Source organism: Flavobacterium filum DSM 17961 (genome assembly GCF_000425465.1).
Lineage (GTDB): Bacteria > Bacteroidota > Bacteroidia > Flavobacteriales > Flavobacteriaceae > Flavobacterium > Flavobacterium filum.
The window spans coordinates 230,685-288,355 of the sequence record NZ_AUDM01000003.1 but is presented as its reverse complement, the minus strand read 5'-3'; the positions used below and the strand labels follow the sequence as shown (position 1 = coordinate 288,355).

37 protein-coding genes and 1 tRNA gene (2 of these 38 cut by a window edge) are annotated in these 57,671 nt (G+C 34.4%); 19 read left to right on the top strand and 19 right to left on the bottom strand.

The window, feature by feature from the left end; genetic code table 11:
* Nucleotides 1–1,287: the 3' portion of a S8 family peptidase gene (locus tag H601_RS0101320; protein WP_026709842.1), read on the top strand. The gene continues 315 nt to the left of window position 1, outside the view; 1,287 of the gene's 1,602 nt are visible here — the last part of the coding sequence; its start codon lies beyond the left edge, outside the window; it ends in the stop codon at nt 1,285–1,287.
* Nucleotides 1,288–1,293: 6 nt separating this feature from the next.
* Nucleotides 1,294–3,180 carry a M1 family metallopeptidase gene (locus tag H601_RS0101315; RefSeq protein ID WP_026709841.1) on the top strand — a complete coding sequence of 629 codons (1,887 nt, stop codon included), beginning with the start codon at nt 1,294–1,296 and terminating at the stop codon, nt 3,178–3,180.
* Nucleotides 3,181–3,266: 86 nt separating this feature from the next.
* Here the strand turns inward: H601_RS0101315 and H601_RS0101310 are convergent, their stop codons facing one another.
* Entirely contained in the window at nt 3,267–4,286 is a 1,020-nt protein-coding gene (locus H601_RS0101310) for a BsuBI/PstI family type II restriction endonuclease (RefSeq protein ID WP_026709840.1), read from the bottom strand.
* A complete protein-coding gene (locus tag H601_RS0101305; RefSeq protein WP_026709839.1) occupies nt 4,261–5,292 on the bottom strand; it encodes a DNA cytosine methyltransferase in 1,032 nt (343 codons plus the stop codon). The genes H601_RS0101310 and H601_RS0101305 overlap by 26 nt, the downstream gene beginning before the upstream one ends.
* A gap of 215 nt (nt 5,293–5,507) precedes the next feature.
* On the opposite strand from H601_RS0101305, the gene rnpA reads away from it, so the two are divergent.
* The 4 genes from rnpA to H601_RS0101285 all read left to right on the top strand — a co-directional run bounded on the left by rnpA (nt 5,508) and on the right by H601_RS0101285 (nt 9,224).
* The gene (gene rnpA / locus H601_RS0101300; protein ID WP_026709838.1) at nt 5,508–5,882 is read left to right on the top strand and encodes a ribonuclease P protein component; all 375 of its coding nucleotides are present in this window, start codon (nt 5,508–5,510) and stop codon (nt 5,880–5,882) included.
* A gap of 66 nt (nt 5,883–5,948) precedes the next feature.
* Complete coding sequence (locus H601_RS0101295) at nt 5,949–6,761, top strand: DUF4349 domain-containing protein (RefSeq protein ID WP_026709837.1); 813 nt, start codon at nt 5,949–5,951, stop codon at nt 6,759–6,761.
* Nucleotides 6,754–8,400 (top strand): S41 family peptidase, encoded by a 1,647-nt coding sequence (locus H601_RS0101290; RefSeq protein ID WP_035655313.1) that lies wholly within the window; start codon nt 6,754–6,756, stop codon nt 8,398–8,400. Before H601_RS0101295 ends, H601_RS0101290 begins: the two co-directional genes overlap by 8 nt.
* Nucleotides 8,400–9,224, top strand: a complete 825-nt coding sequence (locus tag H601_RS0101285; protein WP_035655311.1) for an OmpA family protein — start codon at nt 8,400–8,402, stop codon at nt 9,222–9,224. The genes H601_RS0101290 and H601_RS0101285 overlap by 1 nt, the downstream gene beginning before the upstream one ends.
* Here the strand turns inward: H601_RS0101285 and H601_RS0101280 are convergent.
* A complete protein-coding gene (locus H601_RS0101280) occupies nt 9,214–9,663 on the bottom strand; it encodes a GNAT family N-acetyltransferase (protein WP_035655309.1) in 450 nt (149 codons plus the stop codon). The genes H601_RS0101285 and H601_RS0101280 overlap by 11 nt on opposite strands.
* A gap of 47 nt (nt 9,664–9,710) precedes the next feature.
* On the opposite strand from H601_RS0101280, the gene H601_RS0101275 reads away from it, so the two are divergent.
* Nucleotides 9,711–10,940 carry an outer membrane beta-barrel protein gene (locus tag H601_RS0101275; RefSeq protein ID WP_026709833.1) on the top strand — a complete coding sequence of 410 codons (1,230 nt, stop codon included), beginning with the start codon at nt 9,711–9,713 and terminating at the stop codon, nt 10,938–10,940.
* A 61-nt stretch (nt 10,941–11,001) separates the two neighbouring features.
* Here H601_RS0101275 and H601_RS0101270 read toward each other — a convergent pair whose 3' ends face one another.
* From H601_RS0101270 to H601_RS15965, 4 genes are all read right to left on the bottom strand, one after another.
* On the bottom strand, nt 11,002–11,973 hold the full coding sequence (locus H601_RS0101270; RefSeq protein WP_026709832.1) for a DUF4837 family protein: 972 nt from the start codon (nt 11,971–11,973) through the stop codon (nt 11,002–11,004).
* Nucleotides 11,974–12,000: 27 nt separating this feature from the next.
* Entirely contained in the window at nt 12,001–13,935 is a 1,935-nt protein-coding gene (locus H601_RS0101265) for a LysM peptidoglycan-binding domain-containing protein (protein ID WP_026709831.1), read from the bottom strand.
* Nucleotides 13,936–14,032: 97 nt separating this feature from the next.
* Nucleotides 14,033–15,220 carry a phosphoglycerate kinase gene (locus H601_RS0101260; protein ID WP_026709830.1) on the bottom strand — a complete coding sequence of 396 codons (1,188 nt, stop codon included), beginning with the start codon at nt 15,218–15,220 and terminating at the stop codon, nt 14,033–14,035.
* A 69-nt stretch (nt 15,221–15,289) separates the two neighbouring features.
* Nucleotides 15,290–17,086: an SPOR domain-containing protein gene (locus H601_RS15965; RefSeq protein ID WP_169628241.1), complete on the bottom strand. Its 1,797-nt coding sequence runs from the start codon at nt 17,084–17,086 to the stop codon at nt 15,290–15,292.
* Nucleotides 17,087–17,297: 211 nt separating this feature from the next.
* Here H601_RS15965 and H601_RS0101250 point away from each other — a divergent pair, with 211 nt between their 5' ends.
* Genes H601_RS0101250 through H601_RS0101240 form a run of 3 tightly spaced genes read left to right on the top strand, consistent with a single transcriptional unit; the run spans nt 17,298 to nt 19,716 of the window.
* Nucleotides 17,298–18,446: a DNA polymerase III subunit gene (locus H601_RS0101250; protein WP_026709829.1), complete on the top strand. Its 1,149-nt coding sequence runs from the start codon at nt 17,298–17,300 to the stop codon at nt 18,444–18,446.
* A 4-nt stretch (nt 18,447–18,450) separates the two neighbouring features.
* Nucleotides 18,451–18,834 carry a hypothetical protein gene (locus H601_RS0101245; protein WP_026709828.1) on the top strand — a complete coding sequence of 128 codons (384 nt, stop codon included), beginning with the start codon at nt 18,451–18,453 and terminating at the stop codon, nt 18,832–18,834.
* Nucleotides 18,835–18,882: 48 nt separating this feature from the next.
* The gene (locus tag H601_RS0101240; RefSeq protein WP_026709827.1) at nt 18,883–19,716 is read left to right on the top strand and encodes a hypothetical protein; all 834 of its coding nucleotides are present in this window, start codon (nt 18,883–18,885) and stop codon (nt 19,714–19,716) included.
* On the opposite strand, the gene H601_RS0101235 is transcribed toward H601_RS0101240, so the two are convergent.
* The 6 genes from H601_RS0101235 to H601_RS0101210 form a co-directional block, all read right to left on the bottom strand.
* Entirely contained in the window at nt 19,705–21,993 is a 2,289-nt protein-coding gene (locus H601_RS0101235; protein ID WP_026709826.1) for a helix-turn-helix domain-containing protein, read from the bottom strand. The genes H601_RS0101240 and H601_RS0101235 overlap by 12 nt on opposite strands.
* 107 nt (nt 21,994–22,100) lie before the next feature.
* Nucleotides 22,101–22,688: an OmpH/Skp family outer membrane protein gene (locus H601_RS0101230; protein WP_026709825.1), complete on the bottom strand. Its 588-nt coding sequence runs from the start codon at nt 22,686–22,688 to the stop codon at nt 22,101–22,103.
* Nucleotides 22,689–22,769: 81 nt separating this feature from the next.
* On the bottom strand, nt 22,770–23,615 hold the full coding sequence (locus tag H601_RS0101225) for a class I SAM-dependent methyltransferase (RefSeq protein WP_026709824.1): 846 nt from the start codon (nt 23,613–23,615) through the stop codon (nt 22,770–22,772).
* Between the two features lie 125 nt (nt 23,616–23,740).
* Nucleotides 23,741–25,612: a tRNA uridine-5-carboxymethylaminomethyl(34) synthesis enzyme MnmG gene (mnmG, locus tag H601_RS0101220; protein ID WP_026709823.1), complete on the bottom strand. Its 1,872-nt coding sequence runs from the start codon at nt 25,610–25,612 to the stop codon at nt 23,741–23,743.
* A 45-nt stretch (nt 25,613–25,657) separates the two neighbouring features.
* Complete coding sequence (ybeY, locus tag H601_RS0101215; RefSeq protein WP_026709822.1) at nt 25,658–26,077, bottom strand: rRNA maturation RNase YbeY; 420 nt, start codon at nt 26,075–26,077, stop codon at nt 25,658–25,660.
* Nucleotides 26,070–29,447, bottom strand: a complete 3,378-nt coding sequence (locus H601_RS0101210) for a glutamyl-tRNA synthetase (RefSeq protein ID WP_026709821.1) — start codon at nt 29,445–29,447, stop codon at nt 26,070–26,072. Before H601_RS0101210 ends, ybeY begins: the two co-directional genes overlap by 8 nt.
* 107 nt (nt 29,448–29,554) lie before the next feature.
* Here H601_RS0101210 and H601_RS0101205 point away from each other — a divergent pair, with 107 nt between their 5' ends.
* Nucleotides 29,555–30,583, top strand: a complete 1,029-nt coding sequence (locus H601_RS0101205) for an alkane 1-monooxygenase (RefSeq protein WP_035655307.1) — start codon at nt 29,555–29,557, stop codon at nt 30,581–30,583.
* 70 nt (nt 30,584–30,653) lie between these two features.
* Nucleotides 30,654–32,165, top strand: coding sequence for a glutamate--tRNA ligase (gene gltX, locus H601_RS0101200; RefSeq protein ID WP_026709819.1), 1,512 nt, complete (start codon nt 30,654–30,656; stop codon nt 32,163–32,165).
* A 29-nt stretch (nt 32,166–32,194) separates the two neighbouring features.
* Here gltX and H601_RS0101195 read toward each other — a convergent pair whose 3' ends face one another.
* The gene (locus H601_RS0101195) at nt 32,195–32,851 is read right to left on the bottom strand and encodes an outer membrane beta-barrel protein (RefSeq protein ID WP_026709818.1); all 657 of its coding nucleotides are present in this window, start codon (nt 32,849–32,851) and stop codon (nt 32,195–32,197) included.
* Nucleotides 32,852–32,926: 75 nt separating this feature from the next.
* Between H601_RS0101195 and H601_RS0101190 the strand changes: the two genes are divergently transcribed.
* Nucleotides 32,927–33,889 (top strand): SPFH domain-containing protein, encoded by a 963-nt coding sequence (locus H601_RS0101190; protein WP_026709817.1) that lies wholly within the window; start codon nt 32,927–32,929, stop codon nt 33,887–33,889.
* A gap of 390 nt (nt 33,890–34,279) precedes the next feature.
* Here the strand turns inward: H601_RS0101190 and H601_RS0101180 are convergent, their stop codons facing one another.
* Nucleotides 34,280–35,965, bottom strand: coding sequence for a glutamine--tRNA ligase/YqeY domain fusion protein (locus H601_RS0101180; protein ID WP_026709816.1), 1,686 nt, complete (start codon nt 35,963–35,965; stop codon nt 34,280–34,282).
* Nucleotides 35,966–36,335: 370 nt separating this feature from the next.
* On the opposite strand from H601_RS0101180, the gene H601_RS0101175 reads away from it, so the two are divergent.
* From H601_RS0101175 to H601_RS0101150, 6 genes are all read left to right on the top strand, one after another.
* The gene (locus H601_RS0101175; protein WP_026709815.1) at nt 36,336–39,299 is read left to right on the top strand and encodes a T9SS type B sorting domain-containing protein; all 2,964 of its coding nucleotides are present in this window, start codon (nt 36,336–36,338) and stop codon (nt 39,297–39,299) included.
* Nucleotides 39,300–39,301: 2 nt separating this feature from the next.
* Nucleotides 39,302–41,281, top strand: coding sequence for a PorP/SprF family type IX secretion system membrane protein (locus H601_RS15960; protein WP_051220617.1), 1,980 nt, complete (start codon nt 39,302–39,304; stop codon nt 41,279–41,281).
* A 9-nt stretch (nt 41,282–41,290) separates the two neighbouring features.
* Nucleotides 41,291–52,525 carry a T9SS type B sorting domain-containing protein gene (locus tag H601_RS14965; protein WP_084139907.1) on the top strand — a complete coding sequence of 3,745 codons (11,235 nt, stop codon included), beginning with the start codon at nt 41,291–41,293 and terminating at the stop codon, nt 52,523–52,525.
* A gap of 70 nt (nt 52,526–52,595) precedes the next feature.
* Nucleotides 52,596–53,534, top strand: coding sequence for a PorP/SprF family type IX secretion system membrane protein (locus H601_RS0101160; protein ID WP_026709812.1), 939 nt, complete (start codon nt 52,596–52,598; stop codon nt 53,532–53,534).
* Between the two features lie 9 nt (nt 53,535–53,543).
* Complete coding sequence (gene folB / locus H601_RS0101155) at nt 53,544–53,903, top strand: dihydroneopterin aldolase (RefSeq protein ID WP_026709811.1); 360 nt, start codon at nt 53,544–53,546, stop codon at nt 53,901–53,903.
* A gap of 167 nt (nt 53,904–54,070) precedes the next feature.
* Nucleotides 54,071–54,141 (top strand) — tRNA-Cys (locus H601_RS0101150).
* A gap of 336 nt (nt 54,142–54,477) precedes the next feature.
* Here H601_RS0101150 and H601_RS0101145 read toward each other — a convergent pair.
* The 4 genes from H601_RS0101145 to rnr form a co-directional block, all read right to left on the bottom strand.
* Nucleotides 54,478–55,140 carry a GldM family protein gene (locus H601_RS0101145; RefSeq protein WP_084139906.1) on the bottom strand — a complete coding sequence of 221 codons (663 nt, stop codon included), beginning with the start codon at nt 55,138–55,140 and terminating at the stop codon, nt 54,478–54,480.
* Nucleotides 55,141–55,145: 5 nt separating this feature from the next.
* Nucleotides 55,146–55,829: a LysE family translocator gene (locus H601_RS0101140; protein ID WP_026709809.1), complete on the bottom strand. Its 684-nt coding sequence runs from the start codon at nt 55,827–55,829 to the stop codon at nt 55,146–55,148.
* A gap of 85 nt (nt 55,830–55,914) precedes the next feature.
* Entirely contained in the window at nt 55,915–56,583 is a 669-nt protein-coding gene (locus tag H601_RS0101135) for a head GIN domain-containing protein (protein ID WP_026709808.1), read from the bottom strand.
* Between the two features lie 465 nt (nt 56,584–57,048).
* Nucleotides 57,049–57,671, bottom strand: partial view of a ribonuclease R gene (rnr, locus tag H601_RS0101125; protein ID WP_026709806.1) — the 3' portion only. 1,555 nt of this gene lie beyond the right edge of the window; the window shows 623 of its 2,178 coding nt (coding positions 1,556–2,178); its start codon lies beyond the right edge, outside the window; it ends in the stop codon at nt 57,049–57,051.

The following is a 57,671-nucleotide window of genomic DNA, read 5'->3' as shown; positions in this document are numbered from 1 at the left end:
TGGACGAACGCTAAAGAAATTCCCGGAAACGGAATTGATGATGATAAAAACGGATATGTAGATGATATTCACGGTTGGAATTTCCTTGGCGACGGCATTCATGAAAACTATGAGTTTATTCGTTTGCTTAAAAAGGGAGATGACGGTTCAGAAGCATATAAAAAGCTTCAAGCAAAATACGATAGCAAAAAAGAAGAAATTTTGGGTAATAAACAGCAATTGGATTTTATCCTTGCGGCTGATAAAGCCATTTCCGACCATTTGAAAAAAGAAAATTACACCCTTCAAGACATCAAATCCATTTTAACGACAGATGCTACTTTGGGAAATTACAAATTGGTTATGCTTCAAGTATTATCAACCACTACTGTTGAAGAATTTAAAAAAGAAATCAATGACTTCAAAGATTACATCTATGACCAATTGAACTATAATTTGAATTTGGAATATGACGGTCGCAAGATTTTAGGTGATAACCCTGAAGATTTTTCCACTAAATATTATGGCAACAACCAAGTTTGGGGACCGGATAAAAAATATGCTATGCATGGCACTCACGTAGCGGGAATTATTGCCCAAGTGCGTGGAAATAATTTAGGAGGCGACGGTGTGGCTACAGATGTTGAAATTATGGCTATTCGTGCAGTGCCAAATGGCGATGAATACGACAAAGACATCGCATTGGCCATTCGTTATGCAGTAGATAACGGAGCAAAAGTAATTAACGGTAGTTTTGGAAAAGGCTATTCTCCTCAAAAAGAGTGGGTGCATGACGCAATCAAATATGCGGAAAGCAAAGATGTACTATTCGTGCATGCAGCTGGAAACGACACCGACAATTTAGATGTGGTGGAAAGCTATCCAAACGACCGCGTGGGCGAACAGGAAATTGCTTCAAATTTCATTAAAATCGGAGCATTAAATTATGAATATGGCACGAAGATGGTTGCCGCTTTTTCTAACTACGGAAAAAAAGATGTTGATGTTTTTGCTCCCGGTGTAAAAATTTATGCCACTGTGCCTAACCAAGAATTTAAATACGAGCAAGGTACTTCTATGGCATCGCCAAATGCAGCCGGTGTTGCGGCTTTGATTCGTTCGTATTATCCAAATTTAAAAGCAGCTCAAGTAAAACAAATCCTTAAAGAAAGCGGCGTTTTAATCAACAGAACGATTGCTATTGGTGGAGAAAATTCAAACAAAGCTAACTTTACTGAATTATCCGGAACAGGAAAAATTGTGAATGCGTATAATGCTATTTTAATGGCAGAAAAAATGTTAAAATAAAAACCAATGAAACAACTTTTTATCCTTTCTATTTGTCTACTTTCGGGAGTCGTTATTGCCCAAAACAACCCTAATCCCGGTTATTGGCAACAACAAGCCGATTACAAAATGGAGTTGTCAATGGATGTGAAAACCTTTCAATACAAAGGAACGCAAACACTGGAATATTCCAATAATTCAAATGACACACTTCGCAAAGTGTTTTATCATTTGTATTTTAATGCATTTCAACCGGGAAGCGAAATGGATATTCGTTTACAAACGATAACCGACCCTGACAAGCGAATGGTGAAAAGCTTTAAAGTAGGCGACAAAGAAGTCAAAGAAAGTAGAATTTCTACCCTGAAACCGGAGCAAATTGGCTATTTAAAAATCGCTAATTTCAAACAAGACGGACAAGTTGCTGCTACAAAAGTAGTGGGAACCATTTTAGAAGTTACCTTAGTAAAACCCATACTTCCCAAATCAAAATCTACTTTTACGTTGGATTTTGACGGACAAGTGCCGGAGCAAGTGCGTCGTTCGGGAAGAAATAGTTCCGAAGGTGTAGCTCTTTCGATGACGCAATGGTATCCGAAAATTTGTGAATTTGACTTTGAAGGCTGGCACGCTGACCCTTATATCGGAAGAGAATTTCACGGTGTTTGGGGTAATTTTGATGTAAAAATTACGATTGATAAAACCTACACGATTGGTGCTTCCGGCTATTTGCAAAACAAAAATGAAATCGGTCACGGCTATCAAGATGAAGGCGTGGTGGTTAATCATCCGAAAAAAACCAAAACCTTAACGTGGCATTTCGTAGCTCCAAAAGTACACGATTTTGCTTGGGGTGCCGATAACAATTATATTCACGATAAAATCATCGGAGAAAACGGCGTAGAGTTACATTTCTTTTACAAAAACGACAAAGAAATCCTCGAAAACTGGAAAGCTTTACAACCTAAAACGGCTGAATTGTTAAGTTTTTTTAATAAAAATATCGGACTTTATCCCTACAAACAATATTCAGTGATTCAAGGCGGCGATGGCGGAATGGAATATGCCATGTGTACCCTCATCACCGGAAAACGCTCGTTAGGCAGTTTAGTGGGCGTAACCGCTCACGAATTGGCTCATATTTGGTTTCAGCACGTGTTGGCAACCAACGAAAGTAAACACGAATGGATGGACGAAGGATTTACTTCTTTCATTTCCGACATGGCGATGACGCAAGTGATGCCACCTAAAAACAAAAAGGAAGACGAAAACCCGTTTCAAAGTGCGTACAACAACTATTTCTATATGGTGAGCACCGGTCGTGAGCAACCGCAATCTACACATGCTGACCGTTATGATGAAAATATGGTGTACGGTATTTCTTCGTACAGCAAAGGAACAGTGTTCTTGACCCAATTGGCGTATGTAATTGGCATGGAGAATATGTTTAAAACCTTAAAACGCTATTACCACGATTATCAATTTACGCATCCCACGCCCAATGATTTTAAACGCTCGGCAGAACGCGTTTCAGGAGCGGTTTTAGATTGGTATTTGGTTGATTGGACACAAACCACCAACACCATTGATTACGGCATTAAAAACATCGACGATAACGGAAAAGTTACTTTAGAACGCATCGGAAGAATGCCCATGCCGTTGGATATTTTAGTTTCCTACGAAGACGGCACGGTAGAAAGTTTTTACATTCCCAACCCGTTAATGCGATGGGAAAAAGAAAACCCGTATCCGCAAGTAAAAAGAACCGTTTTGAAAGGCTGGGATTGGGCGTATCCAACGTATGAATTGCCACTCTCGCAAGCAAAAGCAAAAATTAAATCGGTGGTGATTGACCCGAGTGGTTTAATGGCCGATGTGAATCAAGAGAACAATAGTTATCCTAAAACGAAATAAAGAAAGAATCCGGACGTAATGTTCGGATTTTTTTTGGAATGTTGCTAGGTCGGAGAAACTCGCAGTGTTGTAACCTAGTGCTTTTTTTATTTAGGTTTATATGGTCCAAGAAATTTGTCGCCATTAAAATGGACTAAATGGTCAGGATTATCTGCTATCCAAACTTCTGTTTCCCAAGCAATATCTGTCATAAATTGCCTAAACTTTGTTCTATTCAAAAATGCAGTTACATAAACAATGTCTGCTTTGCAGTTTTTTGTAAGTTTTTGAAGTTGAATTAACCTGAGTTCGCTTATCGGACCCGAAGAGTGAACCGCTTCTATCAAATAAAGCCAATTCTTTTCCTTTGAATAAGCTATTACATCTGGCAATTCTTCGTGTGAAATCTCAAAGAAATTCAGTTGTTCAAGTTTTTCTTTTTCAAGATAAAGATATTTGTCAGATGTGTCTCCAACATAAAGTACTTCAGCACCGTGTCCGAATCTTGGTAAAAAGTATTCTATAATTGCTTTTTGTAAGTCGTTATGCTCTCCTGACGAAAAAGTCAGTTTACCACCACCTGATGGAAGTGTAACATTGACTTTTGCGATTTCTCTTTCCCTTTTTAGTTTTTTTCTTAATGGCTCAATATCCTTCAATTTTTCAGAGACCATTTTCTCCCAATCTTTTGATCCATAATTTCTTATAAGTTCAGCGTAAGTTGGATTGATTGAGTAGCCACGTGTTGAATCGTTGGTCGCTGAATTTGGATTTGATTGTAAAACGACTTCTGCAACTGTGAGTAGTTTTAGGTCTTTTCTACGAATATCATCATAAGAACCTGAACTAATATTTTCTCTAAAATGGTTGTTCACATAAATGATAATATCTCTTGTTTTGAGAGCGTAACCACTATTCAAGTCTTTTGCTTTTTTGAAGTCAGCAATCTTTTTAATGTCGCCACTTGCTAAAAATGCAATTGCCATTCTTTCCAATCTTCTAGGTGTAGCATCTAAAGGAATCCCAAAAGTGTCAAGGATGTAAAGTGTAGTATTTATCAGTTCCTGAACCTGAGGTGTTTTTTCACTAAATGTTTTTGAATTATCGGGACTGATATACTGTTTCATTTTCAAATAATTTTAATTGTTCGTTTTCTGTGATTGCATAATGATTTTCAACTTCGTCCATCAAGTATTTTTTGATATTTAAAGCTAAATGATAAGCGAAATTAGGTGCAACAGCATTGCCAATTTGATTGTATTGATGCGTTTCTGTACCTGAAAACTCATACCAATCAGGAAAACTTTGAAGTCTTGCAGCTTCACGAACCGTAATTCTGCGTCTGCGACCGTCTTTTAATTTCACTCGGTGCATATCTCCCGTTGCACCTGCTAAATTCCTGCAAGTCAATGTTCTAGCTGGTCTGTCTAAGTATAAATCTCTTGGGTTAATACATTTTGAAGCTTTTTCATAATTCGCAACGTATCTGTCCATAGATTCAGAAAAAAACTTAGAGTCTTCATCATATTGAAATGCAAGTTCTCCTAAAGCTTGACCTGCTGTTACTTTTCGGTTTGTTTTTTTTGGAAGATTGATTTTTTGTTTTGAGCCAATGACAATAACTCGTTCTCTGTTTTGAGGCACTTCATAGTTTACGGCATTTAAAAGGGAGTAATTGATATAATAACCTAACCTTTCAAGTTCTTCAATCACTTCTTTTAAATACCACTTATTCTTGTAAAGCATTCCACGAACATTTTCAAAAAGCAATACTTCTGGGTCAAGCTGCCTTATTGCAGACAGAAAAATCGGAAATCCATCTCTTGAATCTTTTAAACCAAGTTGTTTTCCGCCAACACTAAATGGTTGGCATGGTGGGCCGCCAATCACAATATCAGCTTTCGGATATATTGTTTCAACTGTCAACTTTTCATTGAAACACTCTCCAATTAAGTTTTTGTTGTATGTATTGGTTGCTTGTTCGTCCATTTCATAGCCGATAGTTTTAAATCCATTAGCTTCAAAACCAAGGGAAAGTCCACCGCAACCTGCAAAAAGATCAACAACTGTTTTGTTTAAATCAGTATCAATCCAAGGTTTCAGTTTTGTGTTTATTTCTTCCCAATATTCCATTCTTCAAAGTTACAAATTTATTTTATGTTTAAGGTTTCTTAGTGTTGGCGAAAACTTGCAAATATACAATACAAACTAGGGTATATCTAGCTAAACATTTTAATTAACGCAGATTAATTTAGTAAAATTATTCCACCAAAATACAAAAAAAACAAACACTTCCGCCATTCCAAAACAAATACACATCACTCAAAACCTTTTTGTACTTTTGCCGTATGACCTTCACTTATCCCAAACACGAGAAACTCAAAAGCCAAAAGCAGATTGATTTGCTGTTTTCGGAGGGGAAATCGGTTTCCAAATATCCGTTGCGATTGGTTTTTGCTCCGGTGGAATTGGAGAACGAGGAGAAAATTAAATTTGGGGTTTCGGTTTCAAAGAAATATTTTAAAAAAGCAGTCGATCGCAATTACTACAAACGGTTGCTTCGCGAATGTTATCGGTTGAACAAAAGTATTTTATTCGAAAACCTCGATAAGCCGTATGCCATGATGTTTTTTTACCAAAGCAAAGAAGCGATGACTTTTACTGAAATGAACGAAAAAACGGTTCAATTGTTTGAGAAATTTATCAAGGAAATTCAATCGTAAAAATTGGTTCGATTGTTGTTGTACGTTTTTTGAGAAATTTTCGTTTTACTTCTAAATCAATCCATTATGAAATTAGCAATAGCCTACCTTTCCCTCTTGGTTTTTCCGTTGATGTGTGGAGGAAATCCGGATAATACTGTTTATGAAACCGCAGTTACAGAAGAAGCTGCTGCTCCGGCAATGATAGACGACAAAGCCGCTTCAGGCAATTTTGAAGCCCAAACCGAACAAAAAATCATCAAAGAGAGCAATCTTCGCTATGAAACGCAAGATTTAGACGCTACCTATCAACAAATTATTGCATCCGTCAAGAAAAACAAAGCCTATGTGCAAAGTGATACGGAAGGAAAAGACTACAATTCACTTTACAGAACGATTACGGTTCGCATTCCAAACGCTAATTTTGATGCTTTTTTGGCCGATGTAGGAAAAGGCGTGGCCTATTTTGACCGAAAGGAAATTTCTGCTCAAGACGTTACGGCCGAATTTATCGATATTGAAGCCAGATTAAAAGCTAAGAAAACGTTAGAAGCTCGTTATCTTGAGTTGCTTTCGAAGGCGACTAAAGTTTCCGAAATTTTGGAAATTGAAAAAGAATTATCGGTCATTCGGGAAGAAATTGAAGCAAAGGAAGGACAATTAAAGTATTTGCAAAACCGCGTTTCGTTGAGCACCGTGACCATCGAATTCTATAAAAAAGTGGCCAATGCGGAAGATGCCACGGTTTCTTATGGGACTAAAATGTGGAACGCCATCAAATCGGGCTGGAACGGAATTTCGAGTTTCTTCATTGGTTTACTTCATATTTGGCCTTTTATTCTTATTTTAGTTGCCGTTATTTTTATTATTCGAAAAAAATTGAAAAAGAAAAATGTTTAATACACTTATAAAGATTAAAAAAAGATATCTACTCCCTGTTGTTCTCAGTGGATTTATTGTGGTGGGAAGTAGTTTCAAAGAAGATTTTTTTGAAATTGCCAAGCAAATTGAAATCTTCACCAATTTGTTTAAAACCGTGAACATGAACTATGTTGACGAGACCAATCCGGGTGAAATGATGGACAAAGCCATTAAAAGTATGTTGGCCGATTTGGACCCGTACACCAACTATTTCAACGAAGCAGATGTAGTTAAATTTAAAATCAACAATACAGGCGAATATACCGGAATTGGAGCGATGATTACCCGAAAAGATGGTAAAATCATCATCAAGGAACCGTACAAAGATTATCCGGCTGACAAAGCAGGGTTGAAAGCCGGTGATGAAATCTTTCAAATTGGCGATGTGAATTTAAAAGATTATAAAGAAGATGCTTCTGCCTTGATGCGAGGTGCGAAAAATGCCAAAGTTGAAGTAAAATTCATCCGTCAAGGCAAAACGCAAACGGCTACCATTGTGTTGGACGAAGTAGAAGTAAAAGCGGTACCGTTTTATGGCAAAGTAGATGAGAAAACCGGGTATATAGTTTTGACCCAATTCAATAAAAAAGCCTCTTTTGAAACACAAGCGGCATTATTGGATTTGAAATCTAAAGGTGCTGAGCGTATCATTTTAGATTTACGAGGGAATCCTGGTGGATTATTGGGAGAAGCTGTTAACATTTGTAATTTATTTGTGCCGAAAGGAGAAGTGATTGTGACCACCAAATCCAAAATTGAAAAACACAATCAAACCTATAAAACCACACGCGAACCAATTGATTTAGACATTCCTTTGGTGGTTTTAGTGGATGGAAAAAGTGCTTCTGCCAGTGAAATTGTTTCCGGTGCGTTACAAGATTTGGATCGTGCCGTTGTAGTGGGAAGCCGCAGTTTCGGGAAAGGATTAGTGCAAAGACCGTTGGATTTAACATATGGAACACAGGTAAAAGTGACGATTTCCCGTTATTACACGCCTTCCGGCAGATGTATTCAAGCCTTGGATTATTCGAAAAAAGATGCGGAAGGAAAAGCGATTAAAACCGACGCAAAAAACTTCAATGCCTTTAAAACCAGAAAAGGAAGAACCGTTTATGATGGTGGAGGAATTCAACCCGATGTAGAATTAGCAGAAACAAAATTAAGTGCGATTGCTGAAGCTCTTCAGAAAAATGATGCTATTTTTAATTATGCTACAGCTTATTTTTATAAAAATCCAAATCCGGGCAACACGATTCCAACTATTACAGATGCAGATTTTAATGATTTTAAAGCGTTTTTAAAGAAAAAAAACTTCTCGTTCGACACAGAGACTGAAAAACAATTAAAAAAGACGCTAGAAGCCGCTCAAAACGAAAAAATTGACGAAAACATCAAAACGGAATACCAAAACTTATTGACTGCTTTACGAAAAAGTGAGGATATTCAGTTAGACAAGAACAAAATTGAAATCAAAGAGTTGCTTTTGGATGAATTGATCAAACGTTATCAATACAAAGAAGGGCTTTATCAGTATTATATTCAAAATAATTCTGAGGTAAAAAAAGGAACTGAATTGTTGGCTAATAGTAACGAATACAATAAAATTATCAAAAAATAATGATACGCCTTTTTTCGCTTTTGATGTTGTTCTGTTTGGTGTCTGAAGTTTCAGCACAAGAAGAAATTGTGCATTCCATTTATTTTGAAACGAATAAATCAGATATCGATGCTCGAAAAACTTCTGAAATTATTGATTTTATCAAAAAAACAGACAGTACCAGAATTGAAAGTATCCAAATTTTTGGGTATTGTGACGATATTGGAAAAGATGAATATAACCGAAAACTTTCTACCGAACGTGCCAATAAAGTAAAAAACAAAATCATTGAAAACGGCATTACCAATAAAATCATTGTAACAATTGAGGGAAAAGGAAGAATTTTAATTGAAGATGATATTTTAGATAATTTACCGGCTGTTCGTTCTAAAAATCGAAGAGTGGATATTGTGCTGAACATGAAGCCGCTTCCAAAAGTAGAACTAAAAATACCCGGCGTTTACAGCACTTTTAACAAAGAAAACATTGTGGGTGATCGCATCATGCTTTCTGATATGCTTTTTGAACGAGGTAGCAGCGTATTGACCCTAAAATGTAAAAACGAATTGGATAAGGTGGCAAAAATGCTTCTGAAGCACAAAAACATTTCTATTGAAATTCAAGGGCATATTTGTTGCACGCCACCTAATCACAAAGAAGCCATTGACAAAGGCACCAAAAAGCGAAAGTTATCGCATAACCGAGCTGAAAACGTTTATAAATATCTCATTTTTAAAAAAATTCCGAAAGAACGCTTAACGTTTAAAGGATATGGAAACACCATACCACTTGGCAAAGGACCGGAATTGGATAGACGGGTAGAGTTAGTGATTACTAAGTTGTAATACTTCTTTTCATTTGAATATGTTCAATATCATCTTCCAAATACACCTCACTGGTTTTCACAAAACCTAAGTTCTCATAGAATTTTTGAAGGTACAACTGAGCGGAAATGGTGATGTTGGTTTCATTTAATTCTGATTTGGTTACCTCGATTGCTTTTTGCATCAAATCATAACCCCATTTTCTGTCGCGGTATTTTTGTTTGACAACTACTCTACCAATGGATGCTTCTTCAAAATAATCACCGGGTTTAAAAATACGAACATAGGCTACCATTTCGTTTTCAAAAAAACCCAGAAGGTGAAAAGCTTTTTGGTCTTTGCCGTCAATGTCTTGGTAGACGCAATTTTGCTCTACTACAAACACTTTGCTACGCAGTTGAAGAATCTTATATAATTCATCAATCGATAATTCATTAAACTTTTTTAAAATAAAAATCATTTTTATAAGTTTTTTATTATTTTTAAAACATCAAAACCTTTTAAATTATGAAAAAAACTACGCTTTTAATTCTGATTTTTTTGAATGTACAAATATACGCTCAAATTAAATTTGAAAATGGATACCTTGTTGACAATTTTGGTGTTCGAAAAAACTGTTTAATAAAAAATATGGATTGGGCTAAAAACCCCGAAGAATTTGAGTACAAACTTTCTGAAAATGGAGAAATACAAAAAGGGAATCTATTAAACGTAAATGAATTTGGAACGGATGAAGGAAACAAATACATCAAAATGGTATTTGATTTTGACAAATCAACTGATATCGCTTCAAAACTTAGTAATAACGGAACACCAGAATTTGCAATAAAAACAGGTTATTTAAAGGTTCTAATTGAAGGTAAAATTAATTTATATGTCTATAATTCAGGAGGAATTGCAAGATATTACGTAATTAAAGAAGGAGAAATGTTGGAAACTTTAGTGTATAAAAAATATAGAGTTTCAGAACTCCGATATAAAGAAAACAATATGTTTAGAAATCAACTTTGGAATTTAGTAAAAGACAATGACTTTAAACTAAAAGAAATTGAAAAACTAAGCTATAATTATAATGAAATTTCAAAATTGATACTAAAATACAATCAACAAAACAGTAATTTAGTAATGGATAACACCAATAAGAGTAAGTCTATTTTGAATTTATATGCAAAAACTGGATTAAACTCATCTTCACTAGAATTATCAAATCCAGTTGTTAATGGAAATTATAAATATGAAAACGCTACATCTATATACCTTGGTTTAGAAGCTGAATTTATATTAGGTATTAACAAAAACAAATGGGCTCTTTTAATTGACCCAAGTTTTTCAAGTTTTAAAGGAACGGTTAAAAATGCTAATGGAGAACCTCAATCAATTATAGATTATAGCTCAATAGATATTCCAATTGGTATTCGTTATAATATGTATATTAATGAAAATTCTAGGGTTTTCATCAATACATTTTATATGTTCGATTTTCCAACCAAACTTGATGCAAAACTTAAGACATCTCAAGGTTTTATTGAGTTTAACGATTTAAAATGGCAAGGAAGCACAACCGATTACGAGCCAATTTTTGGTTTAGGATATAACTATAAAAACAAATTAAGTGCTGAAGTAAGGTATTGTTTTAATAATGATTTGCTAAACAGATTGCGTTTCTACGACACAAAATATTCAACATTATCTATAATTTTGGGGTATCGAATTTTTCAGAGTAATAAGAGAAAATAATAAAAACAGAAAACGCTACAAAATTAAAAGTTGTAGCGTTTTCTGTTTTTAAATTATTCCATTACAAAAACTTCACAGAGCGAATAATCGATTCTAATTCGTGCATCAAATCTCTTTTGGATTGAGAAGGATTATAACAAAACCCTTCTAAAACCAAATAACGATTGTTTTTTTCGTCTTTGATGGCATAATTAATGAACGGACCGGCCATGTAATCATTTTTCAGAAACCAATTGCCTTTTGTTTCATACGTTTTTTTACCGTCTAATTTGATAAAAAACAAATAAGGAGCATACGCTTCTTCGGTAATCATAAAAGTATTGGGAAGCGTTCCTTGGATGTGTTTTTCACCAATTGAATCACGAACTCTGATAATATTGGAAACCACATTCGAATCTTTTTCAAACTGCTTAATTGGAACTTCGTACATCAAAATACTATTGTTACCAGATGGTAATTCTTTTCGTATCCAAAGAAACTTATCTTCTTCGATGATGTATTTGTAGGCGGTAGGTAATTTTAACTTAACGTTGAATTTCTTTTGAATTTTGGTATCGTCTAAAAGTGACATAGAAATGCGACGTTGATTTTCAATAATATCAGTTTTTTTATACTTTTTAATGATTTCATCAGCGTTTTCTTCAATTAAAAAGAGAAGTTCCTCAACTGTTTGGCCACTGATGTAAGCAACATTTTGAGGTTTTGCAAATTCATTTTCTTTCAGTTCAAATCCTGATTCTTCACTCTTAGTAATGACTAAAATATTTCTACTATTAGTCATAAATCCTTCGAATAATTTTGGAATATACTGCTTGATGGTGAACAAAGGTTCTTCGGTAGGTAAACCATCAACCGGAGCAGCAAATTTACTTCTGATGCTGTCACCTACTTCACCATTCCATAATTGATTATCAATAATAACAGATAAGTGATTAATTCTTCCTGAGGATTCTTTTAAAAGCGAATCGTCTTTTTCTTCTTTACAAGACAAAAACAATACTGAAAAGGCAAAAAATAACGCTAATTTTTTCATGGAAATTATATTTTGGAATCACTAAAATTAACCACTAATTTTTAGTTTCATTCCCGGTTTTATTTTTCCACTGCTAATACCGTTCCATTTTTTTAAATCAGACACGGTTACACCTTTTATTTTTTGAGAAATACTAAATAAAGAGTCACCTTTTTTTACAATGTATACCTTTTCTGATTGATATTTAGATTGACGTTCTGATTTTACGGGCTTTGCTTCAACCTGTGCAACTTCTTGCTTTTCAGGAAGTAAAACTTTTAAACTTGTTCCAATCTTAACATTTGAATCTTCCAATTCATTCCATTCTTTTAACTCATCAACTGAAACATTATATTTTTTGGCAATTTGAATTAAATTATCACCAGCCTGCACAATATAATTTTCAGTTATCAACTCAATTGGTGCAGAGACAAGTAAACTAGAACCGATTAAAATGTTTTCATCTTCTAAATTATTCCACGTTTTTATATCATCTCTTGTTACATTGTGTTTTTTAGCAATGCTATATAATGATTCTCCTTTTTCAACTACATGTAATTCATTCGGTTTGATTTGGCTTTTCTGAAGCACTGAGTCTTGTACTTTTTCAGCAACATTTGATTTTGATTTAGCAGGTGTTGCCACTGCTACAACTTGTTCTTCTGTAATTATTTTTAAATTTCTACCTAATGGAGCACTATTAGATTTTAACTTATTCCATTTTTTTATTTCAGAAATTGTAACGCCATATTTTTTAGAAATACCACCCAATGTTTCGCCTCTTCTAACTTTGTGGTATTTTGTTTTTATTACAGATTCACTTTCGGTACCGGCAACATAATCAGGATTAAAAAATGGTTTTTCTCTTTTATTAAATTCATATTCAGCGTAAGCATAGATTTTAGGCTCGTTTGATGTAAAAATAGCCACTTTATCTAAAGGTAAACGAACATAGTGCTTTTTATCCTTGATAAACGGAATAAAATCTCTTTTGTAAGATGGGTTTAAAAACTGTAATTGTTCCACAGATATGTCTAACACATCCGACAACTGCTTGAACGAAATCTTGTTTTTAATTAAAATAGTGTCCGTTGCAAAATGATTGGCTACCGGTTTGTTAGGTTTAATTCCATGCTCTTTGTGAAATTCAAAAACATACATTGTAGCTAAAAAAGCCGGCACATAACCTTGCGTTTCTTTAGGTAAATAAGGTCTAATGTTCCAATAATTTTGCTTTCCACCGGATCTTCTGATAGCTTTCGTAACATTTCCCGGTCCGGCATTGTAAGAAGCCAAAACCAAGTCCCAATCACCAAAGATGGCGTACATGTTCACCATGTATTGGCAAGCCGCTTCAGTGGCTTTTAACATATCGCTTCTTTCATCGGTAAAAGTGTTGATGTCAAGATTGTATTGCTTTCCGGTTCCATACATAAATTGCCATAATCCTGTAGCTCCAGCTTTTGAAACCGCTCTAGGATTTAAAGCTGACTCTACAACGGCTAAATATTTGATTTCCAACGGAACATTATACTTAGCTAAAGCCTCTTCAAAGAATGGAAAATAATATTGTGATAACGACATTAATCTTTCATACGCCTTTTTGCGATTTTTCAGATAATGCTTAATGATATTTTCCAAACCTTGATTATATTCGATATGAAAAGCTGATTTTGAATCTAAAATTTTTAATCGCTCTTTTAACAAATCAGTAGATAAATCGTAATCAACCTTGATATCCGGATTAAGATTTTCAATATCCGCAATCATCTCGGGAAATAAATCTTGATTGCTTAATTCGCTCATCCATCTTTCATCTACACAAACTGCTACATCATGTTTGACAAATGTTTTTTTGATGGAATCTAAATAGGAAATTTTGTTTTCTTGTTGCGTTAAAGTTCCCACCAAAGTGGAATCTTGAGCCATTACAGCCAACGAAAAAAACGAAAATAATGAAAGTGTGGTATTACGAAAATTCATTTTTGGGTAATCTTTTATTTATCAGTTGTTTAGTCTGTTTTTGCAAACATAAACAGATACAACGATAAATGTTGTTTATTTATTGTTAAAAGTATGATTATTCTAAAATTGCGGCAATTCCCGGTAAGGTTCTTCCTTCAAGCATTTCCAACATTGCTCCTCCTCCGGTTGACACATAACTCATTTTTGACTCAAGACCGAATTGTTTCACCGCCGCCACTGAGTCGCCTCCGCCTACTAAAGAAAAGGCTCCATTGGCAGTTGATTCTGCGATGAAATTTCCTAATTCGATTGTACCGTTGGCAAAATTTTCCATTTCAAAAACACCTAATGGTCCGTTCCATAAAATGGTTTTAGAATTCATAATTACTTCTTTAAAATTCTCCAACGATTTTGGTCCGGCATCTAACCCTTGCCATCCATCAGGAATAGCTCTAACGTCTACAACTTGAGTGTTGGCATTGTTTGAAAAAGCATCAGCCGCTACAACATCAACAGGTAGATGTAAATGAACATTCTTTTCTTTAGCCAAATGAAGAATGTCTAAGGCTAATTGCAACTTATCATCCTCACAAATTGAATTTCCAACCTGTCCGCCTAACGCTTTGATGAAGGTAAATGTCATTCCGCCGCCAATGATCATGTGGTCAACTTTGTCTAAAATATTTTCAATTACGGTGATTTTAGATGACACTTTTGAACCTCCTAAAACAGCGGTAACCGGTTTTTTACTGTCTTTTAATACTTTGTTTAAGCTGTCGATTTCTTTAGCCAATAATGTTCCAAAGCATTTATCATTTGGGAAAAATTGTGCAATTATGGTAGTAGAAGCGTGAGCTCGGTGAGCTGTTCCAAAAGCATCGTTTACATAAATATCGCCTAAAGAAGCTAATTTTTTTGAAAATTCTACATCTCCTGCTTCCTCTTCGTTATAAAAACGAAGGTTTTCTAATAATAAAACTTCGCCTGGTTGTAAATCTGATGCTGCTTTTTCAGCAATTTCTCCAATACAATCACTTGTAAATTTCACCGGAATACCTAGTATTTCTGAAGTTTTCGACACAATATGTTTTAAAGAATACTTTTCTTCAACACCTTTTGGTCTTCCTAAATGCGACATTAAAATCACACTTCCTCCATCAGCCAAAATTTTATCAATGGTTGGTTTTGCTGCTTCAATTCTGTTGGCATCGGTAACATTAAAATGTTCATCAAGTGGCACATTAAAATCTACTCGGATTAATGCTTTTTTATTTTTAAAATTGAAGTCAAACAATGTTTTCATGGTTTATTTTTTTTGGTTTACTAATTTTACAAAGTTAGTTTTTTCAACTGAAAAAGAAACTGATTTTTATCAATCGATATTGACGGTCAAAATCCACATTTCTTCAGTATATCGATTGTTGAGTTTTGAGTCTTTTGCTTTTTCTGCTTCCTCTTTGTTTTTGTAATAGGTTAAAAAAACATATAAATAGTTGTTTTCAGGATTTATAAAATAATCGGGCTCTAATCCGTCTTGTCTTAATTTCATCATAAAACGGGCCGCGTTTACTCTTTCATTAAAAACATTTACCACGATATAATATCCTTTTGGCGTATTTGGAATGTTCATTTTTTGCTCCAACGAAGAAGTTGCGGTACTTGATGATTTTGGTTCTTCTTGAAGTGGTTTACTCACCTTTTGCTCAGTTTTTACATTCGCTTGGGAGGGTTTAGAATCCGTTACCGCCGCGATAGATGGTTTAGTTTGAACTTTTGGAGTGGTTGTTTCCTTTAGTGTTTGCTCGGCTTCATCTTTAGTTACCGATTTTTGTTTTTTAGGATTTTTAGCAGATAGTTGATTAACCACCGCAACCGAATTCTGTTTTATTTCTGGTTTACTTTCAGAAACGACTTCTACAGGTTTTTCCTTTTGTTTTGGTAGTTCTAATCTTGCCACTTCACTATTGGTGTCTTTATCTACTTTTTTAAACGTATTATCAACATACACTATTTTTGTGTTGTCCTGTGGTTCTTTTACTTTCTCGGGCTTAGCTTCAATGCTTAACGCACAAAAAAACAAATAGAATAAATCACCTGATGTTTTAAATTTAACCGTTGCCTCGGTAGCATTATTGCTAATTATGGAATTGTTATGATTTCGAAGCGTTGAAAGAAATGCATCATAGCCCAGCGTATTTTTACTATCCGGAATTCGGTAACGAAAATGCTCATCTTCTACCGTTATCGAACTATCAAAAAAATTACTATACTTTCTGGTGAAAGTTTTTATGTTGGAAAAAGAAGGTTGTGTTGAAGAGCTAAACATCACTAAATCACCATCCACTTGATAATCTCCTTCAAGAGCTGATGCTGCCATTTTGATTACTACATCACCTTTTGCAGGTGTTTCAAAGTTTTTAAACTTGATATCGATGCTGTTTAGTGAGGCACCACCAAATCCATCATTAATGGCAATATATTTTTCACTCATTGATTCATCTTCATACACAAAAACAATGGTCCAGCCCGCCGCAGTTCCACCCAAAAGTGTTCCTTGGGTTGCTTTAACATTTGCTAATGTATAAAAACCAAACGGATTTTCAAGAGTAGAAACTATCTCAGTAATATCGGCAAACACAGCATAAGGAGCAACATCTCTCATTTTTTTGTCTTTCAAACCATCAAAAATAACCTCTCCCTTTACCGGTATATATTCTTTTTTTGTAGGCAGTTTGATCAATACTTCATCAAAGGTTTCTCTGGTTTTATCAAATGCTACAAACTTATCTTCGCCTTTTTTATAACCACTTTCATATTTGTATGTAGCCGCCCAATATAACCCTGCAAAAACTACTTTTTTTCCTGCTTCATTTTTATCAAAGAGTGCTGCACTACTGGATGAAAAAGTATTTTTATCATTGTCTATATCAATATATTCCATATCCGCTTCATCATTGGTAATGGCATCAATACTTTGGTCGTTATAAGGGTCGTTGGGTGAATTTTTCTTATCAATTCGATTAAGAATGGAATTGGCAATAATGGTCATGTCTCCTTTTAAGGTCACCTTGAAACGTTCTTTAAAAGGAACGGTTAATTGTGCAAAACCACCATTAAAAATGGCTAACATCAAGGCTAATAAAAAATATTGACGTCTATTGTTTTGCATACACAATCTCATTTTGGTGAGAATATTACCGGTTTCCAACAATTCATTTGGGTTCAAATGTACTAAAGATAGACGACAAAATGCGTTTTTTACCGATTAAAGTAGTTAAATTTATTTCTTTTTTCATACAAATCAGTATTTAAAAGGAATTCAAATAGAAAAATAGATTTTTTCACAGGGTTGAGGGAAGAAAATAATTTATATTTGCTTTATGCTATTTAGTCAACTTTTAGGTCAGGAACACATTAAAAATCATTTAACCCGAAGTATTCAATTGGGGAGAATTCCTCATGCTCAACTTTTTGTGGGTCCGGAAGGCAGCGGAACACTTCCCATGGCGATTGCGTATGCCCAATATCTTTTGTGTGGAAATGTAGGAAACGAAAACACAGGTGGAAACGATGCGTGTAATTTAAAATTTGAACATTTTGCCCATCCTGATTTGCATTTTATTTATCCTACGGTTACAACGGACGAAGTAAAATCTAAACCAAAAAGCATTGATTTTATTCAGGATTGGAGAAGATTTTTATCTGAAAATAGTTACGGCGAATTGTTTGATTGGTTTACCCTTTTAGGTGTTGAAAACAAGCAAGGTGAAATAAGAGTGGATGACGCACAAGAAATATTGAAAACACTTTCACTTAAGTCGTATGAAGGCGGTTACAAAGTAATGATTATTTGGATGGCTGATAAAATGAACATTCCTGCATCTAATAAATTGCTGAAAATTTTAGAAGAACCAACCGACAAAACGGTTTTTATTTTAATTACTGAAAAGGCAGAAGACTTGATTCAAACTATTCGATCGCGTTGTCAAGTGATTGATTTTAATGGTTTGCCGGAAAATGTAATCGTAGAAGCCTTGGTTGAGAAACGTCAACTTGATGGAAAAACAGCTACAAAAATCGCTCATCAAGCTCAAGGAAATTACAATAAAGCATTGAAATTATTGAGTGATGATCACGAAGATCTACCTTTTGAACAATGGTTTGTGCTTTGGGTTCGTGCTGCATTTAAAGCGAAAGGAAATGCGGCTGCCATTCAGGAATTAATTGAATGGAGTGAAGAGATTGCCAAGTTAGGTCGTGAAACGCAAAAGAAATTTTTATCGTTTTGCATTGAAATGTTTCGCCAAGCCTTATTGTTGAATTATCAAGCTACTTCATTGGTGTATTTAGAACCAAAAGTAGAAAAGTTTAAATTAGAAAATTTTGCTCCGTTTGTTAACGGAAATAATATTTTGGCTATTTATCAAGAACTTAACGATGCCATGTATCATATTGAACGCAACGGCAATGCGAAAATCATTTTAACCGATTTATCGATTAAATTAACTCGTTTAATTCATAAAAAATAAACGCATGAACAATCCGGCTTCTTTTTTGATTCTTTTGCTTTTAACATTGACTTTTTTGCAATCCGGTTACGACAAATTATTTTATTGGAAGGATAATTTGGCTTGGCTAAAAGAACATTTTTCAAAAACACTACTCAAAAATGTTGTACCACAAGCGTTGGGTTTTATATTGGTATTAGAATTATTTACCAGTATTTTAGCCATTGCCGGCATGGTTCAATTGTTATACAACGGCAACCGAGAATATGGCTTTTATGCCGCTGTGATGAGTTGTATCACACTTCTTTTTTTACTTTTCGGACAACGTTTAGCCAAAGATTATGATGGAGCAAGAACGATTGTGATTTATTTTATACCGGCAGTTTTAGCTGTTTATTGGCTGAATTAGTGTTGGTTAACATATTTTAGTATATTTGTTTTACGTAAACTTCTGGATATGAATAAAAAAGTTCTTTTTTCGTTCCTTTTTTTGTGCTTAACTCAGCTTTCTTTTGCTTGCTATGATTATAGTTATTATAAATATTTAGCTAAAAAGGAAAAGAAACTAATTGTTATTTTCTTTATTCAAAAAGATTGTTCCGATTGTGGAAGAATAGATAGTGAACTTAATTTTGTTCCACAACTTAGTAGTATAATCAATCGCTTTGTTTACTTTCCTTCTGAAAATATTGGATTTTTACCTAAAAACGAAAATCCTTTTAAATTGTATAATATTATTGAAGATACTACACCTAAAGCCTTATTAGTAGATGCTTCCGGTGAGATTATCAAACGCTTTGACAATATAAAATACAGTAATGTTTTTTTACAAGAATTACAATTTTATACAACTTCAACAGAAAAAATTGCTAATGGATTTAAAAAATTTAACTCCAATTCTATGAATGACCTTTTAGAAGCTGCCGAAGGTTATTATCTTATTTCGCAAGAAGTGAACGATCGGGCAAAAAGCACCTTTCTTGAAATGGCTAATTCCTATATTCAAAATGCTGAAAATTTGACAAAAAAGAAATTGTTCAACAACAAAAAAAATTTAGAAAAATTAGCTTTAATGCAATTATATCATGATGCTTTTAGTCAAAACTTTCAGAAATTAGCTTTGGAATTATCTACATGGAATGAAGCAACAATTCATCATCATAATTTAGCCAATTATTATTTTCTGAAATTAGTGGTTTCACAATCCGATGATGAAATAGCAAAAAAATTAAAAGCGATAGATAACAAAAACCGTATTGATACTGTTGCTTTATTGCAATCAAGCTATTGATTTTGCAGCTTTAAACAATCGTAATTCTTCCCAAGAATATAAATCGCCAACTTTTTCTTTCAAAGGCGTCAGACTTTCTTCGTTGTATCCTTCAAATAGAGCGTTTAATTCTCTTATTTTATCTTCTGGTAGCAAATCATGCACAGAAACTGTTTTTGCTTGAATAAGCTTTGTGAAATGGCCGTAAATAGTATTTTTAGTCAAAACGCGTGCTTTTGCAATCTCCTCTAAACTCATGTTTTGTTGCCAAAGTTCATAAGTCTCTTGAATTGTCGATTTTTTTTGCTCTTTTGCTTTTTTCTTCTTTGGTAAATATTGATACGGGTCAAAATCTTCCTCTTCCGAATCTTCTTCAATTATATCGTTTTTGAGTGTTTTGAAATGTGCTATTACCGTTTGCATTTTATTTCGCTTGTAGTGCTGAATTTCATCCGAAATCAAATTTTCTTTACTAATTTCTTTGTTATCCGCTAAAACAGCAATCATATTCAGTGCTTTGAACAATTGTAGAATTGCTTTGGTTGTGCTTTCTTCCAATTCAGCTAGTTCTGTCATGAACTCTTTCACTCTTTTTTTCCGTTTCACTTCCTCCATTTTTAATAAAAGTTCAAATAAAACGGTATCTAATTTTGGAAAAAAATAATTGTGTGCTGCTTGAATTCTTTGATAAATATGCGTTAAATCAACCTCTTCCGAATGAAAAAGCTTATGAAGTTGGGCAATAAACTTTTGTGCCGGTTCTAATAAAGCCGCAACTTGTTCTTCTGTTTGAATGATCCAATTTTGATGTTTTGCTTTTTCGGCTTTTTCAGCATTCTCTTGATAACTAAACCGATGATTACGCCATTGTTGAGCTAACTCATGCCAATCAAAACTATTTTTGATGTAGGATTGAATAAACTGATGTGTTTCTTTTTGAAGTTCGGCCACTATTTTGTCATTATCTGCTTTATTTTCAGCATATTGCATCACTTCTTGGTCATTTGTAATTCCGTTTAATTGAATTGGTTTCAACAAAACCAATCCATCAAGCGAACGTAGTCGTGACAATGCTACATAAGCTTGTCCGGGTAAAAACACTTGAGAAACATCCAAAACAGCTTTATCAAAGGTTAAACCTTGACTTTTATGAACAGTGATTGCCCACGCTAATTTAATAGGATAATGAACAAATGTACCAAGTGTTTCTTCATCAATTTCTTTGGTGTTTTCATTGACTGAATAGCGAATGTTTTTCCACTCATATTTTTCTACTTCGATTGTTTTATTTTCATCCGGAAAATGAACAATAATTTCTTCATCCGATAGAGACTTGATAAAACCCATTTTCCCATTAAAATAATTCTTTTCCGGCGATAAATCATTTTTGATAAACATGATTTGAGCTCCAACTTTCAGTTGCAAAATTTCTTCAACAGGATAAATCTTTTCCGGAAAATCTCCAACGACTTCAGGTTTAAAACGATAACATGTTCCATCCAATTCATCCAGTGATTCTGCATTAATCGAATCAGCTTTGACATTATGGGTAGTTAAAGTAATATAACCTTTATTGGTTTTGATATCAAAACTAGGTTTCACAAAATCATTCAACACCTCCATATCTTGCTGAGTAATGATGTTGTTGCGAAGGTTGTTTAAAACGGATATAAATCGTTCATCGGTCTGACGAAAAATCTTGGTTAGTTCTATATACAATGGGGGTTTTTCTTGAATTACTTTGGCATTGAAAAAGAAAATTCCACGGTAATAGTTGCGTAAAACTTGCCATTCCTCATTTTTTACAACGGGTGGCAATTGCAATAAGTCGCCAATAAAAAGAACTTGTACTCCGCCGAAAGGCTTGTCTTTTCTTCTGACTTTTCGCAACATAAAATCCACAGCATCAAGTAAATCAGCTCTCAACATACTCACTTCATCAATAATGAGTAATTCCATATTAAGCATCACGGCTTTCTTTTGACCGCTCATTTTAAAATGCTTGACTAAGGTATTCTTTGTTTCGAATTTTTGATGTTGCGAGATACTTGAACCAGCGATATATTCGGGAATGAATCCTCCAAAAGGTAACTGAAACATAGAATGAATCGTTACTCCGCCGGCATTAAGAGCGGCAATTCCCGTTGGAGCTACTACAACTGTGTTTTTATAGGTCGTTTGGATGATGTTCCTGAGTAAAGTAGTTTTTCCTGTACCGGCTTTACCGGTTAAGAATATGGAACAATTGGTTTGATTAATGAATTGAAGAATCTGTTTGGCTTCTGATGTAATTTCCATTTGGCGTTTAGTTTAAAATACGAAGATAAATAATTTTATAAAATTATAAAAATGAATGGAATAACAAAAATAAAAAAGCCTTTTCATTTGAAAAGGCTTAGCTAAATTTATTTTTTTGAAGTGTCTTCTTTATCTTTTTTAGGTTCTTCTTTTGTTTCTGAAGATGATTTGTTTTTATATCTTTCGTTAAGTAATTTAATCATTTCATTCGTAATATCATATTCTTCTTTGGCATACAAAACTGAGGCGGCATCACCGGTTCCATAAATATAATGATATCCTTTTTCTTTTCCGTAATCTTTAATGTATTTTTTTATGTCTTTTACTAAGCTATCCATTTCTTTTCCGCTTTCGTTTTGTAATTGACGTAAAATAGCTTGTTGAGCATATGACAATTCTTGTTCTTTTTGTTGTAATTCAGCTCCTTTTTGTTGTGCCCATTGTGGACCGTATGTTTGAGCATTTTTTTGGAAATTTGAAGCTTCACTTCTAAATCGAACCAATTCAGCTTCTAACTGCTTGCCCATTTCCTCTCCTTTGGCTTTGTATTTTTCTTCAATATCTTTTGCTTCTGTATATTCATCTAACAATTTAGACGTGTCTACATAAGCAGTTTTGAATTCTTTTTGTTCAGCAGCTTTTTCACAAGATGCCATAGCTAATAACAAGCTGAAAATAAAAATCGATTTTTTCATTATAAATAAATGGTTATAAATTTTGGTAAAAATAATAATTCTAAGTTAGATTCAAAGTAAGGTGAGAGAAAGTTATTGTAGTTAACTGTTTTTAAAAATATAAATGTGAGAAGAAAACTCTTTTGTCTTTTTCCCTTTTAGATTTGATTTTAGGCCAATCCAAAAAGCAGAAAGAACGTTCATTTTTCCTGTTTTGTATTTTTCAGATAATAAACTTACATAAAAACTATCAAACCACATGGGTTTAACATCTACTAATTTTATATTTTTTTGAGCAAACAATTGCTGAATAGCCGATTTAGAAAAATGCCAAAGATGTCTTGGCACATCAAAAGCCGCCCAATATTTTCCGTAATGATGGGCATCAAACGATTTATAATTTGGTACCGCAATGATAATTGTACCATCAGGTTTTAAAAGTCTTTTCAATTCATTGATTTGAAAATCTAAATCCGGTACATGTTCTAAAACATGCCACATGGTTATCACATCAAAATAATGGTCTTCTAATTCCTCATACGATTCTACTAAACAAACGCCTTTTTGTTTTGCAATTGATTTGGCTTTATCGCTAGGTTCCATTCCAACTGTTTTCCAATTTTGTTTTTTGGCTTCCGCTAAAAAATCGCCCGTTCCGGAACCAATATCTAAAACAATTCCTTTTGAGCCATTATAGTATTCAATTAGACAAACTTTATCTCTAATTGCTTTTTGCTTTACAAGATGATAGATTTTTTCAAACCACGATCTTTTTGCGTCTGTATGTGAAATATAATCTTCACTCTGATAATACTTTTGTAACTCTTCATTTTTTGGCTGCGGATGCGTTTTCAGTAATTGAAGATTTTCATCTATCAACAACTCAAACTCTTCTCCTGAGACAGAATAATCTTTTACGGTAATGTAAGGTTCTTTCAAAAAGTTCATGTACTATATTTTACTTTTTCCTTTGTTAGCTATTGTGTTTGTTGGACTTTACAAAATCGTTTCACGTGGAACATTCAATTCATTCTAATCGAAAACACTTTTAAAAACAGCAAACAACAAAGAAATTATCTTCCCATATAAATTAATAATATTGAAATGTCACTTGGTGAAACTCCACTAATTCGCGAAGCTTGTGAAACGGTAATCGGTCTAATTTTTTTGAACTTTTCTCTAGCTTCAAACGACAGAGATTTGATTTTATCATAATCAAAAGATTCAGGGATTTTCACATCTTCTAACCTTTTTAGCTTATCTGCATTATTTCGTTCTTTTTCAATGTAACCATTGTATTTCACTTGAATTTCTGCTTGCTCTATAGTTTCTTCGTCTAAATCATGTGAAGCAATATATTCTTTTACTTTATCAAATAAAACAATGTCGTTTAAATCAATTTGAGGTCTTGAAAACACTTTATACATTTTATCAGACTGCACCATTAATGAACTACCTTTTTCTTCTAAAACCGGATTTGCTTCATCAGGCGTGATACTGGTTTCTTTGAAAAATGTTACCATTTTTTCGGCTTCACCAAATTTATATTCCATACGTTTTAAACGTTCATCAGAGGCTAAACCAAGTGCATGACCTTTTGGTGTCAATCGCTCATCAGCATTATCTTGCCGTAACAACGTACGGTATTCCGCTCTAGACGTAAACATTCTATAGGGCTCTTCAGTTCCTTTAGTAATTAAATCATCAATTAAAACACCAATATACGCCTCATCACGTTTCAAAATAAACGCATCACGTTCTTGTATTTTAAGAGCCGCATTAATTCCGGCCATTAATCCTTGAGAGGCCGCTTCTTCATAACCAGTTGTACCGTTTATTTGTCCGGCAAAAAACAAACCTTCTACCAATTTGGTTTCTAAGGTGTGTTTTAATTGTGTTGGCGGGAAATAATCATATTCAATAGCATAACCCGGTCTGAAAAACTTCACGTTTTCAAATCCTTCAACAGAACGAAGAGCTTTATATTGCACTTCTTCCGGTAAGGAAGTTGAAAAACCATTTACATATACTTCAACTGTATTCCAACCTTCCGGTTCTACAAACAGTTGATGTCTGTCTTTGTCAGCAAAACGATTGATTTTATCTTCAATCGAAGGACAATATCTAGGGCCAGTACTTTTAATACGCCCATTAAACATTGGTGAGCGATCAAATCCTTCACGTAACAAATCATGAACTGTTTCAGAGGTATACGTCATCCAACACGATTTTTGATGTATCAACGGCTGTGTTGAATCCAAATAAGAAAACTTATGTGGTTTATCATCTCCTTTTTCCTCACGCATTTTTGAATAATCCAATGAACGCCCATCTACTCTTGGAGGTGTTCCTGTTTTCATTCTTCCTGCTTGAAAACCTAGTTTCACTAAATCTTCTGTAATTCCAAAGGCAGCACTTTCCCCAGCTCTTCCTCCGCCGAATTGTTTTTCACCGATATGAATTAATCCATTTAAAAACGTTCCGTTGGTCAAAACAACTGTTTTAGCATTGATTTCAATTCCTAAAGAAGTTTTAATTCCTTTTACTACATTGTTCTCAATTATCAAACCCGACACCATTTCTTGATAAAAATCAACATTGGGGGTATTTTCCAACATTAAACGCCATTCTTCAGCAAAACGCATTCGGTCACTTTGGACTCTTGGCGACCACATTGCCGGACCTTTCGACTTATTCAACATTTTAAACTGAATCGCCGTTTTATCAGAAACAATTCCCGAGTAACCCCCTAACGCATCAATCTCACGCACAATTTGTCCTTTTGCAATTCCGCCCATAGCGGGATTACACGACATTTGTCCAATGGTTTGCAAATTCATGGTGACCAATAAAGTTTTACAACCCATATTAGCGGCGGCGGCGGCGGCTTCTGAACCTGCGTGCCCTGCTCCTACCACAATTACATCATACTTATCTTGAAACATATTTTTTATTTGTTCCACGTGAAACAATTCACGCTTTTTGTTGTTTTAATGTTCCACGTGGAACATTTTGATTTTTTCATCTTCTTTTTGACGCATTAACAATTCGTCTTGTTTGATTTTGTCTTTATAGCCACAATAATGAAGTACGCCATGAGCCATTACTCTTTTCAATTCGTTTTCAAAAGAAACATTGAATTCTTTTGCGTTTTCAGTCACTCTTTCTACAGAAACAAAAATATCTCCGTGTAAAAAATTTCCTTCACTATAGTCAAAGCTAATAATATCGGTCAGCGTATCGTGATTGAGGTATTCAACGTTTATTTTGTGTAAATATTCATCATCACAAAAAATATAGTTGATGTCTCCTTCCTCTTTGTTTTCGGATGTAATCACGTTTTGAATCCAGGAAGCATAATCAGATTCGCTACTGAGTTCAAAATCGGTTTCGTAATTAAAACTAATCATTTGTTTTAAAGTATTCTTGAACCTTTTGGTTAAAATTTGGCCGCAAAGGTAAGCTTTGTCTGTTTAAAATCTCAACACTATTTAAATATTGTTGCATTTCTGGCGAAAGCGGTTTAACCTTGTTGTTAAATTCTTTTTGATTGGTTTCAGATTGTCGTTTAGAATCTTCGCCTTGTTGTTGAACTGCTTTTTCTAATTTTAGCATTTCGTAATTGATGTTCAACATGCGTTGTAATACTTCATTTTTGAAACCTTTGTTCAAAATTTGCTTTTCAGCATCTTTCATTTGATCCAACACTTTTTGTCCGCCGGGTGTTAATCCTTGTTTACGAAGTTGATCTTCTAACTGTTGACGTAAACGTCGTTGTTCTTGAAAAATTTCCATTAATTCTCTAGCATTTTCTTCACCGTCATTGTTGCCTTGACCACCTCCGCTACCTTCGCCGGGTTTATTGCCTTTTTGGTTTCCTTTTCCTTTTTCTCCCTTCTCGCCTTTCTCGCCTTCTTTACCACCGGGTTTGTCACCTTTCTCGCCTTCTTTTCCATCACCGGGCTTGTCGCCTTTTTCAATACCTTCTTTCATTTTATCAGACAACCCTTTTTGTTTTTGAATAATGTCAGGTAATTGTCCACCGCCTTGACCTTGACCTGGTTTTGGTTTACCGGCTCCGGAGCCCATTCCAGACATAGACATTTGCATGCTATTCATAATATCAGAGAGAAAATCAGCTAAACGATTCGCTGCTGAAACGGTATATTGTTGATGTGAAACCCCTTTTGGAATCATTGCTTCTGCAAGTGTTTCAAGCGATTTATCAACATTGTAATGTACTTTACCTATTTCTTCAGTAACTTTCTCAGTAATCATTTCGTTACGCAAAGACATCGCAAACAAACTATCGTCAACATGTTTAAATTGTTGCTTTAAATCCTGTTGGTTCTTTAAAAACTTATTATAAGAAGGAGCTCCTTTCTTTAAACCTTTAAATTGTTTCATCAAGTTTTCTTGCGAAAAGGAAAAAGCTAATAAATTATCAAGTATTTGACGCATCGCTTTAATATCTTCATCCATTTGTTCCATTTGACCACTCGCCATACTATCAGACATTTTCTGGCTCATTTGTTTCATCTTTTGAGCGGCACTTTTTTGTTTGGGTTTAGCTTTCTCTTTTTGGTCTTTCTGTAACTCATCAGATGCTTTTTCCATATCCTCTTCGATACTCTTTTCTTGTTTTTCGTCTGAAGGAATATCTAAGGGCTTTTTCAGTTCTTTATTATCTTTCTCAAGTTCACGAAGTTCTTCTTGTAATTTATCAAACTCTTTGTTTAACTCTTCTTGTTTAGCAGAAGTGTTTTCTTTATCTTCTTTTGATAAATTTTCTTGTTTTTCGGCTAATTTATCAAGCTTTTTCGTAAGCTGTTCTGCTTTCTTTTCAACGTAATATTTTTTAGTTAATTCAACTAATTGTTCTAGGTTTTTCGCTTGATTTTTACTGTTTTGTTTGATTTTATCTAATTTTTCCTGAACGTCTAAATCTTGGATTTTTTCCGTAAGTTTTTGAAGTTCATCTAACAATTTTTGATTTTCATCTGTTTGCTTTTCAATATTTTCGGCTCTTTTCTCAAGTTGTTCTTTCTTTTGATCTTTATCGTTTTTATTGAATTCATTCAGGTTGTTTTTTAACTCTTTAGAAAACTCTTTCATCATTTCTTCTTGTTGCTTTTGACGTTTGATGAAATCATTAATTTTCTGTTTGTCTTTGAATTCAAGGATTTCTTTTTCCTTGCTCATTTTTTGCAATTTATCCATTTCAGATAATTGCTTTTCTTGGTTTTTCAGCGATTTTTCTAGACTATTGATATTGTCTTTTTGCTGTTTTAATTGCTCTTCCTGACGCTCTTCTTCAGTATTAATACGGTCTGAAAAAATAGAAGATTTTGTGCTTTTAAAATTGTGAAGTGCATCATTATCAAATACTTCAAAATAATATTCATAGGCTACCCCTTCTGTAATTGGCAAATTACCAGGAAAAGAAAACACAAATTGATCAAACAATTCCTTTTTAACCGGAATAGTAGATTTTAACGCTGCTCGTTCATTGTTTTTTGGATAATAAACAATCTGAAGTTTGTGTAATCCATTATCATCAGACACTTGACCAATTAATATGTTTTTTTGAACCCTTAAACTATCCGGAGCGTTATTTACGGAAATGGTTGGAAATTGATCTTTTATAGTCGTTATTTGATAGTTCAATTTCTCATAATGTTTCACTTTACTATTTGAAGTAAGAATCTGATATTCTGTGTTTTGTAGTATTGTTTTAGCGAAAGAAAACAAATTATCCTTCTCAATAAAAGAGGAATACGCACTTCCTTCAAAATATTGAATTTGATTGGTTGCTAATGCTGATACTTTCCAACTAACTTTCGTTCCCTCCGGCACAATGGCATTACCGGAACCTTTAATCGTTTCAGCTTTTCGATTCAAATAAGATGGAAACTGCAAAACCATTTCAAAGTTTGAAATCGTTGGAACAGCCACTACTGAAAGTTCCAAATCAGGTGTAGAAACCGAATTGGATTCCACATGAAAAGTAATGTTTTTTGAAGGTTTCGTAAAACGATATTCAAAAACACCCGGTTTGGTACTTTCCATATAATAACTTTCATCACCAATAATAATCATTGCGTTTTCAGGAACTACTTTCCCTTCAGATTTCACTTGAAGAATAAAATCTGATCCTTGCTCTGTTTGTAAATTATCATTCAAAACCACAAATGAAAAAGGTGCCGGTGGCGAAAATTTCTCATTGTAACGAACTACACGATTCATACTGTCGGCAATAATATCGCTATTTCCGGTAAGCATAAAAAAGGCTAAAAACAATAAAGGAATAATTGCCCATGGCAAATATTTAGTGTTTTTCTTGAAATTAATTGCATTTCCAAAAGGAATAGGTTGAAGGGTTTTCCCTTTTTGATCTATAGAAGCCAATAACAATTCTGATGGCTTATTGTTTTCCGCCAATTGAAGAAAATTAATTAATTTGTCATTTACTTCAGAAAAGTGATTTCCAATGATTTGAGACGCTTGTTTGTAATCAATTCCTTTTTGAAGTTTGAATAATTTGAAGAGCGGAAACAATATAAAACGCGATAATAAGAAAAGTTCAACTCCAACAAAAGTCCAAAAAAGAATGGTTCTTCCGGTTGGTTTTAACCAAAGAAAATATTCTACAAAAAGCGTAAAAAAGAAATATAACAACCCAAAACCCACAAATAAAATTACTCCTTTGAGTAATTCGTTGGTGTAATATTTTTTTATAAATGCTTCTAACTTTTGATAAATCAACGACTTTGTTTCCAAAATAATAAGGCTTTTACTTGTAACCGATAAAAGTACAATTTTATTTTTTAGTCAAAAGTTAAAAGTTTTTAAAAGAATTTTATAATTTTAGAAAAACAATTTGAATCATGAAATACTTATGGGCATACAGCATCCCTTTAGTTGGAATTTTATGTATATTTCAACAAGGTTTGTGGTCGTATTTTTTATTGGTTTTTGTATTTGTTTTAATTCCTATTTTGGAATACATTCTACCGCTTGATCATTCCAATTATTCAGAAGAAGAAAAAGAAAAAAGACTTAAAAATAAGCTTTTTGATTGGTTATTGTACCTCAACGTTCTAATTGTATATGGAAGTCTCTTTTTTACGTTTACAATCGTTCAAACAAAGTCGTTACAACCTTATGAATTAATAGGAATAGTGCTCAGTTTAGGAATTATTTTGGGATCAAACGGAATAAATGTTGCTCATGAATTGGGACATCGAAAAAAACGTTATGAACGAATTCTAGGTAAACTATTGCTTATTCCGAGTCACTATACGCATTTTTTTATTGAACACAATCACGGTCATCATTTAGATGTTTCTACTCCGGATGATCCTTCAACGGCAAAATACAATCAAAGCTTGTATTCTTTTTGGTGGCAATCCGTTAGCGGAACGTATTTAAAAGCTTGGAAAATTCAGAAAAAAATCAATAAAATTGATACCATTTCTTTTTTCTCTCCAAAAAATGACATGTTTTGGTTTACCATTATCCAAATCACCTATTTAATAAGCTTATATACTTTCTTTAATTTAAAAGTTTTATTTGTGGGGATTTCTGCCGGAATAGTAGGTTTTCTTTTGTTGGAAACCATCAATTATATTGAACATTATGGTTTGAAAAGAAAAAAGTTGCCTTCCGGACGATATGAACGCGTTTCTGAAAAACATTCATGGAATTCCAATCATGTTTTAGGAAGAATCATTTTATATGAACTAACAAGGCATAGCGACCATCATTACAAATCAACCAAAGAATATCAAATTTTAGAATGTCATGAGGAAAGTCCACAATTGCCTTTCGGCTATCCCACTTCCATGGTTTTGTCTTTTATTCCTCCGCTATGGTATTCAATCATGAACAAGAGAATTCCGGAAGAAATGAAATAAATAGTTTACTAACTTTTATTCAACATAAAAAAGCAAACTAAATCTTATCTTTGCCAAAATATTTATACAAATGTCAAGACCTGTTCGCGTTCGTTTTGCACCCAGTCCAACCGGACCATTGCATATTGGTGGGGTGAGAACCGCTTTATTCAATTATCTATTTGCCAAAAAAAATAACGGTGTCTTTTATCTGCGTATTGAAGATACTGACCAAAATCGCTTTGTTCCCGGAGCAGAGCAATACATATTTGAAGCGTTGGAATGGTTAGGAATTTCACCTTCTGAAACGGTTGGAAAAAACGAAAAATTTGGTCCCTATCGTCAGAGTGAACGCAAGCATTTGTATAAACAATACGCCGATCAATTGATCCAATCAGGTTGGGCGTATTATGCGTTTGATACTCCGGAAGCCTTAGATAAATATCGTAAACAGCACGAAGAACAAGGAAAAACCTTTATTTATAATTGGCATAACCGTGAAAAATTAGATACTTCATTGGTGTTGTCACCAGAAGAAACGAACAGAAGAATTGCTGCCGGCGAAGATTTTGTGATACGTTTTAAAACACCTGTGAATGAGGTTTTAGAATTGAAAGACATCATTCGAGGCGACATCAAATTTGATACAAACTTACTGGATGACAAAGTGTTATTTAAAAGCGACGGAATGCCAACGTATCATTTGGCCAACATTGTTGATGACCATTTGATGGAAACGTCGCACGTAATTCGTGGCGAAGAATGGTTGCCTTCTCTCCCACTTCACCATTTGTTGTACAAAGCTTTTGACTGGGAAGCACCTGAATTTGCACATTTACCTTTGATTTTAAAACCTATTGGAAACGGAAAATTATCTAAACGAGATGGGGATAAAATGGGCTTTCCGGTATTTCCGTTGGAATGGAAAACAGAAGAAGGCATTTCATCGGGTTACAGAGAAACAGGTTATTTTCCTGAAGCAGTCATTAACTTTTTAGCTTTATTGGGTTGGAATGACGGCACCGACCAAGAATTATTCTCATTAGAAGAATTAGTGGAAAAATTTGATTTGAATCGCGTGCACAAAGCCGGAGCCAAATTTGATCCGGAGAAAAATAAATGGTTTAATCATCAGTATTTGCAGAAACAAAGTGATGAAAGTTTGGTGAATGAATTCCAGAAAATTGTTTTAGAAAAAACAGGAAAATGCGATTTCTCCTTCTTCGAAATGACAAAAATCGTGGGTTTAATCAAAGAACGAGCAAATTTTATGTCCGATTTTTGGGAATTAGCGGATTATTTCTTTGAAGCACCGACTTCATACGACGAAAAAGCAGCTAAAAATTGGAAAGAAGAAACACCTGCTTTAATGAAACAAGTGATAGAAGTTTTAGAATCGATTGACAATTTTACCTCTTTAAACATCGAAACCGTTTTAAAAGATTGGATGACCACCAATGAAATTGGAATGGGCAAAGTAATGCAACCGCTTCGATTAAGCCTTGTAGGAGCTTTAAAAGGGCCACATTTGTTTGATATTATTGAATTGATTGGAAAAGAAGAAACCGTTAAACGGATTGAAAAAGCAATAACAATTTTATAAAAAAGGCTCCAAATTTGGAGCCTTATTTTTTAAAAATAAAAGATAATATTTGCTGCGATGACTCCGAGGTTTCCTTTGAGTTTTCCATCAGCCAAAAGCTTTACTTCTTCTTGTTTATTTAAATTATTAAGAATATTTGTCACGCCGTATTGATAACATAAATTGAGTCGAACATTTTCAAAACCACCCGTAATTCCTGCATGTAGATTAAAATTAAATGGGGTTACATCTTCTATATCTTTAACGCGAAGCAATTCGTTACCCACAATAAAATTATTTTCATCAGTAGTGCTAGATTTTAATTTCCCATTTAATTGCAAAACCGGACCAAAATCAAGAGAAACCGGACCTCCGGCAATTTTATAACAAAGCAATAAATGTACTTGAACCGCCATCATTTTTAACTCTACTTCTTTTTCTGAAAATCCTGAAAATGTTTCAATTGCCATTTTATTTTCAGTGAAATTCATACCGTAAACCATTGAAAAATTATTGTAATAATTTCCACGGATGGCTAGACCTCCTGTCCAACTCATTTTAGGTTTAGTATTGAAATTACTAGTATAAAGACTCGTTTGGTTGATACCCAAACTTAAACCAATATGATTATAATCACCTTTTCCATACTGTGCAAAAGCTACTGTAGTTAGACCCAATAAAATATAGGTCAAAAAATATCTTTTCATGAATATTGAATTAAATTGTAACAAACGTACGAGAAATTTCGTATCATATAACATAACATATAAAACTATTTTTTTATGACTGGTTACATTATTATTGTATTAGGTGTTTTTCTTTTATTAGCTTCTTTTTTTACGGTGAAACAGCAAACATCGGCTGTAATTGAACGATTTGGAAAATTCAGTAGTATCAGACATTCAGGGTTGCAATTGAAAATTCCGGTTATTGACCGTATTGCAGGTAAAATTAACCTTAGAATTCAGCAATTAGACGTGATTATTGAGACGAAAACCAAAGACAACGTATTCGTTAAAATGAAAGTTTCGGTTCAGTTTAAAGTGATTCAAGAAAAGGTTTATGAGGCATTTTACAAACTAGAATATCCTCACGATCAAATTACTTCGTATGTCTTTGACGTGGTACGTGCCGAAGTGCCAAAACTTAAATTAGACGATGTTTTTGAACGTAAAGATGACATTGCTATTGCTGTAAAACGTGAGTTAAACGAGGCAATGACTACTTATGGATACGACATTATCAATACATTAATTACTGATATTGACCCAGATATTCAAGTGAAAAATGCGATGAACAGAATCAACGCTGCTGACCGTGAAAAAACCGCTGCCGAATACGAAGCAGAAGCCGGAAGAATTAGAATTGTAGCCAAAGCGAAAGCGGAAGCAGAAAGTAAAAGGCTTCAAGGTCAAGGTATTGCCGACCAAAGAAGAGAAATCGCTAGAGGTTTGGTAGAATCTGTAGATGTTTTGAATAAGGTAGGTATAAATTCGCAAGAAGCAAGTGCATTGATTGTGGTTACACAACATTATGACACATTACAAGCGATTGGTGCCGATGCTAATTCCAACTTGATTTTATTACCTAATTCTCCACAAGCCGGAAGTGATATGCTAAACAATATGGTCGCTAGTTTTACCGCCAGCAACCAAGTAGGTGAGGCGATGAAAAAAGCCAATAGCACCACTCGAATTGGAAAAAACAAAAAAGATGAATTCGGTACGACCGAAGAACATGCATAATTTTGAAAGAGGCCTTCGGGTCTCTTTTTTTTGAACTAAATTTTCTGTTTCTTCTTAGAACACAGATTTTGATAATTTGAATAATCTTAAAAAAAAAATTTTTTTTCTCACAGAAAACACGGAAAACACAGAATTTCTAATTTTAGTGTTTTTTGAAAGTAAAAATGAACAAAAAAACACGAAAAACGAATTAGAAGCGTTTAAATTCATTTTTACAATAGAAAGCATAAAATCATATTGCTGATTATTTTTGTTTTCTTAAAACCTTTCTAAAAAAGTCGTTTTTAATTGTTTTTGTCTATTTTATTTATGAAAACAATAATTTTTTACAATAATAAGAAAAGCCGCAACAACATGCGGCTTTTAATTGATTTTATTTATTATTTAAAATTATTCCTTCGCTTCTACTTTTGCCCACGTATCTCTCAAACCAACTGTTTTGTTAAAAACTAATTTTTCTGAAGAAGAATCTTTGTCGGTGCAAAAATAACCTAAACGTTGAAATTGAAATTTATCTTCCGGTTTAGTCGCTTTTAAAGTTGGTTCCACATATCCGGTAATTATTTCTAATGAATTAGGGTTAATGTAATTTTTAAAGTCAACTTCTTTATCACCATCCGGATTTTCATGTGTAAATAATCGGTCATAAACGCGAACTTCTGCCTCAACAGCATGTGGAATCGAAACCCAATGAATGGTTCCTTTTACTTTGCGTTGACTGGCTTCTGTTCCGCTACCTGACTTAGAATCAACATCATACCTTGCATGAATTTCGGTGATGTTTCCATCAGCATCTTTCACAACATTTTCACCTTTGATAATATAAGCATTCTTCAAACGCACTTCTGTTCCCAACGTTAAACGGAAAAATTTTTTATTGGCTTCTTCTTGAAAATCTTCTCTTTCAATGTATAATTCTTTAGAAAAAGGCACTTTTCTGTAGGTCAAAACTTCTTCTTCCGGATTATTTTCGGCATCCAACCATTCTTCTTGACCGTCCGGATAATTAGTAATAACCAACTTAACCGGATTCAAAACCGCCATCACACGAGGAGCTGTTTTATTCAAATCTTCGCGAACGCAAAACTCTAAAAGAGAAACATCAATTAAATTTGTACGCTTAGCAATACCGATTGTTTTAGCAAAATTACGGATGGAAGCCGGTGTATATCCTCTTCTTCTCATCCCGGAAATCGTACTCATTCGCGGATCATCCCAACCGGAAACATGTCCTTCTTGTACTAATTGCAGTAACTTTCGTTTACTCACAACCGTGTGCGAAAGGTTTCTTCTGGCAAATTCTCTTTGTTTCGGACGCACTTTTGTACTATCATAAATTTGGTCTAAAAACCAATCGTATAGTTCTCGGTGTGGCAAAAATTCCAGTGTACAAAGGGAATGTGATATACCTTCGATATAATCACTTTCGCCATGAGCCCAATCATACATTGGATAAATACACCACTTATCTCCTGTTCTGTGATGATGTTTATGCAAAATGCGATACATGATTGGGTCACGCATCAACATATTGGTAGAAGACATATCAATTTTGGCACGTAAAACGTGCGTTCCTTCCGGAAATTCACCGTTTTTCATGCGTTCAAAAAGATCAAGATTCTCTTCAACCGAACGATTTCTAAACGGACTATTGGTTCCCACTTGCGTTGGTGTGCCTTTTTGCTTAGCCATTTCTTCAGATGATTGGCTATCCACATAGGCTTTATCTTTTTTGATAAATTCAACCGCCCAATCATACAATTCTTGAAAATAATCAGAAGCATAACGTTCTTCAGCCCATTGATAACCAAGCCATTGCACATCACGTTTGATGGCATCAACGTATTCTTGTTCTTCTTTGGCGGGATTGGTATCGTCAAAACGCAAATTCACGGGTGACTGATAATCAATTCCTAATCCAAAATTCAAACAAATTGAACTTGCGTGACCTACATGAAGATATCCGTTTGGTTCAGGCGGAAAACGAAAACGAAGTTTTTCTTTTGAAAAACCTTTTTTTAGATCTTCTTCGATAATTTGTTCAATAAAATTGAGCGACTTTTCTTCTGACATAATTCCTAAAAATGAGCCACAAAAATACGTAAAAAAAATAGCGATTAACAGAAAAATGATTTTATAAAAAACGGTGTTAAAAAGTTAGTATATTTCTAAATAATCGACCAACTACATAGGCGTTTACGGTTTTCAATACAGTAATTTACGGTTTCCCACAAACTTGAATACCGTTCATCGATTTTAATGTTAATTTTAATTTGCTATCTAAATATTTGTATAATTTTAGAAAAACAAAATCCAAAAACAGATAAAAATAAAAACCATTTATCGTTTTTTTCGTAATTAAATGTAGTGTAGTGACTGTTTAAATTACAAAAAATAACAACCGATTGCTTTTGGGGTAAGAGCAATCCAACATGAAGAATGTTTTATGGTTTGGAAAATTACCCCTGCAAGCTATTATCTTACTGCTTTGCTTTCCTTGCTTATCTACAGCAATGGGGAAGGGTATGCTCAAACCATTGTAATTGGAACTCCTTCATTAGGTTTTACTCAAGCTTGTGCTTCACAAGGATTTAATTCGTATAATCTTAGTTTTACATTTTTTCCAGTTTCCAATCTTCAAGCCGGAAACCAATTTATCGTAGAATTATCCGATTCTACCGGAAGTTTTAGCTCACCAACTACATTAACTACTTCAACTAGTACTACTTCTCCGGTAAATGTTTCATTTGCTATGCCAACAACCGTTGCAGGAGAAGCCTACAGAATTCGTGTTAGAAGTACGGCTCCGGCAGTTACGAGTCCAAATAGTGTTGCATTTTCAGCATATTATGCTGTTCATAATCAACCTTTCTCAATTAATAATAACGTGAGTACCGTTTCATTTTGCGAAGGCGGAAATACAACTTTGAGTGTAGATAATACCGGAACGGCTGCTTCACCTTTGTTTTATTCCGGTTTAACGTATAAATGGTATAGAAATTTTGCGGAAGTTGTAGGTGCAACAGGTTCTTCTCTAACCGTAACCCAATCCGGAAATTATTATGCCATTGTAGATTATGGAAGTTGTGTGATGAATTCGTATTCCAATATTGTGACCGTTAATGTAACTGCCGGAATTAATTTATCCATTTCTTCTGCCGGAAATGCAGATTTTATTTGTGATGGAACTCCGCGACAATTAACTTCATCTCATCAAAATACAAGTTATACCTATCAATGGTTTAAAAATAATGTTGCCGTTTCTGGAGCAACCGGTCCAACGTATAATGCCACTCAGGAAGGAACTTATAAGTTAAGAATTACGTTTGGAGGTTGTGTTTTTGAATCGAATGCTATCTTTTTAGAATTAATTCAATTAGAAGTAGATTGGAATGTAAATGCGTCAGAAGTTTTGATTCCGGGAGAACAACTCCAGATTAATTCGGTTAACAACGCAATAAATCCAACCTATGTTTGGAGAAAAGACAATGTTGTAATTGCAGGTGCTAACTCAGCAAATTATACTGTTACACAACCAGGAACTTATCAACTTACGGTTACGGAAACACAAGGTTGCTCTTTTTTAAGACAGTTAACCGTTGTGGTTCAATATCCAATTGGATTTACAGTAACCATTCAAAATTCAGGCGATTATCAATCGTGTAATGTCACCACTTCTACACTGTCATTAAATTCAATCATAGCCCAAACCGCTAGCGGTAATGTTCCTGTTACTTTACCCAATTCAAACTTCACCTACCAATGGTTGTTGAATAATACACCAATTGCAGGAGCTACCGGAACAACGCATACCATTAATAATGCAACAGAAAACGGATCCTACAAACTTCGGGTAAGCATTCCAACCTTTACACCCATTGAATCAAATGCTGTTTCAATTGCTTTACAGCTTCCAACGCCGGTTATTTCAGCTAATGGTACATTATGTGGAACAAATTCAGTACAACTTAACAGTACCGTAAATAGTAGTGTATTTACTTATAAATGGTACAGAAATAATGCATTAATTACCGGTGCCACTCAATCAAGTTATACTACCAATCAACCGGGGAATTATCATTTAATTGTATCTATCGGAACTTGTTCTTCTCCTTCTAATACCTTGAACTTACAGCAAAATAGTATTACTGCAACGTTAAATTTACCGGCAACTTCTATCATTATTCCGGGAGAAACTAAAACAATAACAGCTACAACAAATGCAGTGAATCCAACATTTGAATGGTTTAGAAATAATGCCATCATCAGCGGACAAACCGGTTCATCTATTAATGTGACGCAAAATGGTATTTACAAAGTAAACATTACACAAACAACGGGTTGTAATGCAACACAAGAGGCGGTCACTGAATTGGTTTATCCTGATTCTTTCAACATAACAATTGCAGCAAATGCTGGTTATTCACCTTGTGAAAGTGAACAAGCAACGTTATCAATTACAAACTTTAATGCTGTAAGTGCATCCGAAACAATATCCGTTTTAAACAATTCGTATGGTTATGTATATGAATGGTTTAAGGATGGAGAATTAGTACTTTCATCCTCTACTACAACTTATAACATTGCGTCTTATTTAGAAAATGGTTTATATGAATTACGCGTTTCCATTCCAGGTTTTAGTTCTGTTATTTCAAATGTTGTAGAAATAAAGTTGGGTATTTCAGATGATTTTAGTTTATCATCTAATGGAGTTTTATGCGAATCGGGAGGAAGCGTAACCTTATCATCAGATATTACAAATCCGGATTATATTCTCACCTGGTTTTCTATTGAAAATAACGCTGAAATCGGTACCGGAAATTCAATTACCGTAACTGAACCCGGAAATTACTTTATGACGATTGATTATGATGGATGTACATATTCATCGAATACTATTGCTATTGATATCATCACAACAAATGGAATTACATTAAACATAGCCGACGCGATAACAATTATTCAAGGTGGTTCAAGAGAAGTTATTGCAAGTAGTGTAGATAATTATACTTGGTATTTAAATAATGAAATCATTGCAACCGGCAATACATTTTCTGTTTCACAAGCCGGAACTTATACCATTATCGGAACCATAGGAGATTGTGAATTCACAAAAACATTCACCGTAACAGTAGTAGAAAACACAAGCATTGTTGTACCAAATGTAATTACAATAAATAGCGATGGAATCAATGATTTTTGGTCAATTCCGAATGAATATGTGAACAAAGAAGAGGTAGAAGTAATTATTTATTCGCCAAAAGGGAAAGTCGTTTTTAGAGCTAGAAATTATCAAAATAACTGGCCAAATTCTACTTTGGAATATGCCAAAACAGAACCGGTATTTTACTATACCATTTCTGAAAATGACGAAATTATTAAAAGAGGTTCTATAACCGTAATCGAATAATAATGTTTAAAAAGTTGATAATCATAATGTTTACAGGTGTTGTGTTTGCAAATTTGCAAGCACAAGATACTCCTATATTGACGTTTACGATACCAACACAAAACACTTTATTATTAAATCGATTCATGATGAATCCTACTTTTTCTGCAGTACGAGAAAATGATTCGTATATCACATTATATCATCGTAATCAATGGATTCAATTTGATGATTCTCCTGAATTATATATGCTTTCTTATTCCGGGAAATATGGCGAAAGAGCAGGAGTGGGGATTGGAATTTATCAGCAGAATTTAGGAATTATTACCAGTTTTGGTGGCGTAGGAAACTATGCCTATCAAATTCCGATTCGTGAAAAAGTAAAGTTGACATTAGGTTTCAACGTTGCGTATTACAACAGTGGTGTGGATCGAAACAGAGCCGTAACCAACGAACCTGATCCAGCTATAATGGCATTGCGGAATAATTCTTTATTATCAGTAAAACCAGCTTTAAATGTAACATGGGGAAGTTTTGATTTTGGTGTTTATGCTGAAAATTTTGTGGATTATGATTTTAAATCCAGTAAGATGGTAAAAGAATATGCACAAAAAACCTATACCGGTCATGTAATGTATCATCATCAAATGCAAAACCAAGAAGGCTTGTTTGAAAACGGATTTTTTAGATTGATTGCCAGAGGAAAAATGAATCAAACGGATGATTTTGTGTATGGTGGTTCGGTGATAACCAACTTCCCAAATTTAGGTTGGGTGCAAGCCGGGATTGATGATTTTTATGGCGTAAATATTGGTGTTGGAGCTCATTTTACCAAAAAATTATCATTGGGTTATGCCTATGAAAGAGTCATAAACGATGGATTGGTAAATTTTGGTCCAACGCATGAAATTACGCTTTCTTATCGATTTGCCGGAAAAGAAAATGAGGAAAATGTGCAAAGAAAAGTTCTTCCAAAAAAGAAAACTACAGTTCTGGCAAAAAAACCAAAAGCTATCAAACAACCTTTAGAAGAAGTGGATGAATTGGAAGAAGAGGAAGAAGAATATGAAGACATTGCTGAAGAACCGATTGTAATTGAACCGGCTCCAAAGTCAAAGAAAACAGCTTTGAAAAAGAAAAAACCTTTAAAAGCAAATGTTAAAATGGAAGAAGAGGAGGAATACGAAAATGAGGAAAATGAAGATACAAAAACGTACAACAAAGAAATTGAAGTTGAAAAATTAAAAATGACGTTGGATGAAAGACATCTAAAACTATTGGAAATCATTTTGAAACAAGATGCTGAAGAACAATTAAAAAAGGGTGATTTTGAAAAACGCATTGACAACATGATGCAATACATTGAGCGTTTAGAAAAAACCATTGCTGAAAAAGATTGTAACTGTGAACCAAAATCAACCACTGTTACGGAGGAAAAAACAATCGAAACCACCACAAAAACAACTATAAAAAACGAAAATAGCCCAGCCAAAAAAGAAAGTAAAAGTGATTTAGAAAACAAATTATCTAATATGAAGTCTTCTACTAAAAGAGAAGAAATCAAATTGTCATCTCAAAAAAATAATTCAAAACAAAATGAATTGGAAGCTAAAATTTCCCAACTCAAAAAAGAAGAACCAAAAACAAATACCAACTCAAAATTTACTTTAACCGATGAAGAAATCAAAGAGTACTATTCCAGACTGACCGACAAAAAAAGAGCTACTGCCAAAAAAGGAAATTTTTTACAAGTAGAAAATCAAGAACCCGGATTTTACATTATTGCTAATGTTTTTTCTGAACCTGCTTTTGCTGATGATTTTATTCAAAAGCTAAAAAAACAAGGTATAAACGCCCATTATTTTATTAACCCAAAAAACAATTTCAGGTATGTGTATCTAAAAAAACATTCGGATTGGAGTGAAGCCCTAATCACTTACTATACGAATGTTGATAATACCTACTTTGAAGAAATTTGGATAATGAACATTAACATCAAATAACACCCCAAAATGAAAACGCCCCAAATACCACACTTTAAAACAATTGCCCTACTCAGTTGTTTTATGCTTGCTTCCTTAGCCACATTTGCCCAAGTTGCTGTTCCTTTTTCGGTTCGGTATCAACGCAATTTGAAGGGAGATATGACCTTGATTTCTAACGGAATTGTGAACAGACAAACCAATTCCAACACACCAAACGACCCTTATAACACGGTTGGAAACACCTCAGAATATAACGATAATTTAAACATGCGTTATATTGATATTGACGGAGATGCTTCTACCTTTAGTTCTAGTAGTGCAACCTTAACACTGCCAGCAAGTGGTTGTAACAAAATTGTATATGCCGGTTTATATTGGTCAGCTACCTATCGTTTTAACAACGGTTTTTCAACTTCTCCCGGAGATGGAGACAATATCCGCGAAAATGATTTTAACCAAGTTAAATTAAAATTACCGGGGGGAATTTATCAAGACATTACCGGTCAACTGATTTTTGACGGATTTACAAGTCCTGATTTTGTTGCTAATAGTCCGTATGCCTGCTATGCTGATATTACTTCTTTAGTTACCGGTTTAACTAATCCGGAAGGTGAATACACCATAGCAAACATACGTGCAACACAAGGATTTGTGAATGGAGGAGGAGTTTCAGGTGGTTGGACCATTTTCTTTGTATATGAAAATCCGACCATGACAGGAAAATTTATTACCGCTTATGACGGATTTGCCGGAGTGCGAGCTACAATCGGTCAAACTGACATTAACTATTCCGGCTTTACCACTTTGCCACCACCTTTTCCTGTTCGGGCTAAACTAGCTTCAGCAGCTTTAGAGGGTGACAACCGAATTACCGGTGACCAACTTTTATTTAGAGCGGCTTCTAATGCTACTTTTACCGCTTTAGGAAACATACTAAATGCAACAAATAATTTTTTCAACAGTAGATTAACATTAGATAATGTTGATTTTTTGAACAGAGTGCCTAACAGTTTAAATACATTAGGTTATGATGGCGATATCATCAATGTTGCCAACCCTTTAAATAGTGTAATTCCGAACAATGAAACAGCGGCAACACTTCGAATTACCTCAACACAAGACACTTACTTTATGTTCTTCAATGCATTCAATATTGAAGTCATAGAACCAGATATTAAATTAGTAAAAACAGTCGAAGATTTAGCAGGAAACGACATCGGTGGGGCTGATGTTAACCTGGGACAATTTTTAGATTATGTAGTAACTTTTCAAAACGTAGGAAATGATGATGCTACAAATACTACAATAAGAGATATTTTACCAATCAACACCAGTTTTATTTCGGCAGATTTAAGTGGAGCTCCTGGGGTGACCTTCACACATGATCCGGGATTAGACGAATTGGTTTTTACTATACCCAATAATTTAGTAGAAATAGGCGATCCTGTTTATACTATTCGCATTCGAGTTCAAGTAGCTACAACGTGTAGTGAATTAGAAGATGCGTGTTCAAATTTAATTCAAAATCAAGCTTATACAACCTATCGAGGAGTTTTAAATAGCAATTGGATATCAAATGATCCAAGTTTTGCCGGACTAGACAGTTGTGGATTTGGTCAACCCGGTCCGGCAAACTTCTTGGTTGATATTGACGATTGTATTTTTTCAACAGAAGCTTATTTGTGTGGAACAAGTTTACTTTTAACTGCCGCTAATGGATATGACACTTATACTTGGTATAATAGTAACGGTGCGGTTATTGGAAATACACAATCCATTACCGTTTCTGCTGTTGGAACCTATACGGTTGTGAATACTGCACCACCACCATGTATTGGTATTACTCAAACGTTTAATGTATTGTTGTTTGGAGCAACTCAAACCAATCCGGTTATTCCGTTTGCAGATCAAGTAGTAACTTGTCCAAATAATGGGGAACAATTACCTTATATTTTCTTATGCGGAACGAATGATAGCCAACTCATTCAAACCGGAATTAGTGATGCTACGAGTATTATTTGGGAAGTATTAAATGAAGCTAGTTGTCCTGCTGTAGGAATTGCGAATTGTGCCAACAATAATCCTTCTTGTCAATGGAATCAAGTAGGAACAGGTGCCAATTTTAATGTAACAACCGCCGGACAATATCGCTTAACTATCAACTATCAAGATGGCTGTTTTACCCGTTTTTACTTTAATGTTTACACGAATTTATTGGATATTCAATATGTATCAACAAACATTCTTTGTAATACGCCGGGAAGTATCACGATAACGAATCTTCCTTCTGATTATCAATTTCAGTTGGTTGATCAAATTACGGGTAGCGTTTTAGTTCCCTATCAAAACAATCCGGTTTTTTCAATTTCAACTGCCGGAGTTTACACGGTTCTAGTGACACAAATTGGTGTAACAGATGGTTGCGTATTTGAATTACCAAATATTGGAATTCAACAAAACAATTTTCAAGTCAACTTAATTCCTCAAAATACGAATTGTAACGGGTTTGGAAGTATTCGTGTTCAGGCAAACGGAGCTCAACCGCAATATCAATTTAGTATTACAAGTCCTATTAGTGCTACAAGCGGATGGGTTGTTGATAATGATTATACCTTTAATGGATTAAATCCGGGAACTTACACCGTTACAGTTGTTACAGAAGATGGTTGTTCATTTACCGGAACAGTAACTATTTTAAATCAAAACAATTTAGCTATTGTTGCAACAGTTACACAAAATATTGGTTGTAATACCGGAATCATAACTGTTGTTGCTAACGGTGGAAATCCTCCCTATTCTTATGCAATTGGTTCTATAAATGGTGTTGCTCAAAATCCAACAGCTGCTGATTTTCAAGCAGACAATGATTTTTCGATTTCAACACCCGGAACGTATACTTTTATAGTTGTGGATGGAAATAATTGTAGTTCAACTTCCAATCCGGTAACCATATCTGTTTCTCCAGATGTGACTTTTACAACAACTATTCAAAATATCCTTTGTCATGGTGCAACTAATGGATCTATCAGTTATTCGATAACCAATTCAAACGGTTATCAAATTACTTATCAATTAATTGATGCGAATGGAAATGTAATTAGTACAAACAATTCAGGTATTTTTAACAACTTACCGGCAGGAAACTACAGCGTTGTTTTGATACAAACACAAGGAAGTACCGTTTGTGATTTTTCGACTTCATTCACAATTACTGAACCCACTCAAATAACCGGAATAACACAAATAACACAAAATTATACTTGTATCACTAATGCCGGAACCATTAACATCGTTCCGGGTAGTATTTCCGGAGGAACTGCTCCCTACCAATTTAGTATTGATGGAGTAACATTTGTTTCTTCCTCTGAATTTTCAGGATTAGCTTCAGGAAATTATTCTATCTATATTCAAGATGCAAATGGTTGTGTTTTCCAAACCAATAGTGTTGCTCTTGTAGCACCCAATCAAATAACGGATGCAACTTTTAGTGCAACTGCCTTAACTTGTCCTGCACAAAATGCAACGGTAACAGTTTCACCGGTAGGCGGAACTGCTCCGTTTACCTATCAAATAATTGCACCTGCCGGACAAACGGTGAACAACGGAAACAATCCTGTTTTTGCGGGACTAACTGCCGGAACTTATACGTTTGAAGTAACCGACAGCAATGGTTGTTCATATCAAGAAACCTATTCTATAAATCCGTTACCTATAATTGATGTAATTGGTCAAACAATAAGCAATGTAGTGTGTTTTGGTGCTTCAAATGGTGCTATTTCTTTTGCGGTAACGCATTCTAATCCTTACAATTATCAAGTTGTAAATAGTGCAAATGTGGTGGTTGCTTCAGGAAATAATGCGACTTTAAATACCATTTCTTTAACCGGATTAGCCGCATCAACCTATACCATAACTGTGACTGACACTGTTACAAATTGTACAGATACGGCTTCCGCAATTGTTCAAGCTCCAAGTAGTGCGTTATCTTTTACATTTGTAGCCAATCCTATCAGTTGTAATGCAAATGGAAGTGTAATCATTACAGCAGCCGGCGGATGGGGAAATTATCAATATCAACTAACGCTTCCTAATGGAGGAGTAGTTGGTCCGCAATCAAATGCTACATTTACAAATTTAACACAAACCGGAACGTATTCTATTTCGGTTAACGATATCAATGGTTGTGTTGTGAGCAACACGTTCAACCTAACTACACCCACGAATCCTGTTGCTGTAATTGCATCGTCATCCGATTTATGTTTTGACGCTAATGGGGCTACATTAGTAATTGCAGTAACGGGTGGTGTAGTTCCTTATACGTATAGTATCAACGGAAACCCATCACAAAATTCAAATACGTTTGCTAATTTAACTCCCGGAAGTTATACTGTGCTTGTAACAGATGCTAATGGATGTTCCACAACTGTTTCACAAACCATTCAACCAACCTTAACAGGAGATGTTGCATTAACGAAAGGATTAGATTGTACAGCATCACCAAATGCTTTAATCTCAGCTACCATTTCTGGTGGATTAGCCCCATTTACGTATCAAGTTTCTTTTAATGGAGGAGCTTTGGGAACAGCTGTAAATGTAGTTGGAACCAACTTTACATACACAACTGCCAATGCAGGAAATTATCAATTCTTGATAACCGATGCACAAGGTTGTACATTTAACAGTCAAACAATCACGGTTAATCCGTTAACTTTACCTGAAATCATTTCTGTTGTTGAGGTAAGTGGAATTTTATGTCATGGAGGGAATGACGGTGAAATTCAAATCAACACGAATAATGCTGTTGGAACAGCTCCATTTGTGGTAGAAATCATCAACACTTCAACAGGAGTAAATTATGGAACACAAACCTCTGGCTTAACAGCCGGAACATATCAAATAACGTTAACAGATGCTAATTCATGTACCGATACAGCATCTATTACGTTAACAGAACCCAATCCGATTACATTTACTATATCAACAGTTGATATAACATGTAACAATCCGGGTGGTACTTCTTATGGTCAAATAATCGTGCAAGGTGTAGCCGGTGGAACTGCTCCATATACATATGTTTTAAATAATAATTTTGGTTTTATTGCTTCTTATACTTCTGTTGCCAATGAAAATCATTCTTTCCCAATTTTAAATTTTGGTATTTATAATGTGGAAGTAATTGATGCAAACGGTTGTTTATTGATGATTGATAACATTATCATCGCGTCGCCACCAAGCGATTTGATTATTGATGTTTCAGCTTCAACAGCGGATTGTGTGAATGGCGGAACTGCCGTAATTACGGTAACTTCTGCCGTTAGTAGCGGTTCATATGAATTTGCTATTTTGGAAACCAATACGCTACCTTATTCTTCCAGTTATCAACCGGCAGATGCAGGAACTCCTGAATCTTCTACTTTTACGGGATTAGTTCCGGGTGTTACATACACATTTGTAGTACATGATTTAGTAACAGATTGTTATTATTTTAAAACAGCTGCTACACCAATTAATACGCCTTCTAATCTAACAGCAGTTTTAAATGTAGTTGGAAACGTTAGTTGTACCGGAAGTAATGATGGATTTGTAAATTTTACATTCAATAATTATGATACTTCAACAACAAGTGTATCGTATGAAGTATTTAATTCACAATCCAATACTTCAACCGGAATTTCAGGAACTTCTGTTACAACAGGAGGCCCAATTTCAGTGACTAATTTAGGTCCGTTAGCTCCAGGAATTTATTATATCCTATTCACCGAAAATGGTGGAACTTTAACAGGTTGCAGCAGTGCGTCTTCAACATTTACCATATCTCAATCTACTAATTTGCTTCAAGTGACTGCCAATGTTACCCGTAACGACAACTGTAATCCAAACAGGGGACGCATTACAGCCACGGGTCAATTTGGAACTGCTCCTTATCAATTCCAATTAGTACCGGCAGGAAATCCGGCCCCTACGGTGGGAACTTGGGTTGGTAGTGCTACCAATGTTTTCAACGTAGAAGGTGGAAATTATGTGGTCTATATCAGAGATGCGAATAATTGTATTCAAGCTGCACCTGTTTTTGTTCCTACCGATCCTGCACCACAAATTGCCGCATCGGTAACCAATTTATGTTCCGCTTCACAAGGAAATTTCATTATTGAAGTAACCTTGACTACTGCGGGGATAGCTCCTTACACATTCAGTTTAAATGGTGGAACTTTCCAAACGCAAACGGTTCCAACATTTACTTATACGAATTTGAATTCAGGAAATTATTCCATTCGAGTAAGAGATTTTAATGGATGTATTCATACTGTAAACCTAACTATTCCTGCTCCGTTGAATTTAACTCCAGCAATTACAGCTCAAACATCTTGTGCTAATAATGATGGAATTATCACGGTAACCCCTTTCGGCGGAAGCGGAACTTTTACATACGAATTACAAAATAATGTTGGTAGCGTAATTGTAGCTGCTCAAGCTTCACCGATATTCAACGGATTGGCTTCCGGAAATTATGTGGTGGTAATAAATGACACAATCACAGGATGTTCTGCTCAAGCTCCAATAGAATTAGAGCCTGCAACACCTGTAACTTTCACCACAATCCAGAATAATGTAAGTTGTTTTGGAGGAAATGACGGAAATATTACGGTATCATTACCGGCAACTAATAATAATCCTGCTTATACTTATGTTTTAACCGATGGCGTAAATGCTCCTATTTCTCAAAACAATGGCGTTTTCACAGGATTATCGGCCGGTTCATATACAATTACGGTTACTTCAGCTAGAAATTGTTCATTACAACAAGTTGTTGTTATCACTGAACCTGCTTTGTTAACAGTTACCGCAACCGCAACCGATTTTGCTTGTAATGCTTCCAATGTGGTTCAAACTTCAACCATAACTGCAACAGCTACTTTTGGAACAGCTCCTTATGTTTACAGCATTAACGGAACAAATTTCTTTGCATCCAACACCTTTACAATTGTAGATAATGGAAGTGTTCAAAACATTACTGTAACAGTTCGTGATGCTAATAATTGTTTAGCAACAACTGTTGTTACAATTAATCCGTTACCAACTATTACAGCGGTTACTGCCACAACAATAACTAATTTAACTTGTACCAACAATGGAACTGTTCAAATTAATGTAACCGGAGGTTCAGGTGATTTTACTTTTGCATTATTACCTTTAGGAAGTCAACCAACAATAACTCCGGGAAGTGGAGTTTTTAGTGCCAACTTTACATTAACCACTCCAGGTTCATACACTTTCCAAGTTACCGATAATGTAACAGGGTGTTATTTTATTAGTGCTCCTTATGTTATTGCACCTTTCAACACTATACAAGCTAATATTCTTAATTCTTCTGCGGTAACTTGTTTTGGTGATTCAAATGGTACAATAACTGTGAACGTATCCGGTTATTCCGGCACAATTTCGTATGTGGTAAATGATATACAAGGAAACACTGTTGCATCCGGTAACGGAACAACTTCTGTAAATCCGTTTGTGATTTCAGGATTATCAGGCGGAAATTATCAAGTAATTGTAACAGCCACTCAATCACCGTTTTGTTCTGCAACCTCTAACTTTACGGTAGTTGCTTCACCAAGTCAACCATTAGTGTTAACGGCTAATCAAACCGCAAATGTAACATGTACCAATAATTTAGGTGAAATATTTGCTAGTGCAACCGGAGGATGGGGAACGTATCAATTTGAATTGGTGAACAACACGACTGCTACAACTCTTCAACCATTCGGAACCAACTCCTTGTTTACGGGATTATCGGCCGGAAACTATACTGTTTCTGTTCAAGATGGTGGTGGATGTTTGGTAAGCACAACCGTTATTTTAATTCAACCGAGTTTCATTTCAGCAAATCTTACTGTAACTAACACTAATTTACTTTGTAATGGTGATACAAATGCTTCGGTAACCGCAACAAATGTAACGGGTGGTCAAGGTGTTTATCAATACATTTTAAATACTTATAATGCCTCAGGAACTTCTATTGTGAGTAGTTCAGGTGGTCAAACAAGTCCAACATTTAATGGATTAGGTGCCGGAATTTACAGCATCACCATCACAGACGGATGGAATTGTGATTTTACCACCAATTTAGTGACCATCACAGAACCTTCATCAGTTGTAGCCACATTAAGCTTAACAAATTCTCTTACGTGTACAAATAATGCGGTTATCACTGTTTCTGCTTCAGGCGGAACTGCTCCTTATCAATATAGTACTGATGGAATTACTTTTACCAATACAACGGTATACAATGTTGGTCCCGGAACGTATCAATTCTTTGTAAGAGACGCTAATAATTGTGCGGTAGTTCAAACCAATCAAATTACTATTAATGCAATTCCGGCTCTTAATTTAAATTTGAATTTAAGCAGTGCCAACATTAATTGTTTCGGTGAAAGTACTGCAACTATTATTGCGAATGCAACCGGTGGTTTAGGAAATTATAATTATACCTTGTTAGATGCTTCAAACAATATTATTGCCGGTCCTCAGACCAGTGGACTCTTTACTAACTTACCTTCCGGAAACTATTTGGTTTCAGTGGTAAGTGTAGATTGTACCGCTGTTTCAGGAGTTATTCAAATTACTGATCCACAGGAATTGATAATTTCCAACTTAACCGTAAACAATGTTTTGTGTAGTGGTGGTGCAAACGGAAGTGTTTCCATCCAAACCACAGGTGGAACAGGAACAGTTCAATATGCTATTTCACCTAATTTAAATCAATTTTTCAACACCGGTACCTTCAATAATTTGGCTCCTGGGAATTATGATATTATCGTTCAAGATCAAAACGGTTGTTTTATACTGTTACCAATTCAAATCACAGAACCTGCTCCGTTAGTAGCTGACGTTGATTTAACATCGGTAGTTCAAAATTTATGTTTAGGCGATAATGATGGTTCTTTCACTGTTACCATATCCGGAGGAACTGCTCCGTATTCTACCAGTTTGAACAACCAAGATCCAAGTGCTTTTGTGGTGGGTCAACTTACCTTCTCAGGATTAGCAGGAGGAACCGATTACTTCATTTTTGTAAAAGATGCAAATGGTTGTGAAACGATTGCTTACATCTTCTTAGATGCACCGGTAGAAGTAGTTCCGGCTATTGAATCAGTTGTTTATAATTGTACCGGTAGTGTTCCTGGAAATGTTGTTACTGTATCAGTGAATGCAAGTGCAGTTGGAAATGTTCAATATGCTTTAGATGGCGGAACCTATCAATCTTCAAATGTTTTTGTAAATGTTCCTGCCGGAAATCACGTTATTTCAGTTCAACATACGAATGGTTGTACTAAAACTGTTGAGGTGAATATTAATGATAATCAACCGTTAAATGCAACTTTATCGAATGTTCAAAACGTTTTATGTAATGGTGGTTTAACCGGAAGCGTGACTATCTCTGTAACAGGAGGAACCGGAACGATTGAATATGCGATTTCACCTAACTTAACCACATTTACAACAAACAATGTGTTTACAAATTTAGCTGCCGGAACGTATGACATTATCGTTCGAGATGGAATTGGATGTAGTGTTCCGCTTCAAGTTATCATTACTGAACCAACTGTTGTAACTTCAACTGTTTCGGCTTTGGTTCAAGAATTATGTACCGGTGATGGAAATGCCAGCATCACTATTGCTGTAAGTGGTGGAGTTGCTCCTTATTCAACAAGTTTGAACAACCAAAATAATTTTGTACCGAATCAAATTACGTATGCAAACTTAACCGGTGGACAAACTTATACCGTCTTCATTCAAGATGCCAACGGATGTATTTCCTCTATTCCGGTAACGTTAGATGCACCCGTTACAATTTCACCAGCTGTTGATGTGGCTTATGTTTGTACCGGAAATGTAGTTGGTAATACCGTAACGGTTACTGTAAATGCAGCGGTAGTGAATAATGTAACATATTCACTTGATGGCGGAGCTTTCCAAACATCTGCTACTTTCACAAATGTGGCAGTTGGCAATCATACCATAACTGTGAGACATACCAATGGATGTGAACAACAAGTTCAGTTTACTATCAATCCATCTACACCTCTTCAAGCCTCTTTTACAACCACAAATGTTACTTGTAATGGTTTAACAAATGGAAGTATTCAAGTTTCAGCGGTTGGAGGAAACGGAACATTAGAGTATTCTATTTCGCCTAATTTGACCAATTTCTCAACCAATACTACTTTTACTAATTTGGCAGCCGGAAATTATCAAGTAATTGTTCGAGATGCCATCGGTTGTACATTACCATTGTCAATTACTATCAATCAACCTAATGTATTAAATGCTTCATTGGTAACCATGTTCCCTGATTTATGTTTGGGAGACAATGCCGGAGCAATTGAAGTTGGAATCACAGGTGGAACCGCTCCTTATTCAACTAGTTTAAACAATCCAAATAATTATGTAGTTAACCAAGTATTGTTTGAAAACTTGGCGGGTGGACAATCATATACCATTTTTGTAAGAGATGCGAATGGGTGTGTTACTTCATTAGAAGTTGCAGTAACTGGCGGTATTGACTTGAATCCGGGCATCACGATTGATTATGATTGTTATGGAAGTGCCACAATTAATACTGTTCGAATAAAAGTTGCTCAACAAATTGCTTCACAAACTAGCTATTCATTAGACGGAGGTCCTTTTCAATCCGGAAATGTGTTTACCAATTTAACCGATGGAAATCATACGGTTACCGTTTTACACGAGTTAGGTTGTTCTGAAACAATATCCTTTTCAATTGAAAACTACAATCCGATATCGTTAACATTGACAGAAACCGCTATTAATCAAATTTCAGCATTTGCAACCGGAGGAAACGGTAATTACACGTATTATCTTAATGGAATAGATTATGGAAGCGTTTCTGTTTTCCAAATTTTTGCGAGTGGTGTTTATACGGTAATGGTTGAAGATGCAAACGGATGTACAGCTGAAGCACAAATAACAATGGAATTTATTGATATTGAGATTCCAAACTTCTTTACACCAAACGATGACGGAGAAAATGATACTTGGGTACCTAAAAATTTAGATGGTTTCCCAAATGCAAAAATTGAAGTATTTGATCGTTACGGAAGAATTATAACCCAATTCGGTGATAAAGGTGAATGGGATGGACGATACAATGGTGCTCTGTTACCTACCGGAGACTATTGGTACACTATCACACTTTATGAAGGAAAACAATACGTTGGTAATGTAACCTTATACCGATAAAAAATAAAAAAACAACTCACTCCAAATCGCCACAAATTTGGAGTGAGTTTAACCCCAAAAACCTACAACCATGAAAAAATTAGCCCCACTTTTCATTTTACTTGCTTTTGTTCAACTAAAAGCACAAGAACTAAACCTACCTGCTTTTACGCAATATTTGGCTGATAATCCTTTTGTGATTTCTCCTGTATATGCCGGTATTGGCGACCATGTTAAAATTCGTGCCAATGGTTTAACCCAATGGGTCGGCATTAAAGATGCACCCCGAAATATGTCGTTAGCTGCGGATATGCGAATTGCCGATAAATCCGGTATTGGTGTTTATTTATATAGCGACAGAAACGGAAATACAAGACAATCGGGAGCAAAAATTAGTTTTGCCCATCATTTGGTTATTGATAAATATGCCGATCAATTTTTATCTTTTGGTATTTCTTATAATTTAAATCAATTCCGAATAGACATTGAAAATTTTAATGGTCAGGATATGGGAGTAATTGACGATAGAAGATTAACCAATCATAATGCAGAAGTTGGTATTCTTTACCGAAATAATGGATTTTATGGGAGTTTTACTGTAGCCAACTTATTAGATAAAAACCTAGATGTTTTTAATGATATTGAACCGTTAGAATTAAGAAACTATCAGTTTTTTACCGGTTATAAATGGAGAAGTAGTTCCAATAGTGATGTTGAAATTGAACCTTCTGCTTTTTTTCAATATTTTGAAAGTGATAAAAGATCAACCACCGATTTGAATTTGAAACTTCGTTTTTATAACTTTGAAGATTATTATTGGGCAGGACTATCGTATCGTTTTTTGAATGATCAATTGTTAGAACCATTAAATATTGGACCAATGTTGGGTTTGAAAAGAAGTAATTTTTACTTCGCTTATTCTTATCAGGTAACACTAAATAAATTGATAAATTATAATTCAGGAACGCATATGGTGACAATTGGATTAGATGTTTTTCAAGGCATCAGTAACTGTCCGTGTACCTATTAAAAACAACAAATGGGAACTATTAAATTACAAAACATCCGAACGTTTTCGTTTCATGGATGTTTAATGGAAGAAAGTAAAATCGGGTCCGATTATTCTGTTGATTTGGAAATTAAAACCGATATGCGAAAATCAGCCGAATCAGATGATTTGCATGATACAGTAGACTATGTTCATTTGAATAAAATTGTGGTAGAAGAAATGGCTATTCGTTCCAAATTATTAGAACACGTTGCTCATCGGATTATTAAACGTATTTTTGATGAAATTCCGGCTGTTTCACGAGCTATTGTTTCGGTTTCTAAATTGAATCCACCTATTGGTGGCGATGTAGAAGCGGTTACGGTGGTGATGGAGGAGTATAGGAGTTGATAGTTTGGAGTAGGGAGTTAAAAGGTTGCGGGGGTTTTTCGTAAAATTGTCATCCTGACGAAGAAAGAATCTATTGACTTTAAGAATAAGGTTACTTTTACAAAAGTTTTTTGAAGTTTAGTTTTTTAACTTTAAACTTTTTAATTACATTTGCCATCCGATTATAAGGCGTCGTGGCCGAGTGGCTAGGCATCGGTCTGCAAAACCGCGTACCCCGGTTCGAATCCGGGCGATGCCTCAAAATTAAAGCTTCTTTTTCAAGAAGCTTTTTTTGTTTTAAATTTTTAGAAAAAATTAATTAAAGATAACGCAAAACCGTCTAACAAGGTTATCCCGATTGCTATCGGGAGGGCGATGTCTCTGAAAAAGTTACCAATTTGGTAGCTCTTTTTTTTTAGCTTCATTGTGTCATTTCGACGATAGGAGAAATCGCATCATGTTGATTGATTAAATTCTTTATATGTTATGTGATTTCTCCTATCGTCGAAATGACACTGAAAAATAAAAAACTAAGATTTCAAATTGTATGTGTAATCAAAAGAATTAATAAATCAACTCCTTTATATTAGTGAATTTAAAAATCAGAAATTTGTATTTGAATTATTCCAATAGGATGAATAAAAATATTTAGTTCACTAAGAAGCTTAAATTCAATGTTGTAGATTATTATTTCTTTTCCTTTTTTTAACTTTAAAATTTCTTTATAAACCTCTTCTGTAATTTTATTTCCTTCAATGTGAAATTTCTTTTTTTTATGTATATATAAATCAAAACTTGTAACTTTTAAATTTAAAAATTCATACAGAAAATCTTCTAAATAAAAAGAAATCTCTGCATCTTTTAATTCTTCTTTCTTCATTAAAACAATACAGTTTTGACAATTTTTATTGTTTATTCTAGCAATATGTTTCTTTAGATTTTTTATCCTAAAAACATGTTCTTCAATCACTTTTGAATCATCTTGCAAAATAATTTCTAAAGTGACTACCATTTCATTTCCTTGTCCGGGAGCAATATAATATTTACCATTTTCTTCTTTTACTCCTAATCCGGAAACTGTAAATGATTTTGCATTTGGTACAGCAATCGAAATTGGATTTTGAATTCCACGATATACCACATTCAATTTATCAACAGAAATTACTCCTATTTTTGGTTTTGAAACTATTACAGTATCATTTTGTGCCAATATAAAATGACAAAGTAGTAAACAAAATATAAGAAGAATTTTTTTCATAATTATCACTCCTTCATCCGTTCCAACTTCTCTTTTATCATTTCCTTTTCCTTTGGAAAAAAACCTTGAATGATTAAAAAAAATCCAAAAATCATCAGAATTACACTGATAACCCGTTTGATTTTATAAATGATATACGGTGTTAATCTATTTTTAAGTTGTTTGGCTAAAATGATTTTAATAATATCGGTGATGAGGTAAGTAATTAGAATAACCGACATAAAAAGAACAATTCGATTAGGATTCATATCCATTTTTGGACCAAATACAATAATGATTCCAACCCAAAAACCCAACACACCAATATTAATGAAATTGAGTAAAAATCCTTTAAAAAATAAACCTAAATAATTGTTTTTAGGAATGGAATCCGCTACAAATTCAGGGTTGAGGTTTTTCTTTTTGCTCTTTTTTTCTTTAATAAAGGAAATCAAACCGAAAAAAAACATAATTACCCCACCAAGAATGAATAAACTCGGATCATCTTTGAGTTTTTCCAACAATTGGTTAGTACTGAAATAAGCAATCAGAATAAAAACCAAATCGCCAAAAACAACGCCTAAATCAAACGTCATAGCCGCTTTAAAACCTTTAGTAATACTGGTTTCTATCAGTACAAAAAAAACAGGACCAATGGTGAAAGCCAAGAGAATTCCCCACGGAATAGCAGCTAAAATATCGTTAAGCATTGAAAAAAGTTTCAGGTTTTAAGTTTCAAGTTATGAAACTTTCTAAATGCTAATTTAAAATTAAAAATTCAATTTAACACGTTTGTTATTTCATTTCTTTAATTGAACCTCCTAAAACGGTTTTCTGATTGATTTGTTTCGGACTGCCATAAATGTAAATATCACCTCCTGCTCGAACCTTGGCATCTACAAATTCTGTTGCAAAAATAGCGGCATTTCCACCGGCATTCAAGGAAATGGTAGTTTGTTCAGAAATAAAATTTCTTGCTTCTAATTCCGCACCGGATGATAGTATAATATCTTGATTGGCAGTGGTTCCGGTAATTTTTAATTTTCCTCCGGAAGTTGCTTTTATCGTTGCCTTTTTTACTTCTAAAGCAATTCTTATTTCAGCTCCTTCTTTAACATTTAAACTAAAATTAATTGCTTTTATCAGCTTTTCTGCATTTACATAAGAGCCTTCACTAGCTTCAACACCTTCCAATTTTTTATAATAAACGGTTACTTCAATTTCTTCGCCTTTTAAAAGTTTTGGAAATGGCATTCGGATTTTTAAATCGCCATTGTTGTTCACCACTTCCACTTCTGCCGCTCTGGAACCTTTGATTTCTACTTTATTTTCATTGGATGGAATAAGTTGAGCCGAAATTCTGTCAAATATTTTTACAGTTGTAAAGTCGCCCGGATTCTTAGTTATATTCTGAGCAAAAAGGAGAGAAGTAGATAGTATAAATAATAAAATGATTTTTTTCATGATGTGATGATTTTGATGATTGATGTTTAATTAGTTTCAAAAATAATACCATTTAAAGAGTTGAAATATTTTTTCTTTTTAAATAAAAATTATAAATAAAAAATAGTACTAAAACTGGTGAAATATATAAAAAACTATATTTCATTTTTTTAAATTTTAATGTTTGTAATTGTTCTGAAGTAATATAAATATCTTTCCAATAACCTCTGGGATCAGAGTATCCAATTGTATTTGCATTTGAAAAAGTTCCTTTCTCATATAAAAAAGGATTTAGAAATTTTCCATCTCCAACACTATGACCATTAATTGACTGTAAGTAGAAACAGTAAAATATAAAACTTATTATGATTATGATAAAAACTGAATTTATAAGCTTTTTCAAATTTTAATAATTTTTAATAAATAATACCTGAAAGCACTAATGCCATTCAGAATAACTGTCAACAGAAAACCGATAACCGACAACTATTCTTTTCTTCTAATAAAATGAAAATCCAATTGTTTCTTCACTAAATCGGCATTTTTAACTTTAACGTAAACTTCGTCGCCTAATTGTAAAATGCTCTTGGAAACTTCACCTACTAAGGCATATTGCTTTTCATCAAACACATAATAATCTTCACGAATTTCACGGATTCGCACCATTCCTTCGCATTTATTTTCGATGATTTCTACATAAATTCCCCATTCGGTTACACCGGAAATTACTCCTAAAAATTCCTGATCTTTATGGTCTTGCATGTATTTTACTTGCATGTATTTGATGCTATCACGTTCGGCTTGAGCTGCCAAATTTTCCATATCAGACGAATGAGCACATTTTTCTTCATACACTTCTGCCGAAACCGATTTTCCTCCATCTAAATAATACTGCAACAAACGATGCACCATCACATCCGGATAACGACGAATTGGCGAAGTAAAATGTGAATAATAATCAAACGCTAATCCGTAATGACCTATATTTTCGGTAGAATAAACGGCTTTACTCATACTTCGTATGGTCAACGTATCGACTAAATTTTGTTCTTTTTTACCATTTACTTCGTTCAATAAATTATTCAACGATTTTGAAATATCTTGTTTGG

Coding starts and splice junctions, on each gene's coding strand:
- H601_RS0101160 (WP_026709812.1), top strand. CDS start 52,596: ATGAAAAAATTAGCCCCACTTTTCATTTTACTTGCTTTTGTTCAACTA.
- H601_RS0101295 (WP_026709837.1), top strand. CDS start 5,949: ATGAAATTAGCAATAGCCTACCTTTCCCTCTTGGTTTTTCCGTTGATG.
- H601_RS0101310 (WP_026709840.1), bottom strand. CDS start 4,286: ATGAAACAGTATATCAGTCCCGATAATTCAAAAACATTTAGTGAAAAA.
- H601_RS0101290 (WP_035655313.1), top strand. CDS start 6,754: ATGTTTAATACACTTATAAAGATTAAAAAAAGATATCTACTCCCTGTT.
- H601_RS0101285 (WP_035655311.1), top strand. CDS start 8,400: ATGATACGCCTTTTTTCGCTTTTGATGTTGTTCTGTTTGGTGTCTGAA.
- H601_RS0101135 (WP_026709808.1), bottom strand. CDS start 56,583: ATGAAAAAAATCATTTTATTATTTATACTATCTACTTCTCTCCTTTTT.
- rnpA (WP_026709838.1), top strand. CDS start 5,508: ATGACCTTCACTTATCCCAAACACGAGAAACTCAAAAGCCAAAAGCAG.
- H601_RS0101175 (WP_026709815.1), top strand. CDS start 36,336: ATGGTTTGGAAAATTACCCCTGCAAGCTATTATCTTACTGCTTTGCTT.
- H601_RS0101265 (WP_026709831.1), bottom strand. CDS start 13,935: ATGAATTTTCGTAATACCACACTTTCATTATTTTCGTTTTTTTCGTTG.
- H601_RS0101230 (WP_026709825.1), bottom strand. CDS start 22,688: ATGAAAAAATCGATTTTTATTTTCAGCTTGTTATTAGCTATGGCATCT.
- H601_RS0101245 (WP_026709828.1), top strand. CDS start 18,451: ATGAACAATCCGGCTTCTTTTTTGATTCTTTTGCTTTTAACATTGACT.
- H601_RS0101145 (WP_084139906.1), bottom strand. CDS start 55,140: ATGAAAAAAATTCTTCTTATATTTTGTTTACTACTTTGTCATTTTATA.
- H601_RS0101225 (WP_026709824.1), bottom strand. CDS start 23,615: ATGAACTTTTTGAAAGAACCTTACATTACCGTAAAAGATTATTCTGTC.
- H601_RS0101235 (WP_026709826.1), bottom strand. CDS start 21,993: ATGGAAATTACATCAGAAGCCAAACAGATTCTTCAATTCATTAATCAA.
- gltX (WP_026709819.1), top strand. CDS start 30,654: ATGTCAAGACCTGTTCGCGTTCGTTTTGCACCCAGTCCAACCGGACCA.
- ybeY (WP_026709822.1), bottom strand. CDS start 26,077: ATGATTAGTTTTAATTACGAAACCGATTTTGAACTCAGTAGCGAATCT.
- folB (WP_026709811.1), top strand. CDS start 53,544: ATGGGAACTATTAAATTACAAAACATCCGAACGTTTTCGTTTCATGGA.
- H601_RS0101260 (WP_026709830.1), bottom strand. CDS start 15,220: ATGAAAACATTGTTTGACTTCAATTTTAAAAATAAAAAAGCATTAATC.
- H601_RS0101250 (WP_026709829.1), top strand. CDS start 17,298: ATGCTATTTAGTCAACTTTTAGGTCAGGAACACATTAAAAATCATTTA.
- H601_RS0101195 (WP_026709818.1), bottom strand. CDS start 32,851: ATGAAAAGATATTTTTTGACCTATATTTTATTGGGTCTAACTACAGTA.
- H601_RS15965 (WP_169628241.1), bottom strand. CDS start 17,086: ATGCAAAACAATAGACGTCAATATTTTTTATTAGCCTTGATGTTAGCC.
- H601_RS0101205 (WP_035655307.1), top strand. CDS start 29,555: ATGAAATACTTATGGGCATACAGCATCCCTTTAGTTGGAATTTTATGT.
- H601_RS0101140 (WP_026709809.1), bottom strand. CDS start 55,829: ATGCTTAACGATATTTTAGCTGCTATTCCGTGGGGAATTCTCTTGGCT.
- H601_RS14965 (WP_084139907.1), top strand. CDS start 41,291: ATGAAAACGCCCCAAATACCACACTTTAAAACAATTGCCCTACTCAGT.
- H601_RS0101305 (WP_026709839.1), bottom strand. CDS start 5,292: ATGGAATATTGGGAAGAAATAAACACAAAACTGAAACCTTGGATTGAT.
- mnmG (WP_026709823.1), bottom strand. CDS start 25,612: ATGTTTCAAGATAAGTATGATGTAATTGTGGTAGGAGCAGGGCACGCA.
- H601_RS0101190 (WP_026709817.1), top strand. CDS start 32,927: ATGACTGGTTACATTATTATTGTATTAGGTGTTTTTCTTTTATTAGCT.
- H601_RS0101240 (WP_026709827.1), top strand. CDS start 18,883: ATGAATAAAAAAGTTCTTTTTTCGTTCCTTTTTTTGTGCTTAACTCAG.
- H601_RS0101280 (WP_035655309.1), bottom strand. CDS start 9,663: ATGATTTTTATTTTAAAAAAGTTTAATGAATTATCGATTGATGAATTA.
- H601_RS0101275 (WP_026709833.1), top strand. CDS start 9,711: ATGAAAAAAACTACGCTTTTAATTCTGATTTTTTTGAATGTACAAATA.
- H601_RS0101270 (WP_026709832.1), bottom strand. CDS start 11,973: ATGAAAAAATTAGCGTTATTTTTTGCCTTTTCAGTATTGTTTTTGTCT.
- H601_RS15960 (WP_051220617.1), top strand. CDS start 39,302: ATGTTTAAAAAGTTGATAATCATAATGTTTACAGGTGTTGTGTTTGCA.
- H601_RS0101315 (WP_026709841.1), top strand. CDS start 1,294: ATGAAACAACTTTTTATCCTTTCTATTTGTCTACTTTCGGGAGTCGTT.